This is a genomic window from Microbacterium sp. HJ5 (assembly GCF_054824025.1).
This window is the reverse complement of the sequence record NZ_JSYE01000028.1, coordinates 57672-115342: the sequence shown is the minus strand read 5'-3', so window position 1 is coordinate 115342 and position 57671 is coordinate 57672. Positions and strand designations below refer to the sequence as shown.

Genomic DNA, 57671 nt, shown 5'->3' with positions numbered 1-57671 from the left:
CGGAATCCGCCGTGGTTCGTGCTCGACGTGACTCATCCCGATGCTCTCCGCTACATCACGGACTGCTTCCGCACGATGCGGCACGAGTGGGGCATCCGGTATTTCAAGCTCGACGCACTCGTCTGGGGCGCGCTGCCGTGGGGAGTGCGACACGATCCGACGGTCACGTCCGTACAGTCCTACCGGGCAGGGATGACCGCGATCCGCAGTGCGATCGGCGCCGACTCCTTCCTCCTAGGGTGCAACGCGCCCATCTGGCCGAGCTTCGGCCTCGTCGACGGGATGCGGGTGACCGGCGATGTGGACCGTGACTGGTCGACATTCCGATCGCTGACCGCCGAGGGGTTCGGTCGGCTCTGGCAGAACGGCCGGCTGTGGATCAACGATCCTGACTGCTTCGTCGTCAAGAACCAGGGCAAGAACGTGCTGACCACCGCCCAGTTCCGCTACCACATGTCGTACGTGCTGGCCATGGGCGGCTCCCTGTTCTCCGGCGACGACGTGGCTCGATTCACCGAGGCGGATGTCGCCGCGGTCACCAAGCTCCTCGCCACTCCCGGCGTCGTGGCGCGGCGCGATCCGGACGGGGTGATCCGGGGAACCACCCGTGACGGTCGGCGGCTCGAGTTCCTCTTCAACCCCACCGACTCCACCGCCACCTTCGACGTGCTCGAAGAAGCGGACGACTTCTGGACCGGCGAGTCTGCGATTCATCCGGTGCGTGTCGAACCTATGTCCTGCGTGGTCCTGGAGCGATCCCCGTGACCGCGGCGAGCGGAACCGTAGGGCCGATCCACCGCCCTGAGGACTATGGCGCTGCGGGGACCGGGCGACACCTTGATACCGCCGCCATCCAGGCTGCGATCGATGCGTGCTGGCGTGTAGGAGGCGGCGTCGTGCACCTTACGCGCCGATACCTTAGCGGCACGCTGCGCCTCAAGAGCGGGGTCAACCTTCATCTGGACGAGGGGGCGGTGCTGCTCGCCTCTACGCAAATTGCCGACTACTCGCCGGACACGCATCGCAACATGTACCGCGGTGAGCCTCACATGGATCGGTGCTTCATCTACGCCGAAGATGCTCGCTCCATCTCCATCACCGGGTCCGGCACGATCGACGGGCAGGGGCATCGATCGGTATTCCCGAACGCCGAGGATCCCGACCGCAACCGGCCCATGATGATCCGGCTGCTGCGGTGCACCGACGTGACGGCATCAGGAGTGCGTCTGGTCAATGCGGCGTCGTGGACGGCAGCCTTCCTGTACTGCCAACGCGTCAGCATCACCGGAATCAGCATCTCCGCTATCGCGAATGACAACGGCGATGGGCTTGACTTCGACGGGTGCACCGATGTCTTCGTCCGCCGTTGTGAATTCGTCACGAGCGACGACTGCGTCTGCGTACAGACGTCGAGTACCACATACCCGAGCGGGAACATTCGCTTGGAGGACTGCACTTTCACAAGCGCGTGGGCAGGTGTCCGCATCGGCCTCCTCTCCCGGGCAGACATCACCGGGGTCACCATTGAGCAGTGCACGTTCCGGGGAATCGGCGATGGAGCAGTAAAAATTCAGTCGTGCGAGGGGGGCGATATCAGCGACGTTCTGGTCACGAAATGCGAGCTGGTCGACTGCGTTCGACCGCTTTTCGCAACCCTCACCCAACAACCCGTGTCCACCGAGTACGGAGCCGATGTGCCGCCGATCGGACAAATCGACCGCATCAGATTCGACGACGTCAAGGTGCGGGATCCTGCACCATCGCTCTCGAGCGCAATATTCCTTTCCGGTCTCCCCGGTCACCGGCTCGGACGCTTCTCCTTCGAAGGCGTCGTGATCTTCGCGAGCGCATCGCCCGCACCCCGGGTCGAAGCGTCCTCGGTCGCTCAAATCCCTGAGTTTACGACGGAGGTCTTGAACGGCTGGTGGCCGGAGTATCGCCTGCTCGAGGTCTCGGTTCCGGGGGGCGCGCTCTTCGCCCGACACGTCGAGGAACTCCGCATCGCTGCCTGCGATTTTCTCCGCAGCGATACCTCCGGTGACGCCGCCCTGTTCGCCAGCGATGTGGCGGAAGTGTCGATCAACTCGGCGCCCGGGAAGACGGGAACGCGATGCGGCGAGGCGAGCGACGGCCGATCCGACTGCCGCCCGGACTCGACTTCGCCCTGAGTCTCGGACTTGAGCCGAGAGAGCAATCGGCCGGTTTGCGAGAAAGTGATGGAATCCGGCGCGTAGGTCAGACTCATGTGCGTATCGAGAAAGCGATGGCATTCTCGCCGCAGTCGACCGGTCGCACGACGCCCGCGCCCAGGAGCGCGATCTCGTCTAGACGAGGCGGAGGGGACGAGGCCGGTACGGCGTCGGCACCGACGATCGAAATGGTGAAGGGGCGCCGAATCTTCTGCCCGGGAGGAGCGCCGCCAGGGCCGGGCCGTCGTTGTCGGCGACGCCGGCATCCACAGACCGGCTGGCCGCCAGAGCGCTCGCTCCGTGAGGGGACAGGGAGGACGTTTTCTGCGGCGGATCCTTCAAATCGAGCGGGATCTCAACCGGCGGGAACCAGAGATCCCGTTGCGCCGCATCACCCGCGGCCCAGCTGAGTCGGTCCGCCGCGTCGACCGGACGATACTACGAACGCACTTCGGGCCTGACTTGCCAGCACGTTCTGCCCGGCCCTTGAGGACTGTCCCATCCGGACTCAGGCGTCTCCGGCTTTTGCGTGGGGGGCGGGTGCTCCTGCGCTCTTGCCGAGAGCGAGATAAGCCTGGCCTCTTCCCGTCACGGTGACCGCGCCTTCTGCGGGCGAGATGAAGACCGCGCCGCCCGGGGAAAGAGTGACGCTATCCGCACCGCTCAGTGCGAGAGAGCCCTCGACACACAGCGCGATCGCGGGCCCGGAGACCGGGACGGTACGGGAGGCCCCCGAAGCTGCGGTCACGCGCAAGAGCGTGAAATCATCCACCGGGACCTCGAACCGTTCCCAGCCGTCGGCGACGGTGATGGCGCTTACGAGTGTTGGGGACGCCGGGATCCCATCGAGCACGGCGAGCAGTTCCCCCACATCGATATGTTTGCGGGTCAACCCGCCGCGCAGGACGTTGTCGCTCGCAGCCATGACCTCCACGCCTAGACCTTCCAGATAGGCGTGGGGTATGCCGGCCGGCACGAAGAGACCTTCACCCTGCTTCAGCGTGACGAGATTCATCAGTAGCGCCACCACAATTCCGGGATCTTTTGGGTGCTGGCTGTTTAGCTCATGGACGAGGGCGAGTTCCGCGGAGAACTCGTTCGAGGCCGCGTCGAGGGCAGCGTAGATCACTTGTTGCATGTCCTGGCGTGTGTCCGGCGACAAAGCCCAGCCGACGAGTGGGGCAAGAGATGGGCCAACGGACTGAAGACGGTCAGCCAGCGCTCCGGCGCCTGGGCCCAGGCCTGTGACCAGTCGGCGACTGATCGCGATGTCACGGAACCCCGCCAGCGCGCGGAACTGGTCGCTCAGGCTGACTAGAAGCTCGGGCTTGTGGTTGGCGTCGCGGTACGTCCGGTCAGCCGCGTCCCGCGGAATGCCCGCAGCCTCCTCGCGCCCGTAACCGGCCTCGGCCTGCGTTTTCGACGGGTGCGCCTGGATAGACAGCGCTGAGCCCGCCGCCAGCAGCTTGAGGAGAAAAGGCAGCCCGCCAGCGTTCAGCGGAGTGCCGTCGGGGGTCTCCGACGGGCCTCCCGGGTGGTCCCCGAACCAGACCTCAGCCTCGGGGATCCCGGTGGGCCTGCGGCCCTCCAGTTTGGCCAGAAGGATGGTTGACCCCCAGGCGTAGTCGCGGGGCACGTTGATCAGCGGGACGAGCATCGTCTCAGCGTAGGGGTGGGCGCGGTGATCGATCGGAACCCGCTCGTCATGTTGCGCGACCCACCGCGCGGACTGAGCCACTCACCCCGCCGACACCTGCGACGATGGCCGTTGCCCGTGCCCGCCACGGATCGGTCGCTACGGGCCCCATACCCGTGCCCGATGTCGGCGCCTCATGTGCGAGCAGGGCGGCACGAATTTCGCCTTTCAGCTGTCATGCGACGAACCCGCGTCGCTGATTCTCACCCCGAGCTTGCCGCATTCGCGGGACGGGGTATATGTAAGGCGACGTCGAGTCCGATCGGTAGGCCGGCTCAGACGATCCCCCACGCCTCTTCCAGCGCGCCGTCCCAGGTGCAGCCGCATCAGTGACGAAGAGGGCCGTGTCACCCGACGGATCGCCGTAAACGAATTCGCAGGCAGCGATACGGAGTTCCTCGACGTGGTCGCGCGAGAAGCGCGGCGCCGGGACCGACACCTCGAGCAGGTAGTAGTTCGACCTCCAGCCGTTGAGGACCCGGCCGTGAACTCTGCCCCACATCGCGGGAACCAGGGGGTGCTCCACAACGTCGGCCGGCGCATCACAAGTCGAATATTCAACCCCTACGATTCAGCTCATCTGCGATCCCACGTCATAACCGGCGAGCGGGAGTAGCGATCGTGCGCCGGCACGTCCGCATCGACGGCGCGAATGGGCCCACACCGACGGGACGGATGCCCTGATTCGCCGGACACATGGCCCGCGGCGTCCGCCGCGGGCCATGTGTCCGGGGGTTGGTGTCAGGATTTCAGTAGCCGGTCAAGGCGGATGGCTTGCCGGAAGTCGCCGCGTAGCTTCATTCGCCCGGTCGCCATGCCGGCCATGGGGTGGAGGTCTCCGAAAACAAGCCGGGCGAAGTCCGCTCGCGAAATCGTCACTTCGAAGTCCGGTACCGGTTGCTCCGAGGACGGATCCCCTTCGCGGTACCCGCCCGGGGAGTTCCGTCCGTCGAGCACGGCGTGACCGCCGTCGGTGAAGTGGAAGGCGTAGAGGGCGCCGACCTCGGCGAGTCTCGCCGGGGTGAGGATGTCGGTGAGCCTCTCCACGGCGGCGTCGTAGGAAGCGGGGGTATCGGTCGAGGTGTTCATGATGTCTCCTGTCGTCGTTCTCTGATCTGTGGGATGAAATGAGGGAGCGCGGTTACGCGTGGTGGGCGTACACGAGCTCGTAGAAGCGGAAGTCCGGGCTTGCAATCTCGACGGTCTCCTCGAGGTTCTCGTCCATGTCGGCCATCGCGCTGATGGCCTGGATGCAGTGCTCTGCGCTGTCCCAGAGGGAGTAGTTCACCGCGCGCTCCCCGTCGGAGCTGCGGTGGAAATTGGCGGACCTATACCCGGTGGTGTTTTGCGACTGAATCTCGTTGTTCGCGATCACGAGCTCCAGCAGGCGACCCTGCGTCGCAGGCTGAGTGGTGATCTCGTTGATGAAGATCGCGCCGGTGTACGAGTGCGAGATGACGCTCGCGCCCTCCGGGGTCCGATCGTCCGCGTAGACGACCGTATAGAACCGCGGACGCGGCTCGTTGAGCACGCCGCGCCGGGCTTGGGCGATCAGGTCCGGAACCTCGGGCAGCTTCTCGGCGGACAGCGCGGCGCTCTCGCTCGACCACTGCCCGTAGGTCACGATGCGGGTGCCTTCCAGCGAGCGCAGCACGTTCAGGCTGACGTTCCCCGGCGCCTCCGACATCCGTTCCGCCGCGGCGACGATCACATCGAGCACGGTCGCCTGATCCTCCTCGTCCACGTGGAAGAAGTTGATCGCGGTGGTCAGCTCGGTTCCCGCGCGGATGGCAGTGTCGGGAGCGATGGAAACCTTTGGCATGATGACTCCTTTGTAAAGCGGATATTCGTTCTTTTGAAGAATGAACCCGCGGGTAACGAAAGTCAAGGGGACATCCGTTTTCTTTCGCTATACTCAGCGCATGCCCAGAGTGAGCGCAGAGCACCTCGCCCATCGGCGTCGACTGATCCTCGATGCGGCGATCCGGTGCTTCGCACGCGAAGGCATCCAGGGCACGACCATGCAGCACGTGTTCGCCGAGTCGGGCATCTCACCCGGCGGGGTGTACCGGTACTTCCCCAGTAAGGACGATCTGATCGTGGCCATCGCGGGCGGAGTCGCCGGGCGCATCACTCGTTTCGTCGAGGTGGATTCCGCCGCCACCGACAAACGTCCGATCTCCATCGAAGACGAGCTTCAACGGCTGTTCGCCCTGTTCGACTCGGTCGAGGAGGACGACGACCATCGCCGGGTCGCGATTGCCGTATGGGCGGAGAGTCTCCACCACCAGGCGGTGGCCACCGTGATCACCGGTGCGATCGATGACCTTACGGCATCAGTGGCTGCGCGCCTGGCGCTTCTGCAGGAATCCAGCGGACTGCCGGCGGATGTCGACGCCCGCGCCGCCGCGCAGGTGCTCGTCGCCGTTCTTCCCGGCTACCTGTTGCAAAGGATCTGGTTCCCGCGACTGGACACGACCGCGTTCACGCTCGCCGCCGAGAGGCTCGTCGGAGCGCGCACCGTCACCACGGTGGCCAGTCATTCCGTGAGCGCCGCCGTCGCGGACTCGATGTAAGAGTTCACGCTGCGGGAGCCGAACACGGCCGTGTGCGCAATCCACCCCTGAGTGAGCGCCATCACGGCACGGACCGTGTCGGCCGCGAGGACGGCGGGTGCGGCGACACCCGAAGCGTCCGCCCACGGCTGGAGCGCGGCTTGCAGCGACGCTCGCAGGCGTTCGGCCGTGACACTCACCTGGGCAAGCAGGTCGGGATCGACCATCGCCTCCGCCCAAAACTGGACGACTACCGACGGCGGGAGTCCGTGCTCCTCGAAGGCCCGGAGGAGCGTCGCAAGCACGGCCCGCGGCGCGATGACATCCCCCTTGCGCGCGCGGGCCTCCAGCGTCTCGACGTGCGGGACGAGATACCGCGCGACGATGTAGCGGGCCAGCTCGGCCTTGCTGGAGAAGTGCGAGTAGATGGCGCCCGTGGAGAGCCCGGACTCCGTCACGATGTCGGCGATCGAGGTGTCGCGAACGCCCTTGCGCACCAGGCACCGCAGTGCGGCGCGCGCGATCTCGTCGCGACGCGCCTCACGATATGCGACAGTCACCCGGGGCATCCAAAGAGAGTAGCGGTTCTGTTAGAGTGCTTGCACAAACAGATCAAGCATTCTTTTTAGAAGGAGTTTCCATGGCCAATGATCAAGCCTCGCGGCCGACTCCGTACCCCGTCGCTGCACTGGCCGGCCTGCTCGCGTCGATCGTCGTGGCCCTCGTCGTGATGGCCTTCGTCTGGCCGGCCGCCACTTCACAGGCGCGCAACCTTCCCGTCGGCATCTCGGGGCCGGCCGAGAGCGTCGACCAGTTGGAGGAGAACCTCGCAGACCAGGATCCGGCACCGTACGTACTGCACGAGGTCTCATCGCGTGACGATGCCGCGGAGCGCATCGAGAACCGCGAACTGTACGGCGCCATCCTCCTCCCCGGCGCCGACTCCGACGACGCTCCGGAGATTCTCCTCGCCACGGCGGCCAGCCCCGCCGCGGCGAACGCCCTCCGCGGCGTCGCCACCGAGCTGCAGGAGCGAATCGATCAGCAGGTCATTGCCGCCCTCACCTCGCAGCTGACCACGATCGGCGAGGGCCTCGCGGCCGGTCAGGCCCCGGAGCGTCCCTCGGGCGGCACGGCCGACGTGCCGGAGGTCACCGTCACCGACCTCGTACCCCTCGCCGACGGCGATCGCACGGGTGCGGGCCTCGCCGCGGCCGTCTTCCCGCTCGTCCTCGGCGGCCTCGCCGGCGGCATCATCCTGGTTTTCCTCGTGCGCGGGGTGCCCCGGCGTCTCGTCGGACTCGCCGCCTATGGTGTCGGCGCGGGCCTTCTCATCGTCACCATCCTGCAGTCATGGTTCCAGATCATCCAAGGACCCTGGCTCGTCAACGCCGCGGTTGCCGGCCTGGCGGTGACGGCGACGGCAGCACTCGTCGTGGGCCTTCACTCCCTCATCGGCGCCGCGGGCATCGGTGTGGCAGCCGTCATCACAATGTTCATCGGCAACCCGATCGCGGGCGCTTCTGCGCCGCCGCAGTTCCTGCCCGAACCCTGGGGGGCTATCGGCCAGGGATTCGTCCCCGGCGCCTCGGCGACTCTTCTGCGCTCGACCGGATACTTCCCTGATGCGCCCACCGGCAGCGGTTGGCTGACACTGGTCACGTGGCTCGTCGCCGGCCTGGTGCTCGCCCTCATCGGCCGGACGCGTCAGGGCCGACGGTCTCAGGCAGCCGACGTCCCTGCTGGTCGGCGCGACCGGTGATCTCCCGAGGAACCGGCAAGACATCTCAATGTGATCACGCATGGCACGGGAGGCGCGGTCGGCGTCCTCCTCCGATCGCCTGCGCGATCCGGAAGTGCGCGCGGGTTGCTCGGGGCACAGGGTCCTCGACGTAGTACCGCGTCATCAGGCCGGCCACCGGTACGGCGTCCGGCTCGCCGTGGTCATGCCGCGCCGCCAGATACAGACGGAGCAGGTGAAGGTGAGGACGCGTGCGCTCGTACCCCTCGTGGACGAACCGATTTACCGCAGGCGGCCGCGATGAGCGAATGGAAGCGAGCGTCACTGCGACTGAAGCGCATGATCACCTCTCGCTGGTCCGAGCCGGAACGAGATCCGCCGGGGATCGACCTCGGCCTCGAGGGCGTCCGTGAGCTTCCGAGAGCGGGAGCGAGCCGCCTCAGCTGCCGCGAGCGGTTCCAGGAGCGTGCGCATCTGGAAGAGCTGATCGACCTCCTCGGCGCTCAGCAGAGCGCTGGTGGTGTACCCCCTGATCGTGGGCTTCTGCGCCAGGCCGTCGGCCTCGAGCCGATCGAGCGCCTCCCGTACAGCCGTGGGCGCGACACCGAGCCTCGCTGCGACCGCGTCGATGCAGATCCGGGTCATCGGAGCGATCTCATGCTCCATGATGGCCTGCAGCAGATCGTACGTGCGTCGCCGAGGACGGAGCGATCCGTCGTCGCCATCGCATCAGGTGGCGACCAGGCGTTCGTCATCACCCGATGCTAGCTCGAGCGGGTCAGCTCAAGCGCCGATGAGGCGGGTGCGCTGCTCGCCTAGGCCGTCGATGTCGGCCGTGACCCCGTCTCTGGAGGCGAGATAGGGACCGACCCGACAGGGCCACCCCACCCTCTCATGAGTTGTGCTTCTCCCCAGTTCAAGACCAAGGCGAGCAGCCCTACGCCGACGATGGGGCCGAGGGAGAGGGGAGGACGATGCGGGTGAAGCCTCCCCAGTGGGTAGTCCGTCGACGGAGGCGGCTTCCGAGTTCGGCGGGGAGTCGATGAAGAAGCCCTGGAGGACGATGATCGTGGTGGGTAGGGCGATGACGCCGTAGGCGATGCCGACGGCGAGGGGGTGCTGACGATGCTGTGGCTGTCGAAGCGTTGGAAGTAAGGGACGAAGAGCAGGACGGTGGAGACGACGGTGGCGGAGAGGAAGACGCCGAGGAAGCGTTGGCGTCCGCGGGGTCCGCAGCCGCCGATCCGGAGGGCCTGCCAACCCCCGCCGAGCGGCGGCGATCCCGTGGCCTGGCCACAGACGCGAGGCCGGCGCGGCCCAACCAGAGAGGACCTCGCCGCCGCAGTTCACCACGGCGACCCGAGGCCACCACCCAACGGTCCGCCGAGGCCGTCGGTCAAGGGATCGCCAGTGTCGCCGCCCTCCTCGGCCTCGAATTCGCGGCGAGTGGCGGCGGATTCTCACGGGTTCGGCCGGACTACCTCGAGATCGTCGCCGACGCCGCGCGCCGCTGGACCGCGCTGCCGCCGGCGCGACCGATCGGGGTGCGCGCCCCCTGTCTGTCCACCGATGGGCCGCTCATCGGCGCCGCGGCGCTCCGCCTTCGATCAGAACTCCTCTGAGGCAGGGTCTGACGTCGAATACCCGCCCGATGAGCGGCTCTGCCGGCCGGTCGGAGACCCGCTCGACGCTCCTCTCGACGATCGCCTCAGCCGAGCCGGTCAGGCGCGTGCGCGAAGTGTGGTGCGGTAGCGGGTGAGGAGAAGATCCTGGCCTTTGATGCGTCGAGTGAACGCGGCTCCCACGATGGGATGTCCGAGGAGCGGGAGCTGCGTTGCACCGTCGCGCGGCCCGAGGGGGACGGCCAGCACTGCGTACCGCGATGGTGTGTAGTGTGTGCGGGGCTCGCGGCCCGCCAGCAGGTCGGCGATGACCTGCGCGGCGACAGCCGCCTGCCTTTCCGCGTTCGCCGCGGTTTTCGGCTCCGGCACGTCGGTGATGTCGCCTACCGCGAAGAGCGTCCGGGAACCGCGTATCCGCAGGTGCTCATCGACGGTGACGCGCCCTGAGGCATCCAGCGTTTCCTGCGGCAGGAGATCGGTGACGGGGCGTGCACCGTGGGCGGTGAACCAGACCTCGCCATCGACCTCGATCCCGCTGGTGGTCCTGACGCGCTGACCGGGACTGTAGGTGGCCGAGGGCGCGGCCGGTGCTCCGGCGGCATCCTGGATCAGACTGTCCTCGAGCACCGTCACGCCCAGGTCGGTGAGTTTTCGGTGCAGACGGCGACGGAGGGCGTGACGGTACGGGCCGGGGATCAGGCGTCGTCCGATGAGGGTGACGCGGCGACCGGGGTGAGCATGGCGGATCTCGGCGGCGAGCTCGACTCCGACCGCGCCTGCGCCGGCGACCACGATCGACGCCGATCGGGAGACTGCTTCCGCCGCTGCGTCCAGCCCGAGGAGATACCCGGCGAGGTCGGATCCCTCGGGCTTGATCGGCGACGGGTAGGACGACCCCGTGGCGATCGCCACGGCGTCCGCCGGCATCCACTTCCCCGCCACTTCGACGCCACCGTCCCTCACCGCCGTCGCCGCGGCATGGAGAACCGTTCCGCGCTGGAGCACCTCCGAGTACGGCAGCAGCAGCTGCCTTCCCCCCGAAGCCCCCGCGATCGCCCGCAGCCCAGCGACAACGTGGGCGAATCGCTCCCGTTGTTCGACGAGGACGACTTCGTGGGCGGCGTCGAGATGCCGGGCAAGGGCGACCCCCGCATAGCCGCCCCCAACGATGACCACACGTTTCATGGCATCCCCAATCTCCTTGCGGCGGCACTTCAATTACGTGACACCATCACCTAGTCGTCAGGGTAACAGATCCGTGATGACGTCAACGATTGGTAGACTGGGCATGTGACGTCGTCTCATCCTCCCGCACTGGAGCGGGCTCTCGTGGACTTGTACGTGGCGCTCGAAGCCTTGTACGCGAACGTCAGCCGAGAACTCGCGCTCACCCCTCAGCAGGCTCAGCTGCTGTGCGAGTCCGAACGCGGGCCCTCAGTACGGGAGCTCGCGTGCGCCCTGCACTGCGACCGATCGAACATCACCCGCCTCGTCGATCGCGCGACCGCGCGGCACCTGCTCGAGCGACGAGCGGACCCCGCTGACGGGCGCATCGTGAGGATCGCGTTGACCGACAAGGGCAAGTCCCTCGCCGGCCGCTTCCAGCAGCTGCTCACCGCGCGGCTGCGCGGACTCACCAGGACCTGGGACGCGTCGCGGCGAAACGAGGCAGAGGATCTCGTCAAGATCCTCCTCGGACAGCTCCATCGAGAGTGAGCCACTCGACGACCCCAACGCGTGAAGAGTCCGCTCCGAAACAATAGACCGCGACGGCGAGATCACCATCCGCCCACTCCGAACGCCTGCTTCCCCTCGGCAAGCGCAACGGCAACGCCAACTACCCACCGACATCATCGCCCTGATCCACACAACGAAGCCATGATCAGCACCCGGGCACCGGCGAAACCCCCACCGACTTCGCCCTCAACGCCACCCGCGGATACCAAACGCAGAACGGATGGACCGAGACATCAAGATGGCGCTGGCGGTGAACTCGAACACTCATGGAGCCGCATCAGATTGGTCACATTCCCTGGCGAATTGCATGAATCGACGCTCGGAATCCTCAACCGTTTGCATCGAGTCGTATCGAGCCGGCGGATTGTTCCCGCCTGCAACCGATGACCAAACCGGGTCGCAGGAGCGAGCTCCGGAGTTGGTTGAGAACTGCGCGTCCTCATCCGCGGTGAGCCCGCGACATTCTCGCAGGAGAGTGCCCGTTCGAATTCATCGATCGAGTGGGGTTTACCCCTGGAAGCAGATGGACGGCCCGCTCCTGCGTTCGCTCGCGTCGGGCAAGCACCCGCTTACTCCCCAAGCAGTGGGTGAGCGGCCCATTGCGAACTCCTGTTCTGCTCTTGCGGTGGAATATCCGTCGCACTACGATGAACAAACGATTGATCACAGCTCTCTTGGGCCAAGCGGAGACAGTGCCTCTCCAGTTAGGAAAGTTCAATGATGAATGCAAGACAGCGCAAGCTTCCCGCTTGGAGGGCAGGAATAGCCTTCGCGGGAGTCAGCGGCCTTCTGATCGGGATGACCGCCTGCGCAGCCCCCGATTCGAGCGGAACGGACGAGGGGGAGGAGATCACCCTGACCGTGTCGGTCTTCACGGATTTCGGATACAGCGAAGAGATGATTGCGGAGTTCGAAGCCGAGAATCCGGGAATCACGGTGGTTCAAGATCAGGCGGCAACAGGCGGCGGCGCCGCTGAGCGCGACAATATCTTGACCAAGCTCGCAGCCGGCTCAGGGCTGGCCGACGTCGTCGCCATTTCCAACGACTGGATGCCGCAGATGCTCCAGTATCCCGACAAGTTCGTGGACCTCACGTCGGATGACGTCGACGGGCGCTGGCTGGATTGGGTCGCTGGAGCCGCGACGGATGCGGAGGGTCGTCTCATCGGCTATGGCACGGACATCGGGCCCCAGGCGATCTGTTACCGCACGGATCTCTTCGCTGAGGCGGGACTCCCAACAGATCGCGAGGAAGTTGCGGCACTTCTCGAGGGCGATTGGGATCACTACTTCGGAATCGGAGAGGACTTTTTCGCCGAGACCGGAGTCGCGTGGTTCGACGCGCCGATCGTGACGTACAACTCCCTTATTGGGCAGATCGACTATGCGTACGAGGACGCCGACGGCACGGTAGTCGCGGCGACCAACCCCGAGACCAAGAATGCGTTCTTCACGGCCATTGAGGCGAGCCTTGCTACAGGAGCCGACCTCAAAGAATTCTCAGACGACTGGTATGCAGGCATGGCGTCCGGCGCCTTCGCGACCATTGCTTGCCCGTCCTGGATGCTCGGCATGGTCGAGGGCAACGCCCCCGACACGACGACGTGGGATGTGGCCAACGTTTTCCCAGAAGGCGGTGGGAACTGGGGTGGCTCCTATCTGACCGTACCGACTCAGTCTCCGCATCCCGAGGAGGCGAAGGAGCTCGCCGCGTGGCTGACCGCGCCGGAACAGCAAGTTCAAGCGTTTCAGAACATCGGTGCGTTCCCGAGCCAGGTCGACGCGTACTCGGACCCCGTACTGATCGATTACGCGAATGAGTACTTCAACGGAGCTCCCACTGGCACAATTTTCAGTGACAGGGCAAGCGCGACCGACATCTCCACGACTAAGGGTCCGAACAACTTCGCGATCGCTCAGATCCTCGAGGCAGGGGTAACGCGGGCGGCGATCGACCGATCCCAGACCGCTGAGGAAGCGTGGGAGCAAGTCGTCTCCGAACTCGAGTCAGCGAACCTGAACTAAGTGCCCGAAGCGGGTGTCGGGTCTCTGATGCCCGTCGCAGGTCGCAAGGCCCGACACCCGCATTCCTGCCGAACTAGCGGACCAACATGGATACCACTACTCAACTGCACACCGCCTCCAAAGTAGATCGCGTACGGCGGGTGGGTCTTGGCAACACCGTCAGCCGCTGGGATATGCGCTTATCCCCCTACCTCTTTATCTCGCCGTTTTTCGTGCTGTTCGCCGTCACCGGCCTATTCCCCCTCGTGTTCACGGCCTTCGTCTCGGTCCACGAATGGGACCTGATCGGGGGCAAGGGTGACTTCGTCGGCCTGGAAAACTACGCGGCAATTCTTGGCCAAGACAAATTCTGGATATCACTTCGAAACACATTCAGCATCTTCCTGCTGTCCTCTGTGCCGCAGATTTCGTTGGCGATCATCATCGCTGCTGTCCTCGACGCTAACCTTCGGGCGAAGACTTTCTGGCGAATGGGCGTGCTCCTCCCCTACGTCGTCACACCTGTCGCCGTGACTTTGATCTTCAGCGCTCTGTTCGCGGACCAGTCTGGACTTGTTAACAACATCCTGGGAGCACTCGGGATACCGCCGGTCGGTTGGCACAGCGAAGTGCTTCCCAGCCATATCGCGATCGCCTCCATGATCAACTTCCGATGGACCGGTTACAACGCGCTGATCCTGCTGGCTGCAATGCAAGCGATCCCGAGGGACTTTCACGAGGCTGCGATGATCGACGGCGCCGGACCGTTGAGGCGTCTGATCTCGGTCACCATTCCGCAGCTGAGGCCGACCATCATCTTCGTCGTCATCACCTCTACGATTGGGGGTTTGCAGATCTTCGAGGAAGCACAGCTCTTCAGTCGAGATGCCAACGGAGGCGCGGACTCTCAGTGGTTGACCATCACCATGTACCTGTATCAGCTGGGGTGGCGGCAGCTTGACTTCGGGATGGCCTCCGCAGTGGCGTGGGTTCTTTTTCTCATCATCATTGCGGTTGTCCTCTTGAACTATCTGATCACGCGACGTATCGCCACCAGCGGGAAGGAGTCGGCGTGATCGCTGACATCGTCGACACACGTCCCCCGGTTCGCGTCAAGCCGCGCCGCTCAAGCACAGGGCGCCCTCCCGGGGCCAGCTACCTGTTCTTGTCCATAGTGATACTTCTGTCCGTCTTTCCGCTGTACTGGTCCGTCTTGATCGCTAGCGGCGATGGATCGACCCTCCGAGACCCCAACATGTCCTGGGTGCCCGGTGGCAACTTCTGGCAGAACGCCGCGGCAGTCATGAACGATCCGCAAGTCAACTTCTGGAAGGCGATCGTCAACAGCATCGTCGTTTCGACGGTTGTGGCCGCATCGACGGTGATCTTCTCGGTGCTAGCCGGCTATGCCTTCGCGAAGCTCACCTTCCGCGGCAGGGATGGACTGCTTATCTTCGTCGTGGCGACGATGGCTGTCCCGACTCAGCTTGGCGTGGTTCCGCTCTTCATTCTGATGAGCCAGTTCCAGCTCACGGGTTCGCTGTGGGGCGTTATCCTGCCCTCCCTCGTTTCCGCCTTCGGCGTGTTCTGGATGGCGCAGTACCTTCGCCAGGTGATACCGACGGAGCTCATTGAAGCGGCCAGGATCGACGGCGCCAACTCTCTTCGCACTTTCTGGCACGTGGGCGTGCCCGCCGCCCGTCCCGCCGCCGCCGTACTCGCACTGTTCGTCTTCGTCGGGACGTGGACGTCATTCTTCTGGCCCTACATCATTCTCGATCAGAACAACCCGACCCTGCCTGTCGCACTCGCGACACTGCAAGCGGGCTACTTCGTCGACTACTCGGTTGTACTCGCCGGCGCGGTTCTGGCCACCATTCCACTCGTCCTGCTTTTCGTGTTCGCAGGAAAGCAGCTCGTCGCGGGAATCATGCAAGGGGCGGTCAAGGGATGACGTGCCTGAACGTACGCACAACTGAAAGGTACTCATAGCATGCGGTTGTATCTCGTCGGGGCCGGAGCTATCGCGCGAATGCACGTCGCGGCCGCTCAACGCCTCATACCCGAAGCTGAGGTGCACGCAGCGGATTCGAACGGTGGCGTGCTGAACTCTTTCCTCGAGCAGTTCCCACAAGCCCACGGCTACGACTCCGTCGAAGCAATGCTTCAGCCGCCAAGCCTGCCGGACGACCTCGTCATCGTCGCGACTCCGCCCTCATCACACTTGGCGATCTCACTTGCGGCGATGGAGAGCGGGCGAAACGTGCTGTGCGAGAAGCCGCTCGCCCTCAACGTGTCGGAGGCTCAGACGATGCTCGCTTCTGCACAAGCGCACGGCGTCCGCCTTGCGGTCTGTGACGTGCGACTCCTCGGTGTGGCCGCCAGCACAAGAACGAAGCAGCTGCTCGAAGATGGTGCCATCGGGGACCCATACCACGTGACGTGGATCAACCGTGCCCAGCGTAACCGGTCTGGAATCGAATATCAGCCGGCTACCAAATGGTTCCTCAATCGGTCCATCAGCGGCGGGGGAACGTTGATGGACTGGGGCCCGTACGATTTCGCGGCGCTCGATGACTTGCTCAATCCGGTGCGCGTGGAGGTGAGCGGAGCCTGGCTGGCATCTCCTAGGACCGCAGCGGCCGGTCCGGGAGAGGATGACGTTGAACAGCACGTGGGGGCAACCCTGCGCTACTTCAGGTCGACGGGCGCCCCGGTGACCGTCACATACGAACGTGCGGCTTGCACGCACGGGCGGCCTCAGTCGACCACCGAGATCGAAGGTGCGGCGGGAGCAATTCGGTGGGACTGGATTGACTGGGTGGGCGAGGGTGCTGTCACTCTGACGAAGGACAACGAGGGCACTCCGCAGTTGACCACTGAGAAGTTTCCCCAGTCCGGTGAGGCGCACGACCGGCCACTTGCTCGTTACCTGGAGGGCCTCTCAGAGGACACGCTGCGCACTTCCGAGCGAGCGCTCTTTCGCTTCCAGTGTCTTCAGGCCGTTTACGAGTCGGTTGCCACCGGGGCGCGCGTGATCATCGACGCACCGGACTCGCGGCGATGAGGGAGTACTTCGCCATGGACACTGCGTTCTATGGCCATTCGGCCACCTACAGCTTTGAAGCGCGGGCAGAAATCGCCGCGGAACTGGGCTACTCCTACACCTATCTCACCCTCTGGAGTGACGCGGCCTGGAACGATGTCGCTAGAGTCGCTTCGTCCAGCCTGCCGGTGCGCGCAGTGTGGGTCGAGGTCGACATCTCCCTCGGACGGGAACACCCGCTGCGAAGGCGCGTCTCCCGGCTCCTTGCCGAGTTGGAAGGGTGCAGCAGGGTCGAGGTGGCTCTCGTAGATCGAGCGGGGTCTTCTGCGGGAGATCCGTTCGACCGCATGCTCGAGACGACGGAATGGCTGGTGGAGCAGGCCTCTCATACCGATCTCCAAGTGTTGCTCTACCCGCATGTCGGATTCCCTCTCCACGACCATGCCACCGCCATCCGGCTTTGCCGCGAGTTTGCGGCACCCGGCAGGCTCGGCACGACTTTGTCACTTATTCACTGGTTCGTCGCGGGAGAGACGAACCCCGACATCCTCTTCGCGGGCTCCGAGGCATACCTGGGCAACGTGAACGTGTGCGGACTTGACAATCTCACCGCCGCGCCGCCGCAGATCCCCCGGATCCGTCCCGTCGGGATGGGCGAATTCGATGAGTTCGCCTTCCTTGCGAGCGTTGCAACAACTGGGTACACATCTGCGATCGGCGTCCAAGGCTATGCCGTGGGCGGTGACCCGTACATCCAGCTCGGCCGGTCACGCGACGCGCTCAAGAGCATCGACACGCGTCTTGCAAGTCACCCGCACTGGGGTCGCCTCGAGAACCGGACGCGATGACCAGACCCGCTCATCCCCAACCATGCTGACCATTGGGGTTCTGGGGGCAGCGAAGATAGCACCGGAGGCCCTGCTGGCGCCGGCACGCGAACTAGATGACGTACAGGTCGGAGCTGTCGCCGCCCGCGATCCGCGGCGCGCGAGAGCATTCGCGGGCACGCACGGCATCCCTCACGCACACGACAATTACGACTCTTTGCTCGCTGACCCGAACATCGACGGGGTCTACATCGGGCTGCCGATCGGCCTACATGGACGATGGACGTTGGCCGCCGTTGCTGCCGGCAAGCACGTGCTCTGCGAGAAGCCGCTCACAGCGAATGCGGAGGAGGCCCACGCCGTCCACGTTGCGGCGAACGCCGCCTCGCGTGTCGTTATGGAGGGCCATCACACTTCGCACCATCCCCAGACGCGACGGGCGGCACAGATCGTGCGGAGCGGCCGACTGGGTCGAATTTCGTTCGCGGCAGCGTCGTACGTGGCACCCATCCCCGAGGACGACGAAGTGCGGTGGAGTGAGGAGCTTGCGGGTGGCGCCCTGATGGATCTTGGCTGCTACCCGGTCCGATGGCTCCGGGATGTCTTGGGAGTGGCGCCGACGGTGGTGTCAGCCGTTGCGACCTCCCTAGGACAGGTTGATTCTTCGATGGATGCACGCCTTGACTACGTCGGCGTCGGCGCCCGAGTCAGGGCGGGCATGCGCGGAGATCTTGGAGTGGACGTACGCGCTGAGGTGCGCGGCACCAACGGGCGGATGACCGTAACGATGCCGTTTCAACCTCACCTCGGGGGTGAGATCGTCGCTGACGGCGGACACTGGAGTCTTCACGAGACCGCTGATCCTCGCTCAAGCTTCAGCTTTCAGCTCGAAGCCTTCCGAGACGCGGTCGTCGCCGGGGGCCCGAACCACACGAGTGTGTCGCGCTCGATAGAGACCATGCGGACGATTGACAGCATCTACCGTGCCGCGGGGTTAAGAGAGAGAAAGGCAAGGGGCGAGGGACCGCCGCCGCGAGGGTCTGGAATCCCAGGCGAGAGAACCTAATGCGCGACGACGAGGACGCCGTCCACACGGCGGGGTATGCCGCTGTAGCCGTCCCGGAGCTCCTCGGGGAGCAGCGCCTCGGGCGCATTCTGCCACGCCAAGGGCCGGAGGAATCGGCGGATCGCGGTCACGCCGACAGAGGTGTGAAGAGTGTTCGTGGCCGGCCACGGTCCTCCGTGGTGTTGCGCCCACGACACCCGGACCCCGGTTGGATACCCATTGAAGACGACGCGCCCGGATGCCTTCTGCAACGCCGGCAGCAGATGTCGGATGCCGTCGAGGTCAGCGTCTTCGATGTGGAGGGTGGCCGTCAGGGAATCGGGCACCTTCGCCAGCGTGTCGACCAGTTCCTCCTGGTCTTCGTAGTCGACGACCAGCACGAGGGGTCCGAACGCCTCGATCGTGTGCTCGGGTGTCACCTCACGAGCCCGGACGCGCAGCACTCGGGGCGAGACAGCGAAACCTTCCGCGCTGGATTCCGCGGTGCCGGTGAGCGAGGTGACGCCTGGCGCGCCCTCCAGCGCCTCTTCGGCCGTGCTGAATGATGCCAGGACACGTTCGTTGAGGAGCACGGCGGTGTCGGTAGCAGCGACGGCCGTCGCGAGCTCAGCAGCGAACCGGTCAGCGGCGACGCCTGCGGGAATGAACGCGATCCCCGGCTTCGTGCACAGCTGACCACCGGATGCGGTCACAGACACGCTGAGAGCGGCGGCGATCTCGGCGCTCCTCGCCTGCAGCGCCGCTTCGGTGATGATGAGCGGGTTCACGCTCTGCAGCTCGCCGTAGAACGGGATGGGTACCTGCCGTGCCTCGATCGCGGCTCGCAAGTGCTGTGCAGCGCCCAGCGACCCGGTGAAGCCTACGGCGGCGACGTCGGGATGCCCCACGAGCTCGGTACCTGCCTGCTGACCGAAGACGATGCCGATCGTGCCGCGGGGAGCACCCGCACGTCGCGCACCCTCCTGGAGCGCCTCGAAAGCGGCTTTCGAGGTCAGCGGGTGCGCGCTGTGCGCCTTCGCGACGACGGGATTCCCTCCAGCCAGCGCGGAGGCGGTGTCGCCGCCCGGGACGGAGAACGCGAACGGGAAGTTGCTCGACCCGAACACGGCCACCGGGCCTATCGGGACCAGCATCCGGCGGACGTCCGGCTGGGGGCCGACGGCGGTGTGGGCGGCATGGTCGATTGCCGCCTCCAGGAATCCGCCCTCCCTGACGGCTTCGGCGAAGAGCCGGAGCTGGAAGGTCGTGCGACCGAGCTCGCCGCTCAGACGTGCCGAGGTGAGCCCGGTCTCCGCCTCAGCGATGGCCGCGAGGGCGTCGGCGCGTTCCTCCAGGGCATCGGCGAGCGACTCGAGGAGTTCGGCGCGCCAGGCCCGGCCTTGCGACGCGATCTCGGGCGCCGCGGCTTTCGCGCGCGCCACGATCGCGGCGACGTCATCGGCGGAGGTCGGCCTGATTCCGGTGTCAGAGGCGATGCCGGTGCGGGGGTCTGTGGTCGTCAGTGTGTCGGGCATGAGGCTCCTGGGCGTGGGGTTCAGGCGCTCGCGCGGCGCAGCAGGGTGAAACCGAGATCGATCGACACCGGGTCGGCGTCCGAATGTGCGATGCGTTCCAGAAGCAATTCCCCGGCTCGCCGGCCGATGCCTTCATTCGGGGTCTGGATGGTGGTGAGCGGGGGGTGCAGGAACCTGCTTACCTCGAAGTCGCCGAAGCCGGTCACGGCCAGGTCCTCAGGCACCCGGAGACCGAGAGACTGGGCCTGCAGGATCGCGCCGGTGGCGAAGATGTCACTCGCGCACACGAGCACGTCCGTCTCCGGGTGGATCTTCCTCACCTCGTCGACGAGCCACGCTCCGGCCTCGACACTGATGCCGCGGGCAGCGGTGTCGACGATGCGGACCGGCTCCCCCGGCCGCAGTCGGCTCAGCGTGTCGCGAAACGCATCGCGTCGTGAGTGCGCGCGTGAGTCGTCACCCGTGAGCCAACCGCCGAAAGTGGGATGCCGGTACCCTGCGGCGAGCACGAACTCGACGACGGCGGTGAACGCGGCACCGTTCGAGAACCCCACGAGTGAGTCGATGGGGTCGTCGCTCCAATCCCAGGTTTCCACGACGGGGATTCGGGAGCGTCGCAGCAACTGCCGAGTGCCTGGGGTATGTGAGGCGCCGACGAGGACGATGCCGTCTGGTCGGCGCCCCAGGAAGGCACCCAGGATCTTCTCCTCCCGGCCCGAGTCGTAGTCGGTCGTCCCGAGGAACAGCTGGATGCCGGCTTCCGAGAGCACCGCCTCGAGCCCATGGATGGTGTCGGCGAACACAGAGTAGCTCATCGCAGGCATGACGGCCGCGACGGTGCCGCTGCGGTTGGACGCGAGGTTGCTGGCCGCGCGATTGGGCACGTAGCTGGTCTCCTCGACGGCGCGCATCACCGCCGCGTAGGCCGCCTCGGAAACCGACTGGGGCTCGCGTATCGCGCGGGACACGGTGGAAGGCGACACGCCCGCCGCCGCCGCGACATCGAGGACGGTCGCGTCGCGGGTCTTGCGCCGCGTGACTCTCGGCGGCATGACGTCTGAGTCGCCGGTCACAACAGCCCTCTTCGAGCGAGGTTGGTCATCAAGTTCGCCATCCCGAAGTCCCATGGTTCGCAGTCCTCGCTGAAGTCAACCACGTTGGCCAGGGTCCCCAGGGAATCAGAGTGGATCTCGACGACGTCGCCCGCCTTGTGCGTGAATCCCATGCCTTGAGCGTCGCGGTCTTCGATCGGAGCGAAGAGCGTCCCCATCATGAGCACCGCGCCGTCGGGATACTGGTGATGCGGCCCGATGAGCTGTGCCACGAGATCGAGCGGATCGCGGCTGATCTGGCGCATGTCGCTCACGGCGGTGAGAACGAAGCCGTCGCGGCCCTGAACGCGCACCGAAACTTCCGCCGCGCGCACGTCATCGATGCTGTACCGGTCGTCGAACAGTCGGATGAAGGGCCCCGTCGCACATGAGGCGTTGTTGTCCTTCGCTTTCGGCAACAAGAGTGCGCTGCGTCCCTCGATGTCACGGAGATTCACGTCGTTGGCGAGGAGCGCTCCGACAGCCGCCCCCTGCGAGGACACCGCAAGGGCGACCTCGGGTTCGGGGTTGTTCCATTGCGACGAGCGGAGGACGCCGATCCGCTGGCCCGTACCTCGGGAAGCCAAAGGTGCGGTCTTCGTGAAGATCTCGGCGTCGGGGCCGATGCCCACCTCGAGGTACTGCGACCACAAGCCCTCCGCAATGAGGAACGACTTCAGCTCCGCGGCGCGCTCCGAGCCGGGCTGCACCCCGCGGAGGTCTCCCCCGACGCGTTCGACGATGAAGGCCCGAAGCTCGGCGGCGGCGGCGTGATCCCCGCGCGCACGCTCCTCGATCACGCGCTCGATCATCGACACGGCGAATGTCACCCCTGCGGCCTTCACGGCTTGCAGATCGTGCGGCGCCAAGAACCACGGGCGACCCGGATCTCGCTCGTCGAAGGCGGTATTGGCGTAGACCTCCTCCAGCGAGCCGACCGCGGCGCCACGGGCGCTGCGCGCGGCGGCGACCGGGTCGGGTTGCTCGAGGAGAGCGCTCACGGTCGGGTATGTCCGAGCCAGCCCGAGCACCTCGCCGTCGTCGACGAGTACAGGTGTCGGTCCCTCCGCGGCCGGTTCCCACACGCGGCCGATGAGGATGGCGTCATCGCTGTCGGCCGGAAGGGCGGCGCCGATTTCGGGGAACCAAGTCATCGAGAAGTCTCTCCATCCTCGGGCGTCATCATCAGCGACCTCTGAAGGAAGGCGCACGCTTCTCGGTGAACGCCGCGCGTCCTTCGGCCGCATCGTCGGTGGCGAAGCAGATCGTCTGCAGGTCGCGCTCGTACCGCATCGCGTCTTCGAACGGCATCGTGTAGGCGGCGCGAAGGTTCGCCTTCGCCGTCTGAGCCGCGATCGGCGCTCTCGCCGCGATGGTGTGGGCGAGCTCGACGGCGCGGGGGAGCAGAGTCTCACGCGGGTGCACCTCCGTGACGAGCTTCCAGTCCTTCGCCATCGCGGCGTCGATCGGGTCGCCGGTGAGGAGCATGAGCGCAGCGTTGCTGGGTCCGGCACTGTGCGCGAGGAACGCGCTCATCCCACCGCCACCGATCCACCCCAGCTTGATCTCGGAGGCCGCGAAGATCGCGGTGTCGGCCGCTAGACGTATGTCGCAGATCATCGCCGTCTCCACACCACCTCCGAAGGCGTAGCCGTTGACCGCCGCGATGAGAGGTTTCCGTACCTCTCGCAGGGCGTCGCAATAGTCGACCCGGTTGCGAAACGCCCACGGGCTCTCGTAATCGTCGAGCGTGCGGATGTCGGACCCGGCGCAGAAGGAGCGCTCGCCGGCGCCGGTCAGCACCGCGACCCGCACCTCGTCGTCTTCGTTGACCGCATGGGCCAGTCTGGTGAGTTCCTTCGACATCTCGGGCGTGACCGCGTTGAGCTTCGCGGGACGGTTGAGCGTCACGACGACGATGTGTCCGTCGGTCTCGACGAGAACCTCGTCGATGGTGCTGGAGATCATGTTCCTACTTCCTCCACAGTTGAACGGTCCGCGCGGGAGACGGCGTCGTTGTGAACCCGGGTCATACGCTCGAGCACGTCGGACAGGTCGGAGTCATCCCGGAGCCCCTCGCGCACGATGTTCGACAGCTCGCGCTGTGCGCGAATGAATCCCTCGAACCGGGGCCGCACCCAGGCGCCCTCGATCGTCCGACGCGTGCGACGGTAGAAGTCGCCCGAAGTGCCGTTGACGGCCTCGTCCTGCCACGCGGCGCGGACTGCAGGCTGACCGCGGTGAAGCGGGATATGCCCCATCTGAACCGGATCGCTGACGAGCCAGAGGAGATGCGCCCGGAGACCGTCGTCGGCTTCTGACCGCCTCGTGACGGCGATCCCTGTGCCACCGATGGTAGAGCCGGTGACTCCGTCCAGGCCTTCGGGGGCCGGGCCGAATGTGACGCGTCGGTCCCGGCGGGGGCTGGCGTAGTTGACGTATCCGTAGACGAGCGGAATGTACGCGATGTCGTCCGTCGTCGTCATCCGTTCGAGAAGGGCGATGGGGTTCTGATCCAGAGACCCCCTCGGTGCTTGGCGGGCGAGTTGGCGGAGGACGCCGAGCGCGTGCGATCCGACATCCGCCTGGACGATCTCGTCGGCAGCGTCTACCGCGAGCGGAGCGGCGAAGCTCTGGCAGATGGATGCGAAGGAAAGGTAGGCGTGGGGTCCAGCCACCGATAGGGCGACCGGATGCCGCCATCCGAGCGCCAGGACATCGTCCCAGCTCCTGGGCTGGTCGCCGAGCAGATCGGCGCGGCGCCCGCTCACCTGCGTCGCCGCGTCCAGGGGCAGCGCCCAGGTGGAACCTGCGAGCTGATATGAGGCGAGCGAGGGACCGACCGCGCGGCGCTTGAGATCCGCGATCGCTTCAGAACCCACGACCTCCTCCACCGGACGCAGGCTCCGCGAGGCGACGGCGTCGCCGAGGTGCGGGTGATCGAGCACGATCAGGTCGTAGACCTCCGCGAGCTCGGCGATGGAGGCAGACTCGAAGCCCTCTAGCGAGTGCACGTCCCACGTGAGGTCGACGCCGACCGACGCCGCGTGCGCACGACCCGCCTCGAGTGCCGCACGACCCCGCGGGTGATCCCAGGTGAGCCCGGCATAGGACGGCATCATGAAGGCGCGCTCGCGGAGGCAATGACCCCCTCGTCCAGCAGAGCGCTGACCCGCTCCGACGGCACGCCGAGATCTTCGAGGATCTCCCGGGTGTGCTCGCCGGCGAGCGGCGCACCGCGTGCGATGCGGGCTGGGGTGCGGGAGAACCGGTATGGAAAACCGGGTGTGCGGACTCTCCCCTCGGTGGGGTGGTCGTACTCCACCATCGTTCCGTTGTGCGCGACCTGTGCGTCGTTCACGAGTTCCTCGTACGAGTAGACCGGGGCCACCCAGATGCCGGCCGCGCTCAGCAGATCGAACCATGCGCTCGTGCTCCGCGTGCGCAGCTTGTCGGCCACCTTGGCGTGGATCTCGTCGCGACGGTCCCAACCGTCGGTCTCGCCGTCCATCTCGGCGAAGCTGGGCTCTCCGATCAGATCGCCGAGCGTGGGCAGGTGGGGCATCGCGAGCGCGAGAAATCCGTCCGTCGTTGCGAAGGTTCCGTACGGTGAGCGGATGTAGACGTGCGCGTGGGGCTGTTCGCTGCGTTCCTGGGGAACCCCGCCCATCGTGTAGACGGAGATCTCCTGCATCTGAAGCGTCGTGATGACGTCCAGCATGTTCACGGTCACCCGCTGGCCTTCGCCCGTGCGCTCCCGGTGCAAGAGCGCGGCGAGCACCGCCTCGAATGCGGTCGAGGCCGTGACGGCGTCGACGATGTACTGGCCGGCCGCCTGGGGTGGGGTTCCCGCCGCGCCTGCGGAGAGCATCGCGCCGGACAGTGCCTGAAGCAGGAGGTCCTGTCCGGGGCGGTCGCGGTACGGGCCGTCCTCGCCATAGCCGGAGATCGACACATATACGAGCGCGGGGTTGATCGTGCGCAACGATTCGTAGTCCACCCCCAGCCGCTGGGCGACTCCGGGCCGATAGTTCTGCAAGAAGACATCCGACTCGGAGACGAGCCCGTACAGCAGCTCGCGCCCGTGCGGCGCTTTCAGATCGACGGCGAAAGACCGCTTGTTGCGGTTGAGGGAGAGGAACGAGACGTTGATCTGGTTGCCGCGCGCGCCGCCCGCCGCCGCATGACGCTGCCACTCGCCGGTCGTCGGCTCGACCTTGATGACGTCGGCTCCAAGGTCGCCCAGGCGCTGCGCCGCGAAGGGCCCCGCCATGGCTATCGAGCAGTCCAGCACACGGTACCCGGTGAGGACTCCTCTCGGAGTGGAGCTGTCTTCGGTCATGGGGATCTCTTTCAGAAGCGAAGTGACGGGGATTCAGTATGCCGAGGGCTGCGGGCCGATGGCGCGGATGCGCGACCTGGATTCCTCGACCTCGCGCGAGTCGGCCAGCACGCGCACTGCCAGGTCATACGTGCGCGATTCACCGTGCGCGAGCCAGGTCAGGGTGCCGTCGGCGCGCGCCGCTGCCTCGCCCGTCACCGCGGCGCTGGATGGCTCCAAGCCCACGGCGTACTGACCAGCCCGCAGGTTCTGCCATTCGAAGAAATAGGGCTGGCTCCCCGCATCCCACGACACCTCGATCCCCCGCGAGCCGTCGGCCGCGTGAAGGGCGACGCGGTGGCGCCCGTCGTCACCGGGCGTGAGGGCGTGCTCCCAGACCTGCTCGACGAATCCGTCCACGGGAGCAGACAGCGCGTCGTAGGAGACACCCTGTTCGCGGGTCGAATCCGAGGCCCACACGTGGCCCGCGATCGGCGCAAGCAGAGCGGTTCCGTCGTCGACGAACGGGTAGCCGATGTTGAGGTGATAGAGGAACATGTGGGGCGTCGGTTCGAATCCGAGATTGTCGACGACGTCGCGTACACGCACCTCGGTTCCGAAGATGTCGATCTCTACCGTCCGAGTCAGTCGCAGGTGCTCCCCGAACGACGTCGCCTGGATCACCTCGCCGACGACGCGCAGCACGCCCCCCTCGTCCCGCCATTCCTCTTCGACTCTCAGCAGCCGGGCAGGGATGGCGGTGAGACGGCCATGCAGGCCGTGGCGAACGGTCTGCTTGGGCGGGTAGGCGTAGTGACTCGCGTCGTACACTCCGCCGAAGAGCGCGTGGTCGAGGCCGCCCGTGACCAGCAGCCCGTCCAGAGCGCGCAGCCAGGACAGTCCGTCCTCCGCATCAGCCTCGTGCAGCCCCGGATGCCGGAAGCCGTTGCCGCTGCGCCAGCCGAAGGGCACGCCGCGGTACCGTGCCCCGCCGAGATCGAAGGCACGGTCGACGAGGACCTCCACTTCGAGGCCGGAAGCGTTGCGAAGCAGGACAGCCCGCACGCCCTCCTCGCGTCCGTTCTTCAGCACAACCTCCTGGATGCCGGCGAATGCGGCGAGATCGCCGGTCCGGCGACGCAGATCGGCGGTCGAGGGGATGCTTTCGGGGTAGGGCATCGGGTTCACTCCATGATCCATCCGCCGTCGACATTGATCGTCTGGCCGGTGACGAACGATGACTCCGGACCCACCAGAAACGACACGACGGCGGCGAGTTCGGCGTCGGCTCCGCGCCGCTTGATCGACTGGCGGTCGACCACCCAGGCGCTGTACTCTCCCGGATTCTCGTGTATCTCCTCCGCCTTGGTGGGGAAGGCGCCAGGGGAGACGCCGTTCACGCGGATGCCGAGTGGGCCCAGCTCGCGGGCGAGTGCACGCGTCATCCCCACTGATGCACCCTTGGTCGTGACGTAGCTCGCGAGATTTGCCCACCCGCCGTGGAAGGTGATTGATCCGATGTTCACGATGGCTCCCGCACCCCTCTCCGCCATACGGCGAGCCGCACCCTGCGCGGCGAGGAAGTAGGCGGTCTGGTTTACGCGAACCACGTCTTCGAACTCCTCCTGGGAGATGTCGAACAGCGGTGTGGTGGGGTAAATGGCCGCGTTGTTTACGAGAGCACCCAGCGGCCCGAGCCGCTGCTCCGTCTCGGTCAGCGCGACATCCAACGCGGATGCATGGCGGAGGTCGACCGGGAGAACGTGGTGACGAATGCCCTCGCGCGCGAGGAGATCGGCTGTTTCGCGCAGCAGTTCTCCCTCCCTCCCCAGCACCCCGACGGCGAACCCGTCGGCACCCAGCCGAAGCGCGATCGCCCTCCCGAGAGCACCACCGGCTCCGGTGACGACGGCGGAAGGGCCGGGGGCCGACGGATTCCCTGTCATGTCAGACGCCCACCTTCGTCAGAACTCCATCGACGAACTCCTTCGCCCGCGGGACGTCGCTCTCGTCGAGGTGCTCGATGATGAGCGGCACATTCGGGCTCTTCTCCGCGAGCCGTGCGACGTAGAACTCGTAGTCGAGCTCGCCGAGGCCGGCGGCGGGCAGTTCGATCTCCCCGACGCCGCGGAACGTGTGCGACTCCAGAGCGTGCTCGTCGCCGATATCGGCGTGCTTCTCGCTCTTGTCGTCGCCGGACCGCTTGACGTCCTTCGCGTGAGCGATTCGCACGCGGTCACCCAAGCTGTCGAACACCTCGCCGAGGACCTGCTGCTGCTTGTCGATGTTTTGGGTCTCGAAGTAGTTGGTCGGATCCATCAGCAACTCGATACCCGGCTTGCCCGCCAGGTCGGCGAACACGCGCTCGGTCTCCTCGATGGAGCCGATGACGTTGTTCACGTACGTCTCGAGGAGGAACGTCGCGCCGTGGTCGTAGGCGGTCTGACGCAGGTCGTCCAGCACCGCGAGCGCGGTGTCGTAGCCCTCCTGCGTCTTGTTCTTGTCGTCGTGCACCCAGTCGCTCTCCGCATTGAAGGTGCCCGACTCCGAGATGACGTAGGGCGTACCGAACTTCCGCGCGTTGCGGATGATCTCCTTCAGGTAGTCCACGCGACGCTTCCGCTCGTCGAGGTCGGGATGAACGATGTTCGTATAGCCCGAAATGGCGCAGATCGGCAGATCGTGGGCTCGGAACGTGTCGCGGATGCGCCTGGCCTTGTCGTCGGTGATCTGACCGGCACTGAGGTCGATGTCCGTGAAGTGCAGATCGAGCTGCACGGTGTTGAAGCCCAGCGTGCGGATCTTGCTCGCCGTGGTCTCGAGGTCATACGGGAAGTATCCCGAGAAGATGCCGACTTGGATCATTTTCGTGCTCCTTTGCTACGGGTGGGTGGGGCGGGTTTGAGGTGAGGGGAACCCGCTGTCAGATCGAGATCTCGTCGATGCGGACCGGGCGGTTCTCGGCGATCGAGGTGTACCCCGCCTCGATGAGCGCGATGGTTCGGACATTGTCCTCGACGGTCAGTTCCGGTGCGCTCCCGGTCGCAACCGCGTACTGCAGCTGCTCCATGACACCGATGAAGGCGTGAGGGAACCAGTGCGTATCCCATGCGGGGGTCACCCATTCGCCATCAGTCGTGCGGGTCGAGGCGTAGGTGAGGGTCGAAGGCTCCCCGGTCGGCCAGCCGATCGTTCCCTTGGCCACGCCTTCTGTTCCCTCGACTCGCCAGGTGATCGACGCGTCCGACTCGTACCCCTCCTCGCGGGGGCCGGACCACACATCCTCGACCGAGAGTGCAAGCAGGCCGCTCGGGAACGTGAGGGTGGAGATGACGATGCCGTCGCGATGCTCGAAGGCGGTACGCGGATCGGTGCGCGTCACAGTGTGGACCTGTTCGGGCTCTCCGAAGAGGTAACGCAGCGCGTCCAGGTGGTGAACGCTCATGTTCGCGAGCGTGAGCCGGTCGAACCCCTCGAGGAACGTCTGCCAATGAGGGATTGCATGCATCGTGATCGATGCGAAGACCGGCGCACCCAGCTCGCCGCGGTCGAGGATCTGCTTCAGCACCCGGATCGATTGGTCGAAGCGCATGTTCTGGTTCACGGACAGGATTTTCCCCGCCGCGGCCGCCTCGTCCCGGAGGGCGATGGCCTCGTCCAGGGTGAGGGCGAGCGGCTTCTGAGCCAGGATGCCCTTCACGTGGTCTTGAGCGAGTGCGGCCCGAATAAGGTCCGGCTGCTGGTCCGGGGGGAAGGCGATGTCGACGATCTCGACGTCCTCGTCGGCGATGAGGTCTGCTGGTGTCGCATGCGCAGTCGGGATGCCGTAGCGCTCGGCGAGCGCCGCCGCCTTGGATGGCGTACGGGACGCGATCGCAACAACGGGGAACCCCGCCTGGCGGTACGCCTCCAGGTGCACCTCCGACATGATCATGCCCGCACCGATGGCTCCGATGCGCAGACCTGATTGCCTGACCTGCGCGTCGGGGGCGAATGCTTCCAAGGGTTTGGTGCTCATCGCGATGCTTGTCCTCTCTTCGCGTCGTTGCGATCCGCAAACGCGGGGCGGCGGACGCCGACACGTTGACTCTAGCGCAGATGACAACGCTACTGGCAACGTTGCCAAACCTACGGTAGTGTGCCGCGGAGCGTTCGTCAATTCGATCCGATGACGGCGCCAGGGGCACCGATTCAGGCGTCCCGAACAGCCGAACAGCCGGCTGCACGCATGTTCAAGGGAGAAGCAATGCAGTCAACACACATTCGCAGCCGGGGCTTCATCGCCCTCTCCGCCGTCGCCTTGACGGCATCTGCTCTGATCTTCAGCGGATGCACCTCCGCTCCGGCCGACGCTGGGGGCGGAGCGTCCGGAAGCGGCGAGGGCGATGAGAAGTTCGTCATCGGCTTCCAGCAGCCACTCGGCGGTCAGGCCTGGCGCGAGACGGGACTGGCGTCCCTGCAGGCACTGGCCGCACGGCCCGAGTACAAGGACAAAGTCGAACTGAAGATCGTTCGCACCAGCGACAACGACGCCGCCCAGCAGAATGCCGCCATCCAGAACCTCATCGCCGAGGGCGTGGATGCCATACTCTTCGATCCCGCATCGGCGACGGGGGCCGACGCGGCGATCGCCCAGGCCGAGGCGGCCGGAATCCCGGTATTCGCCAACGGCGGACCGTACGACAACGACTACGTCTACACCGTCTCCACCGACTGGGGCAGCGCGGGGACGATCGGTGCGGAGTGGCTTCTGGACCAGCTCGGTGACGACAAGGATGTCGCCGTGCTCGAGGGGTTGGCTGGCGTTCCTCTCAACGACGGCTCGATGCCCGGAGTAGAAGAGGCGCTCACGGCGGGCGGGGCCACCATCGTCGCTCGGAGCACGAACGGCTGGAACGAGGCGGATGCGCAGAAGAACATGGCGCAACTTCTGCAGTCCAACCCCGATATCGCCGGCGTGTACTCGTTCCTCACGGGCGGGCAGGGCATTCCCGCCGCGTTCGCCGACGCGGGAATTCCCTTCGTCCCCGTCGTGGGCGGGTCCGGCTACAACGGCGAGGCGTGCTCTCTCGTGGAGTACGCACCAGAGGGCCTCAAGGGCAACATGGTGTTCGGACAGCCGGCCATCTACGCCAAGGGGCTCGAGCAGGCGGTGCTCCTCCTCGAGGGCGAGGACATCGACCAGGAGCAGTACTACCCACCGTTGGAGATCACCGACGAGAACGCCGGCGACTACTGCCTCCCTGACCAGCCCGACAACTTCCAGCTCGGCTACGACTTCCCCGGCCTGGACCTGACAGTCGATGAGGTTCTCGAGTACTTCCAGCAGTGATCCGTCCGCGAATCGCTTAGGAGACGCCGTGGAAAACCGATCCATCCGGGATGCCGTGCTCGACGCGGCATCCCGGACGGAGCCACTCCTCGTGGCTTCCGATCTCACCAAGCAGTACGGCGCCGTTCAGGCGCTGACCGACGCGGACTTCACATGCCTGCCCGGCGAGGTGCTTGCGCTCATCGGCGAGAACGGCGCGGGCAAGAGCACCGTCTCGCGTATCCTCGCCGGCGCGGTCGCGCCGACGTCCGGCTCGGTCACGCTCGGGGGCTCCCCCTACTCCGTCGGCTCGATCGCGGAGGCGCGCTCCCTCGGCGTCGCGTGCGCGTTCCAGGAACTCGCGCTGGTCCCGGACTGGACGATCGCAGAGAACCTCGCGCTCCCCGAGCGCCGCGGACGTGGGACGTTCTCGCCGAAGAGTGCGCACGCCCAAGCCGAGCAGCTGCTCGCGCAGCTCGACGTCACCCACCTGAATCCGGGCACGCTCGTCGGGGAGCTTCGCCTTGCCGATCGTCAGGTCATCGAGATCGTACGGGCCATCGCCGCGGAACCCGTCCTGCTCATCCTCGACGAGGCGTCGTCGGCGCTCAGCCCGGTCGGCGTGGAGTGGCTCTTCGGCCGTATCCGGGCGCTGACCCGTCGCGGCGTAGGAATCATCTACGTTTCGCACCGGCTCGGGGAGATCTCCGAGATCGCGGACCGCGGCACCGTTCTTCGCGACGGCATGACCGTCGGGGAGTTTACCCGCGGGTCGTGGACCGACGACGAGCTGGTGTCACTCATGGCGGGACGCACCGCGCGTCGGCACTTTCCGCCACCGCCTCCGGCGCCGAGCGATTCCGCCCCCCTCGTCCTCGAGGTGCGCGGGTTGCGCTCCAAGGGCCTCGACGGGGTCGACATCTCGGTACGCAAGGGCGAGATCCTCGGCATCGGCGGCCTGCAGGGGCAGGGCCAGACGGAGCTCCTGCGCTGTCTGTTCGGTGCGGCGCCCGCGGTCGCCGACGGCTGGGAGATCGATGGGCGGCCGGTGACGCGGATGACGCCGACGCGCGCCACGCGTCGGGGAATGGGATTCGTGCCCGAGGACCGCAAGACGGAAGGGCTTGCGCTCGCGCTGAGCGTCGGGGAGAACCTCCTCGCTCCGTGGCTGCGCCCGTTCGCGCCGGGGGGCAATCTGCAGCTCCGACAGGAGCGCGGCTGGATCGATCGGGTTCTCACCGGCTTGAGCGTGCGGACCCGTGGCCCCAAGGAGCCGGTCGGCGCGTTGTCCGGCGGCAATCAGCAGAAGATCGTGTTCGGCCGCTGGATGGACCGCAACCGGTCGGTGCTGCTGCTTCACGACCCCACGCGGGGCATCGATGTTCGCGCGAAGCAGGAGCTTTACGAGGCGATGATCGAGCTCGCCGATTCGGGGGTTGCGATCGTCTGGTTCTCGACAGAAGTGGAAGAGCTCGTGTACCTATGCCATCGAGTCGCCGTCGTCTACCGTGGGCGGATCGCCCGCCTCATCGAAGGCGACGAGATCACACCGGCTGCGATCGTCGGAGCGGCGGTGGGAACATCGTGAGCCCCACGACCACGACGATCTCCCGTCCGACGCTCCCGGAGAGCGCAGTGCGTACAGGCATCCGTCGTCTGCGTTACGACGGCGCGCTGGCTCCGGTGATCGCATTCGTCCTCTTCTTCGGGGTCTACATCGCCGTCAACCCGACCCTGCTGACTCGGTTCCAGCTGCAGTCGGCCGCGAATCTCATCGCGCCACTGGCGCTGATCGCCCTGGGGCAGCTCATCATCGTTCTGGTGGGCGGGATCGACATCTCCATCGGCGCCATCACGAGCCTTTGCAACGTCGTCTTCGCGACGCAGATCGCGTCCCTCACTGCCCCTGGCGCCTTTCTCGCGTGCGTGCTGGTGGGCGTGATCTGCGGCGCGGTGAACGGCGTGCTCGCCGCCTACGTCAACCTGCCGGCGATCGCCGTCACCCTGGCGACCGCATTCATCTATGCGGCACTGGCCCGGCAGATCCTGGACCGTCCGGGCGGTGCACTCAACATCGACATCTACCTCTTCACAAGCGGGGAACTCTTCCCGTTCCTGCCGATAGCCTTCGTGTGGCTCGCCCTTGCGGCGGCCGGGCTGTGGCTGTTTCTCCAGCGCACCTCGATCGGACGCCAGATCTATGGCGTGGGATCCTCCCGGATCGCCCTGCAGTCCGCCGGGCTCAACTCGAGGCTGACACTGCTGATCGCCTTCATGGTGTCGGGCGGCGTGGTCGCGCTCGGCGCGGTGCTCTTGGCAGGGTCGACCCTGACCGGCGATCCACGCAGCGGCGACCCCTACCTGCTCAACTCCATCGCGGTCGTCGCGCTGTCGGGCGCTTCGTTCGCCGGTGGGCGGGGGAGCGTGTTGGGAACCGTCCTCGCGGCAGCAGTGCTCGGGATGGTCGGCAACCTCTTGTTCTTCGCAGGCATCAACTCGTACTGGCAGTACGTGATCAGCGCGGTCATCATCCTCGCCGTCGTCGTCATCCCCGTCGTGATCCGCGTGACGGCTGGGTGGGTCTCGCTACGGAAGGGATCGTCATGAGTGAGTCCGCCACCGCCACCCCCGCTGCCACGGAGGACAGGGCCGGCCAACGAAGCCGGAACACCCTGAACAGACTCCTCTCCCTCATGCCCCGCGCCGGGTGGGGCTTCGCCGTGTTCGTCTTGCTCTTCGTCATCGGCGGTCTGCTTCGCCCGTCTCTGTTCACCCTGCCCGGGCTGACCAGCACAGCGACCTTCGCCGCCATTCTCGCGGTCGCCTCCTATGGCCAGACGATCGCTGTCATTCAAGGGGGGATCGACCTCTCCGTCCCCAATACGATCGCCTTCACCGCTCTCGGCTTCCTCACCTGGGCGGCGACATTCGGCCCGGTCACCGCGCTCGTCATGGCGCTCGCCAGCGGAATCGTCATCGGTGTCGTCAACGGTTTCGTGATTGCGAAGGTCGGACTCACCCCGATCGTCACGACTATTGCGATGAACGGCCTGCTCTTCGGGCTGCTGCTGCTGAACTTCCCGTTGTCGGAGCTCACCATGGTCCCCGACGTCGCGACGAGCTTCACGTCGCATCGGTTCGACGTATTCGGCCTGTCCATACCCGCGGTTCTGCCGACCTCCCTGGTGCTCATGCTCCTTCTCCAGGCAGCGCTCAGCTATACCGGGTGGGGGCGTTCGCTGTTCCTCGTGGGTTCTCGGGAAGAGGCTGCTCGGCTGGCCGGTCGTCCGGTCGCCCGCATCCGGATCTCCGGCTACGCCGTGTCGGGTCTGCTCGCGGCGTTCGCAGGGCTGGTCATCGTGGGCTACTACTTGCAGGCCGAGACGACCATGGGCAACAGCTACCTGCTGGGCTCGGTTGCCGCGGTGATCGTCGGGGGGGCGTCGATGTTCGGTGGGCGCGGATCAGTGGTCGGCACGTTCATGGGCGCACTCGTGCTCGGTCAGGTCGCGACCCTCGTTGTGGTCTTTAATCTCGGCGCGACCGTTCAGAACCTGATCTATGGCCTGATCATCCTCGCCGTACTCGCCGCCTACGGAAGGGACCGCGCTTAGGGCCGTCATTCACACGATGGAAACTGATGATCGGGCGAGCGAGCAAAAAGTTCCAAGTCGACCGCTTCAGAAGGAGACCGCGATTCCACGAGAACTGCCTCAACTGTTGCGGTGAAGATTCTGATCGGCGGTCTGCTCGAGCGCCTCGTCTACCTGGCAAATGTCCTCGCCGTGATCCTCGCATTCATCGGCGTCAGGCTCCTGGTCCACGCGATGCACGTCAATGAGCTGCCCCCCATCAACGGTGGCGAGGCGTTCTGTGGGCGCCCGGGATCCCGACTGATACTCGCTGCTGTTCATCGCGGCAACCATCGCCGTCGCGACGAGAGCGAGCCTTCTCAAGACCCGACGGCACCCAACGACGGACAAGCCGGGGGCGACCGTGTCACCAGCGCCAGCCAGCAGCGATGCCGAGCGCGGCGGATCCGAGGGGCGATGAGGTGAAGGGTCTGTGCGAAACTCTCCGTCAATGTCTCGGCTCGATTGCAGCGATCTGAGGTCATGGTGGGAAGGGTTCCCGTACGAGCAGCGAGTGGCAACGGGTCACGCCTCTGAACTCTCGAACCGGTGAAATCGTCGCGGCCGATGGAGATCAGACTGGTCGCGCCGAGCGTCCTGCACGCCACTAAGGGCCGACCGGCGCCGCGCAGATCCTCACACTTCGACAGAAGAGGACACGATCGTCGCCGCTCGCCGCTCTCGTCAGCGATCGATCCCGGAAGGCGCGCTGAGGCCGATGAAGATCTTCCGCGCTCCCTCGGAGTTCGACCAAGCCAGCTCGGCACCGCACCGCAGCGCGAAGACATCGCCCCTCCCAAACACATGGCGAGTCCCGTCCACCTCAGTGATCCGGATCTCGCCCTCAATGACGACACACACCTCATCACTGGGATAGGGCGCCATTGCTTCGGAGAGCGGGCCTGCCTCCCAAAGGCCTACAGTGAACCCGGGATTGGCGCCCACAAAGTGCACATCAGCGCGTTCGCCGGCGTCGTCTGGCACCGCCTGCAACGCTGCGTGTGGATCGATTTGCACTACCCCACGGACTTCGCGCGCCTCACTCACCATCGATCTCCTAGCTGTGTCGACTGCCGCCTCGACAGGGCACTCTGAACCCGCAGACGGGAGGACGTCGCTGGGTGGCCAGGCTCACGCATCCCCCCGACATGCGCTCGGTGTGGGTCGATTGCCCCCACCGACGGTCTCATCGACGAGGGTACAGGCCGGGCCGTCGCCAACGTCGGGGTAACGTACATGACAGGTCCCTCGCGGAGCCTCAGATTCACCTCTACGAGTCCGAACTCATCCACCCCGAGGTAGACGCTTCCGTCCTACGCCTCTACTCGGTTGGACCGCCGTGCCCGGCTCGTCGGGTCGCACGGTGCGTGGCCCCGTAACGGCCCCGGGACACACGCTCGCCCGCTGCCCGGCGGAATGCGCCGAACAGTCGATCGCCGAGCACGGTACCTGCGACCACCATCTCGGCCTTGCTCTCTCGGTCCGGACGCAGGTCGATGTTGTCCACGTCGACTTTCGCAACCTCAAGCGCCGCCTCGGCGTAGGCCCCAATCCAGGCCAGACCGACCGGGGTCATGGGGGAATCGGCGGCACCGATAGCCATGAAGATCTGCGCCGCTTCGATCCGCCCCGGGTTGTCGGGGGCGATCCGCCGTCCAGCCAATATCCGGTCGATCTCCGCGAGCGCCGATGCCGTCACTTTGGTCGCCGCGACGGGGGACACGGCTCTCTGGACCGCTCCAAAGGCACGAAAGATCGGTTCATCCGAATCGTTTACGGCGAGCACGGACTTCGCCTTGGAGATCGGCAAGTCACCGAGCTGAACGGAATGAGCGGGTGCAGTCCACGGCGAATTGCCGGATGGAGCTGAGGACGACGGTCTCTATCCGGCCACCTCGACTCCTCGATGACGCAGGCGCGTGTGGCCGGCAACCGTGACGACCGTGCTTATCAACGCCGAGATGAGGATGCCGAGCGCCAGGCCGGCCCGGATCACGATGGCTCCGACCGCGGCGCCGAGCAAGATGAGGATGATCGCGAGGAACCGCCGCACCCATGGTTGCTGCACCCGGGAGCCAAGCCAAGACTCCGCAGCGAGGCCGGTCATCGTGGAAGTGACGACGACGGTCGTGACATCCTTCACACCCAGATGACGTGCGGCGGCGGCCTGCACACCCATCGCGGCTCCGAGGCCCCCGGTGATTCCCAGGGCGACCGGCTGGGCAGGATCGGCGAGCAACAGGGTGGTGAGGGCGCAGGCGAGAAGAATCACCGTCACGGTGCACAGCAGCGCGCTGGTGCGGCCGGACCAGCCTGCGCCGGCGGTGCGGAGCGCTCGGCCCGCGCCGAGCGCCCCGAGCATGAAGGCAACGAGGGCGATCGTGGGCCCGAGAACCGGCAGCCCGTCGGCGCCGACGAGTGCCATTCCAAGGATGACGACGTTGCCGGTCATGTTGCCCGTGAACACGCGGTCGAGGCCGAGGTATCCGACGGCGTCGATAATGCCGGTCGAGAAGGTGAGCAACAGCATGAGAGAGAGTGCCGTGCGCGACGAGGCATCCCGCGTGCGCGGACGGTTGATCTTCGGGGTCATCCGACCTGCCACCCACCGTCGAGGACGATGTGCTGCCCAGTGAGGTAGCTACTGTCGTCGGAAGCCAGATGGACGAAGGTTCGCGCCACTTCGTCAGTTGTGCCGAGGCGACCGAGAGGGATCCGCGCTTCGAGATGGCCCCGCTCCTGCGCTGGCGTCGTTTTGTTCTGCGCGGCGCGCCGCTCGAACAGGTCGTCCAGCATGGCCGTCTCGATCTGGCCCGGGCAGACGGAGTTGACGCGAATGCCTGAGGCCGCGAAATCCGCCGCGAGACTTTGCGCCAGACCGATGATGCCGAATTTCGTGGCGGAGTAGGCCGCGTTACCGCGCCCACCACGCACTCCGAAGAGGGAAGAGGTAAACGTGATGGTCCCCGTGCGTCCACTTGCAACGAGGCGACGCGCGAAGGCCGTGGAGGTGAGAAAGGCGCCCGTGAGGTTCACTGCGAGTGCGAGGTTCGTGCCGAACGCCGGGGTACTCGCGCTCGCTCCCGCGCTCGACCTCCCGCTCCGTGACTGGATGGTGTCGCAGACGCCCCATTCCTGTTCGAGGGCCAAGGCCGCGGCGTTGAGCTCGTCGGCGTCGGTCACGTCGAGGGCGATCGCGCGCACCTGTGCGCCCGTGCTTTCGGCGATCTTCTCCGCGACCGCCTTTGTGGTGAAGAAGTCGAGATCGGCGAGCGCCACTCGCGCGCCCTCGAGTGCGAAGCGCCGCGCGATCGCCGGCCCGAGCGCCCCGGCGGCTCCGGTGACGAGCGCGGTGCGCCCGGTGAGGGCCCCCCGGGCGGGACGTGGAATTCGGTCATCTTTGCTCCTCCTCCGACAAGTTGATGACATGCCGGTCGTGGTGACGGGCCGGCGCGGCTCGGCGCGTCTCGGACGGTTCTTCACCGACCTGCGCGCGGAAGTTGACCGGATCGGTCGCTCCCTCAGTGTTGACGAAGAGGACGACGGAGGTTTCCGCGAGGCCGAGCCTTCCGGCGGCCTCCCGGTCCTCGAGGAGCACCTGCAGGCCCGCCAGCGCGGCCGCGCCGGACTCGCCGGACACAATTCCTTCGGCCGCGAGAGTGCGCATCGCTCCGTGTGCGCGGGAGTCGGAGATCGCCACATAACCGTCGGTGCCCCCCTGCACTGTCGGCCATGCGAGCAGCGACGGAAGGCCGCAGTTCAGTCCCGCCATTGTTGACCAGTGAGGTCCAGGAGCTTCAGTTACCTCGCCGTGCTCGGCCGACCGCAAAAGGCAATTGGCATCGATCGGTTCCACGACGATCGTTGCAGGGCGTGCGGCGCCACCGTCGGATCCACGGGAGTCGTAGTGGCTGATGGCCGCCGCGGCGAAAGCACCCACGCCGCATTGGACGAACAGGTGCGTGGGCGCGGGGAGTCCGGAGGCCGCGAGCGCATCGTCGACCTCCTCGAACATCGTGGTGTAGCCGCGGATGATATCTCGCGGAGTGTCGAGGTAGCCGGGCCATGAGGTGTCGCTGATAACGAGTGTGCGCGCGTCCGCCTCGTGTGCCGATATGCGAACGGTGTCGTCGTAGTCCCCGTCATCGACGGTGACCCGGGCGCCTTCACCTTCGATCGCGGCAATCCGGGCTTGAGCCGTCCCTGACGGGACGAACACATCGCACTCCAGATCGAGGAGCGCGGCCATGCGGGCGACTCCGCGCCCGTGGTTCCCGTCAGTGGCGGCTGCGAGGCGACGGCGCGGTCCATCCTCGACGGCTCGTCGAAGCCCGTCGAGGGTGAGAAGGGCGTCGGGAGCCCACTCGCGCTGGATGGCGCGCGCGGTCGCCCACGAGGCGCCCAGCATCTTGAAGGCAGGCAGTCCGAGCCGCTCAGCCTCGTCCTTTACGTAGATCTCCGACAGGCCCGTCTCGGCGGCGAGCGACCGCGAGCGCAGGAGCGGGGTCGGCCGGTAGCCGGGCAGCGAGCGGTGGAACTGCCGTCGCGCCGCGGCATCGGTCCGGTCGATCGGTCGGGTCCGCCCGACGCGTTTGGGGAGGAAGATCTTGCGGGTAGGGCATCCGCGGTACACTGCGTGCGGAGCGGATACGAGTTGGGCCCCCGGCGGTGACGAGGGCGCGGTCTGACGCAGGCTTGGTACTACGGTTACTGCTCCGGGCGCGTCGCCACAAGCCGAGCGCACGGCGCCATCACGGCACGAACCATCGGGGCTCGAGATTCGGCACGGTTATGTGAAGAAGCGCGGTCGCGTGGCGAGGCACCGTCGATAGCACGTTTGGCGAGCACCAAGACACAGTGCCAGGCAGCCCGGTGAGCACCGGTCAACAGCTTCAGCCGGTCGTCACTGCCACTGGTACTCGGCCAGCAAGGCGGCCACGAGGCCGACGGTGTACTGGGCGGCGGCTATCCCCGAAGTCCATACACCCACGTCAGCGCCCGGATCAAATGGGGGTGACTGCTTGTGACGTCGTCCAGGTCAATCGCTCGACTTGAATTACATGCTTGTCAGTTCAAGTGAACTCGGTTTTACTTGAATAGAGCCTTGCGGCGATCAAGTCCGCTAGGACGGAGCGAGACCATGGAGCGCGCACGATTCGCTAGCAGCCCAATCGGCAATCTCATCCCCATCAGTGGCACCGACGGCCGCGGTCAGCACTACGACCACGTCGCTTACGCAGCGCACCCACTAGCAGCTCCTCCGCATCTCGGCACAGCAGCCTGGAGCCGTGTGGCTAGAGCGAACCGAGCCCTAGGCCGACTGCAACAAGGTTCGCTAGTGGTAATCAACCCTGGCCTCCTCCGCACCCCGACCCTGCGCCGGGAAGCGCAAAGCACTTCCGCGCTCGAGGGCACCTACGCTCCACTCGAAGATGTCCTGGCGGCTGATGTCATCGAGGGTAGCGAGCGCTCGGCGGCGCTGAACGAAGTCCTCAACTACGTAGAGGCCGCCGAACGAGGATTCATCTGGGTGCAACAACAGCGGCCGGTCACCGCCGGCCTGCTTTGTGAACTTCACAGCACCCTCGTTCGGGGCACGGAGGCTGACACCGCCGAGGCCGGTCGCGTGCGTCGCATCCAGGTCGTGATTGGCAGCCGCGGAGGGCCCGTCACGGACGCGCGCTTCATACCCATGCCCGAGGGTCCAGCACTCGAGGCCGCAATAGGCGACCTCATCCAATGGATGCAGACGGCACAGCCAGATCTCGATCCGATCGTGGCGACCGCCATGGCGCACTACCAGTTCGAGACACTGCACCCCTTCAATGACGGCAACGGGCGTATCGGACGGCTGCTAATCGTGCTGCAACTGGTGGGCCTGGGCGTACTGTCGGAGGGCCTGCTAAGTGTTTCGCCTTGGTTCGAACGTCGGCGGGAGACCTATCAGGACCTCTTGGCTGAAGTTAGCGCGACGGGAGATTGGGACGGGTGGATATCCTTCTTTGCAGAAGGAATCGAGGCATCCGCCGTCGATTCTGCCGAGCGCATCCGGCTCCTGGTGGAGTTGCAAACGCAGTATCACGACGTCCTTCGCGAGGCAGGTGCGCGGGGAGCGGTTCGTGACATTGCCGATCTGCTAATCGGTCGGCCGTACGTAAACATCCCGAACTTGCGCGACGCTACCGGACTCACCTATCAAGCCGTGAGCAACGCAGTACGAAAGCTCGTGGAGCTGGGCGTTCTCGAACAACGACGGGTCCCCGGCGTGATGGCGTTCCGGGCGCCGGCAGTCGTTGACATCATCTCCGCTCCGAGCGCGAGCTGAGGCCACTGCGCGCGAGCCTGCACGGGCGGAGAGGAACAAGTATCGGGGGGTGTGAGGTAGTTTTGCGGGCTAAGTCTGGGGCAAACACCACCGCGATCGTCCTCCTGAACGGCCACGCTCGAGTCATCGCTCAATGCCTACGGACCCACACCCAGACGAGACCGACGCGACATCACGGCATTCACGGGCTACTCACCTGCCCTGGCACATCGACAAGAACCTGAGCGAAGTGGAACGGCGCCGCAAACCCATCGCAACCCTCTTCCCAGCTCCTCTTTCCTCTGCCCCGGCGGGTTACAGATCTCGCGGTGATTGCGTACGAACTGGGCGAGGCTTGTCGCTGGCACTCCCTCCAGCCGTCTGAGTATCCGGTTCCGAAGCGCCAAGACGTTCATACGGACGTTACGGACTACCGACGATACGGACTACGGACGGTACGAACGATGCGGACGATTATCTTCTGCTGTTGCGGCCGGTGCACGGAAAGTCGAAACGCTATCTCAGAGCAGGTGCGACTTTCTCTGAACTCCGACTGCCCGACCTCAGGCGTTAGCGCCCGGCTATCCTCGCCCGCAACGGTGCTACGGCGGCGAACGCGACGGGCCTGAGACCCTTCGCTCGCGCCTCAGCGCAACGACGTGGATCGGAGGTGTGGCGCACAGGAGGCCTCCGTTGGCGATGACGCTGCGTTGAATCGGCGTGGGATCAATCGCTTCGCGTGGGAGAGACGAGTCCGGTCTCGTAGGCGATGATCACTAGTTGGGCGCGGTCGTGGGCGTCGAGTTTTGACATGGTGCGGTTGATGTGGGTTTTGGTTGTGGCGGGACTGATGACGAGCGCGTCAGCGATGTCGGTGTTCGACAAGCCCTGCCCGACGAGTGCGAGAATCTCGATCTCCCGGGCGGTGAGCACGTCAAGGGTGGCGGATCGGTGAGGCTGGGTCGGCGGTTGGTGGATGTAGCGGTCGATGAGTCGGCGCGTGGCGCTGGAGGACAGAAGGGTTTCGCCCGCGTCGATGGTGCGGATGGCGCGGATAAGCTCGGCGGCATCGGCCCCTTTCCCGATGAAGCCGCTGGCGCCGGCTCTGAGGGCCTGGACGATGTTGTCGTCTTCTTCGAATGTGGTGAGTACTAGCACCCGGACGGTAGCGAGTTCGGGGCGTGCGCAGATCCGTTGGGTGGCCGCGATGCCGTCTAGTTGCGGCATCCGGATGTCCATGAGCAGCACGTCCGGCATTACTGCGGCAGCAAGATCTACTGCTTCCAGTCCGTTGGCGGCTTCACCGACGAACTGGATGTCTGCTTCGTGGACGAGCAGTTCCCGTATTGCGCTGCGGATGAGGGGCTGGTCGTCGGCTATTGCGACCGAGATCATCGTGAGGTGCTTTCTTGGTTGGTAGGGATTCGTGCTTCCAAGCGGAAGTAGTCGCGGCGGTGCTCTATGTGCAGGGATCCACCCACGACCGCGAGGCGTTCTTTCATGCCCGTGATCCCGTGACCGGAAGCGACGCGTTGCACCCGGTCGGGATCCACAGGGTTATCGACGACGATGGCGAGGTGCTGGTCGTCAACGGTGATGCTCAATGCGCATCGCTGGAAGCGGGAATGCTTCAGCGCGTTCGTGAGCGCTTCTTGCAGGACTTGGGAGGCAACCACGTCGGCAAAGCCAGTCAGCACGGCAGGGTCACCGATGAGTTCGGAGCGGACTTCCAATCCATCCACGCGGAAACGCGTGAGCAGCTCTTCCATGTCGCCCAGGCTCGGAGTCACCGGGCGGGAGACTTCCGCAGGGGATGATCCCCGCAGGGTCGAGAGCAGATCGCCGATCTCGCTGAGCACGGTCCTCGATGCCGCGCGAATCACCGCGAGCGACGCCTCCGCATCCGATGGCCGCTGATGCAGTGCCTGTGAAGCAACGCTGGAATGCAGATTGATCACCGCGATCTGGTGCGCGATCAAATCGTGCAAGTCCTGGGCGATGCGCAACCGATCCTCCGCGACGCGGCTGCGCGCTTCCGCGTCTTTGGTTTCCTCTGCGCGGCGGGCGCGTTCTTCGTAGGCCGCGAGAGTCGCTCTGCGTGACTGCGCGGCATCACCGAACGCTCCCGCGAACGCGACGACGGCTGCGAGTTGAATCGCCTGTGCGCTGATGAACAGATCCAGCTGCAATAGCTCTCGGGGCAGGACGGTGAAGCTCAGGACGGGCAGCAGGACGGCTGTCGCGATGGTCGCGATGATCGTTGTCCGCCGCGGTGAGGTCGCCGCAACCTGGTACACGCACAGCGCCGGCGGAAGCGCCAAGGCAGGACTGACCACACCCGCGGTCGCCGCCGCAGCGAAAATGGCGACGGACGCGATCAGCACAGGGATCGGCCACCGGCGCCGCACGAAGAGGATTGCGCAGGCAGCCACCAACCACGGCAGCGAGGAGATACTCGGCGCCGTCTGCCCAGGCATATCGAAGGGGAGGAAGGCGCTGCCGAGCAGGAGAACGCTGATCAGCACGTCGAACACCCACGCGGGCAGCCAAGCCCGGTGGGGACGTTCCTCGCCTTCACACACAGCCCTATCTTCGCCGCCCGTCCGCGCTGCGGCATCAACCCGCGGCGGTAGGTCGCAGTACCGCTGATGCATTACCGAAGTTGATCCCCCGGGTTGACGCGTCAGCACGGAGGCCGGACGACACTAGCTGAACGGGGCGCTGCGCCGGCATCACAGCGGCCCCGTCCACTTCCAGCAGAGGAGAAAAAAGTGACCGAAGACAACGGCGCACCGGATACCCGGAAGCGACGCATACGCAACCGCATCATCATTATCGGCTTGATCCTGGTGGGCGTAATTGCCCTGGCGGTCGCGCTGATCGGTCCGCCGCAGGCACCGGCCGGGGCGACGCAACTTACCGCAACCGTGAGTCGCGGCGACGTCTCGTTGACGATCGACGCGAGCGGGCAGGTCGTTGACGAGTACACTTACTCGGTCGCCCCCGAGACTCCGGCCGTCCTCTCCGCCATCGCCGGAACGCCCACGGGCGCGAGCGCCGCAGCGGCCGGCTTCACCACCTCCAGCATTGATGTGTCTGTGGGCGATTCCGTCACGGACGGACAGCGGCTCGCGACGGTACGAAATGGTAACGATGAGTCCTTCGACGTCGACAGCCCGCGAGAGGGTCGGGTGCGGTCGATTACAACCGCACCCGACGCGGCCGCGACACAGGTTGCCACGCTCGGAGTGGGCAACGTCCTCGTTGCCGTGCAGGTCAGCGAGTACGACATCGCCAACGTCGCCGTCGATCAGACGGTGACAGTCGTGCTCGGCAACGCTGGTGATGAGGGCTTCGAAGGAACAGTGTCGAAGATTGCCCAGACCTCCACGAACACGACGGGCGTCGAGCAGTACCAGGTGCTCATCACATCGGACGATCTTCCCGAAGATGCACGCATCGGAATGACAGCGACCGCGTCGATCATTGTTGACTCCGTCAGCGATGTTCTGACCGTCCCGGCCACCGCCCTCACGGAGGTCGGCGACATGACATTCGTTGATGTGGTCGACGCGGAGGGAAACTCGGAACCGACCCCGGTAACGGTCGGCTTGGTCGGCAACTCGTCAGTGGAGATCCTCTCCGGCGTCGAGGAAGGCGACGAAGTAGTGACCGGGGCTGACGGAGACGTTCCAGCGGTGGAAGGCGTAGGGGGTCCCCCCGGGTTCGGCGGATGAGCACCGTGAAAGTCCTCGAACTTCATGACGTCGCTCGCGACTACACCACCGGCAGCACGATTACCACTGCTCTGGACGGGGTATCGCTCACCATTCGCGCCGGGGAATTTGTCGCCATCGTCGGCCCATCCGGCTCTGGGAAGTCCACCCTGATGAACATGATCGGATGCCTGGACCGGCCCACTCGCGGACGCGTCCGCATCGCTGGGCACGAAGTAGCGGCGTTGGACGACGATCAACTCACAAGCCTCCGGAGCCAAGCGATCGGCTTCGTGTTCCAGCAGTTTCAACTCCTTCCTCAGACGACGGCGCTGGACAACGTCGCAGCACCGCTGCTGTACCAGGGGGTGAAGACCAAGGAAGCGCGTCGGCGGGCGACGGAGGTATTGGAACGCCTCGGCCTCGGGGAGAGACTCCACCACGACCGAACGATGCTCTCCGGAGGTCAGCAGCAGCGTGTGGCGATTGCTCGCGCAGTCGTCGCCTCGCCGGCGCTGATCCTCGCAGACGAGCCCACGGGCGCGTTGGACTCGGTAAGCGGTCAGCAGGTGATGGCGCTGCTCACGGAACTGCACGCCGAAGGACGCACGATCGTCCTGATCACTCACGCCGCCGAAGTAGCGGAGGCCGCCAGCCGGCGGATTCATATTCATGACGGACGGATCGCCAGCGACGACGGGATAGCAGCATGAATCTCGCGACAATAACCAAACTGTCCATCTCCCGGATCCTCGCCACGAAAACCCGGTCGTTCCTGACGATGCTCGGTGTGATCATCGGCGTCGCCTCGCTGGTCGCGTTGACATCGGTGGCCAGCGGTGCCACGAGCGGGATCACCGATTCGTTGTCTTCGCTGGGGGCTACGCAGGTGACGGTCACGTCGACCAGCGCGACGGACCTGACGGAGGCGGATGCTGAGGCGATCAGTGAGCTTGACGATGTGGACGCGGTGTCTGCGAGCGTCAGCGGTCAAGGCACGCTCGAGCACGAAGGCACCACCGCGGAAGCGACCCTCAACGGCGTTTCGCCGGACTATGCCGAGACCAACGCGCCCGAGGTCGCAGTCGGATCATTCCTGCCCGCGTTCAGTGGTAGCAGCGCGACCCGCTCGCTGGTACTCGGCGCCAGCGCCGCCAACGACCTGGGGGTCGAGGCTGAAAGCATCGGTGCGACGGTCAGCGTAAACGGGCTGCCATTCACTCTGGTCGGAGTCCTCGACGATGCCAGCGGATTCGGCGGCGGAGCGAATGTGTACATGTCTCTCGAGGCCGCGCGAGGTCTTTTCGCGCAGTTGCCCTACGTATCGACGATCACCGTGCAGGCTGCCAGTGAAGAGAGCGTCGACGGTGTGCAGAGCGCCATCGACACTCTCCTCAGAGAACGAAACGGACTCTCCGCAGACGACGATGCGCAGTTCTCAATCAACAACCAGAGCTCCCTCCTGGAGTCCATCGACAGCGTACAAAGCCTCCTGTCAATCCTGCTCGGCGGCATTGCCTCCATCAGCCTCGTCGTGGGCGGCATTGGAATCATGAACATCATGCTGGTCTCCGTCCGCGAGCGCACCCGCGAAATCGGGGTACGTCGGGCGATTGGCGCCCGCCGAGGCCAGATCCTTCTGCAGTTCCTGATCGAAGCCACCGTGCTCTCACTACTGGGAGGCATCATCGGACTCGGCCTGGGCATCGTTGTCTCCGCCCTCATCGCCAACATCGCCGGCTGGGCCTTCACCGTCTCAGCCACCACCGTCCTCATCGCGCTGGCATTCAGCGCAGTGGTCGGCATCGTGTTCGGTGTCTGGCCGGCACGCACCGCCTCCCGCCTTCAGCCCGTCGAAGCACTCCGATACGAATAGGAACCCACCATGGCAGCCACACCCAGGACATCCACGACCGGCGACGCGACCATCACCGTCCCACCCAAGCGCACCCGCGCAGTCAGCCTAGGCATCGTGATCGCCCTGGCCTTCACATGCACCACCGTCGGCTTCGCGGTCGGCAAACTGACAACGCCGCCCGCAGCCACCATGCCCGGATTCCCCGGCGGAGGCTTCCCCGGCGGCGACTTCCCCGCACCCCCCGACGGCGGTTTCCCAGGCGGAGGCGAACTCCCCGCCCCGCCACCGCAACCGTGAGCCATCGAGTGCCCCGAGCGACTTCGCATCCTCGGGGCACTCGGCACCTACATGGATCGGAGTCCCCTTGTGGGTGGGCTGGTTCCGGGGACGAAACCCGACGCGTCAGTTCGGCCGGCCACGATGATTACTGCGGCGAGAGACGGCACCCTAATCCTCTATTCGATGTGTCGGCGGGAACGAGCACCTTGAGACCGGGCGGAGTGCAATGACCGCGCACTGGACCCTCTGCGCCGGCACCGCCTGTTCCGGCTGGTACTTCGATGAGCTTTTCAACGAGGCGGGCCGCTGCCGCTGCTGGTGTCATCGCGGGTCGGTCCTGGGTCATCACGCAGTGCGTCGGATCGTGTCTCGGGCGCTACGCGCGGAGCGACGCGCCGATGAAAACCCTGTGAGTTAGCGGAGTCGATGGTCGGGATGCTGCTGCTCGTGCTGTTGTCCATGCTGCGCCACACCTTGCACGGGGCCCCGATTGCCGTAGGCCCGGCAGCCTGGGTGCTGGTCCGGCGCGCTTGGTCCCAAATGCACGTCACCTCAACCGTGCCCCGTTGTCCCCTCGCGCTCCTGATTTCGCCACTAATGCGGTGTTTGGGCTCCGATTCAGGCCGAGTGTGAGGGTTAGGCGTGGCAGGAATCTGAATCCGCTCCGAGCGACATCACCGCCAGTGAGCCCGCTTCGTAAGAGGGCGACTCGATGTCCGAAGCATGCCAGTGGGCGCCGATGCGCCATTAAACCATTGCTCCGCATCGAGCTCCTCTGACCACCCCATCGAGGGGCGCCCTTCGCACCGCGCCAACAAGCTCTTCTAACGAGAGTCGGCGCTATTTGGCGTACCTCGGATCGCCAAATAGCGATTCCGCGTTCGCACGACACCTCGGCCTCACAGCTGCGGGGAGCGGCTCCCCTCGAGGCCGCCACCGGGACCGAAGGCGAGCCACGGCCATCAGGCACGCTGATGTCCCCCGCGCGTTGTTAAGGACACGCGTTCGACTCCGCGAAGCCGCCCAGTTGATCGCAGATCTCCCGGAGGCTATCGAGTTTGTTCAGGTCTTTCCGTTCACCGAAGGTCCTCAAGCATTCGCTCTCGCCCACGAGCATCCTGAAGAGTGCATCAAGGCGGTCTTGACAGAGCGGGTTGAGCATCGGCTGATGACCACACGCTGGGTCACGCACCAGACAACGGGCGAACGGCGCAGCATCAGGGCGAGCCGAGTGATAGTGGGGAGCTGTTCATGAGAGCGTTCGTTATCCAAGGCGCTGGGGAAGGAGGAGTAGTCACTCTCCCGGATCCGGTCGCGCTCCCTCACGAGGTTGTCGTGCGGGTAGAGCGGGTTGGCCTATGCGGCACCGACGTCGCGCTCTTCAACGGAACGATGCCGTACTTCCGTCAGGGTCTAGCGACATATCCCCTGCGGCCTGGGCACGAGTGGGTGGGCACCATTGAAGACGTCGGTGCAGGGGTCACTGGCCTTCTCCCGGGACAGCGTGTAGTCGGCGACACGTTCATTGGATGTGGCCACTGCGGGTACTGTGCCGTTGAAAAGCCTCAACTCTGCTCGAATCACACTGAAGTTGGCGTTCGCGGCGGCAGGCCAGGCGCTCTCGCCGAAAAGGTCGCGCTTCCTTCCACGGCGATCTACCCGATACCCGACGAGCTCAGCGTCGAAGCCGCAGCATTCGTCGAGCCTGGAAGTTGCTCGATGCGCGGCGTCGAACTCGCCCGTATCACCGCCGACTCGCGAGTGCTGGTGTGGGGAGCGGGAACCCTCGGCCTGCTGGCCGCTCTTTTCGCTCAGCATGTCGGGGCAGGAGTGACCGTTGTCGCGCGCAGCGACCGAAGCAGGGCCCTCTGCCGGGAGCTCGGAATTCGTGCGCTCTCCGCGGAAAGGCTCAGCGATCAGGAGTTTGAAGCGGCCATCGAGGCCACCGGAGCTGGCGACGTCCCGCAGCTTGCGCTCGACCGGCTCCAGCCCGGCGGACGTCTCGTACTCCTGGGTGTCCCTGGTGAGCCGGCGACGCTAGACGTTGCGACCACGGTCCTCAAGGATGTCACCGTGCATGGGGTGCTGGGGGGTTCGAGCGCCATACAAGAGACCATCAACACCATGACCCAACTGCAGCATGTCGCTTCCACCCTTGTTGCATCGAGGGTGCGGTTGGAGGAAGTGGAGAGGATCTTGCAGGCCGGGGCTCGCGCAACCCACGCTCCGGGGACGAAGATCCAAGTCATTCTCGGCTGATTCGCACCGGGGAAGTGCCCTCGATCTTTGTCGTGTGAGGCGAGGACGGGGAACTCTTCTGACTGCGATCGTCAGCAGGCACTGCGCGTCCCGGTCCGCTTACGCGACGATCTCGGTCATGCGCTCACAGACCTCGATATCAAGACAGCCTCGCTTGGCCACATGGAAGTCGAGCGGCGTGACGCCCTCACTACGGGGCTCGGTGCAACCAGTGGTTCAAATCTCACCGATGGCGATGCCCAGGCGTAGGTACATCTCGGTCACCGCTTCGTCATTGACGCGGTACCGCACTCGTTGTCCGCGCGTAGCCACCTCGCGGGGTGGGTCGGCGACAATGAGCCCGAACTTCAGGAGCTCGTCAATGCCAGTAATGACGGTCTGCTCGGGAAGGGCGAGCGCATCGGAGATCTCCTTGCGCCCGCCGTTAGGGTGAGCGCGAAGGTGTCCGATAATGCCGGCTTTGAGCATGCTGCCGAATGCCTTGATGGGATCCTCCGCCGCGTCTGCGTTCGCGGGGCGGGCGACTCTCGGCATGCCTCATTCTTTCGCGGGCTGGGTGTCGCCGTCCAGCGGAACCGTAGGAATTAGCTCTACACATCTCGAGTGTATGCCTGTACCCTACACTCATGTCACGGACGGAGATCACCCTCAGCGTCGCTCTCGCGGCATGCTCGATGTCCACCGAAGTTCCGACAGACAACGCCTATCGGGCAGGCGTAGTGTGCGACGCAAGTGCGTCAAGCCCTCCCCCGGGCGACCCGCGCTGCAGCGCTTTGCGCGCCACCCGAAACGTCGAAACTGAGCCTTTTCGGTTCGACCCTTTCGTGCGTAGGATGCCCAGCACGGCGTGCCCCCCACGTGTCGCAACTCGCACCGATCGGGGCCGCCCGGTTGCGGGGAGGTGCGGATCATGACGTCACGGAATCTTGCAGCGCGCCGCGCCCAAAGATGGGCCATCGTCGGCGGCGCGATCCTGCTCACCGGGATCCTCGCCATCATCATCGTCGCGATTTCGAATCAACCGTCCCCCGCGCCGACAGAGACGGCTAAGTCTTCCCCGTCCTCGACCCCTGCGCCTGCCGATCCGACCGACGCGGTGGTGGACGCGGGAGCCGAGGAGGCCGGCTGGCGCGGTGAGCCGATCACCACCGACGCCGAACTGTACGCGGCCGCCGCCCTCGAAGCTGCTGCAACCTTCGACACCACAAGGGCCTCCAGAGATGAATGGCTCGCGTATCTCGACTCGTGGTTCACTCCCGACACCCGCTACAAGTCAGCCGCTGATCAGCAGGCCGAGATCGAAGCCGCCCAGCTAGAACTCCGGCAGGGAGTGGTCCTACCCGAGCAAGAGTGGGACTCTCTCGCCGCCGAGAACGGCCGAGTGGTCGCCAACGCGGGGCGCGTCGTGACCGGTCTCGTCACAGATGACGTGTCGGGGGATATGGCGATCGCGACGGCGGATGTCGTGCTGGCGTTCACACGCAGGGATGGCGATGGGCGCGAGTCGTCCTTCGAGGAGTCGGTGCGGGTGAGTGTGCAGGTGCTGTGCGGTGCGGGGTCGGTTCCGACTCCGGACTCGGCGCAGCAGGCTGGGGACTGCAAGGTGGTGCGTTACTTCACGGAGCCCGTGGAGCCCTGACATGCCCGCCCCGGCCGCTGCCGTCACTGCCCTCGCCGGAACGAGGACGGGACGCCGAGCAGTGGTCGGCGTGCTGATCGCCCTCCTGCTCATCACGGCGATCGCGCTCACCCCACTCATCGCAATCCCCTTCGCCATCGTCGGCGCCAGCTCAGGATTGCCCGCCGCCGTGGCACCCGGTGGCGGTCCCGCGGTGAAGGGCGACTGGGGATACCCGCTCGCCGGCGCGTACACCAAGGGGCGTGGCTTCGGCTACAACCCGGTGGTCGGCTGCAGTTACTGCTCCGTCGATCACGGCGGGTACGACATGGCGCAGGGATGCGGCAGCACGATCTACGCGGCCGGACCCGGCGACGTGATCACCGCCGGCGTGTACCAGGGCTACGGCAACACGGTCCGCATCGACCACGGCGACGGCCTGGTGACGATTTACGGCCACATGCAATGGGACTCCATCCGTGTCAAGGTCGGCGACCCCGTCCCCGCGGGGGCCGCCCTCGGCGCGGAAGGGAACACTGGCCGATCGTTCGGCTGCCACCTGCACTTCGAGGTCCGCGACAACGACGTCCGCCTCGATCCGCAACCGTTCATGGCCGCCCGCGGCCTCCCCCTGATCTGAGTGTCCCCACTGGAAGGAACTGCCATGGCCACCCCGCTTCGCATCCCGCTGGACGTCGACGTCCCCGACATCCAACCGGACTACTCCGCTCCGTTCTTCGCGGGATTCCAAGTCATCGCGTCATGGATCCTTGCCGCGGCGATGCTTGTCGTGCTGGTGATGCTCATCATCGCCGGAGCCGCCCTCGCCTTCCGCGGGCTCGCATCGGACAGGGTGCGCACTTGGGCGGGCGAGAGCATCATGTGGATCTTCCTCGCCGCCGCGGTCCTCGGCGCAGCCAGCGGCCTGTTCGCCTTCTTCGTGAACTTCGACTTCGGCTTCTGACATGCACCCCGTGGGCATCCTGCTCGCCTCGCTCGCGATCGGCGCCGGCCTGGCGATCAGCGCGCATGCACCCGCCTCCGCGACTAGTACCGATGATGGACCGACCGACCTCGTTTCGACGCACAGCACGGTCGCAGGCGAACCTTGGTCCGCACCCGCCCACCCCGTGGACTGCCGTGTGGCGAGCAACCAAGTGACGTGCACACCTACGAATCCGGCCGACGTGGATGCCCAGACTTGCTACCTCGGCGTGCTCGTCGCCGGTGAGCGCACCACCGTCTGCACGACATACGAGGATCATGCAGACGCCATTCAGGCTGATGGCGGAAAGATCGCTCTCGTCGAGTACGGCTGCAGCATCGGGGACGTCGCGTGCGTCACCTTTGAGAACGCGGGGCGCGGAATGGCGATGGGGGCGACCTCGATGATGTACGCCGTCGCCGCGAACATGCGCTTCGACACCTCGTCACTGCTGTGGGATGCCGCGACCGGCGAATGGTCGTTCTGGGCTTGGGCCATCCTGATCGTCACGTTCGGCTCCATGGTCTGGGCCGTAACCGCAGCCGTCGTCTCGGGCGACCGCGGCGAGGTCATCGCGGCGATCGGCCGGTCCTTCATCGCAGTCGCGGCTGTGCCGATCACCCTGTGGCTGACGGGGCACCTTCTCAACGCCGTCGATGACATGACCTGGTACATCATGAACCGCGACGGTCCCTCCGCCCTCTTCGCAACCCTGCAGGGAGTGATGTGGGCCGGCGGACAGGCGAACTACTTCTTCGCGTTCCTGATCCACGGGCTGCTGATGGTCGGGATGCTGCTGCTCATGCTCGTGTTCACCTTCCGCAATATCGTCCTGGCCGCTCTCATCGCTGTCAGCCCCGTGGCGTGGATGCTGTTCCCCGTGCGCGGTGTCGGCCCGCAGTGGGTGATCCGCTACGTGTCCGCCGTAGTCGTGCTGCTGCTGACCGGGCCGCTGACGATCGGGTTCGTGACCCTCATCATCAACGGGCTATCGGCGGTGAGCACGATCTGGGATCCGCAGGCATGGCCACTCTTGTTCGGACTCGCCCTCGTCGCGTTCGCACCCTTCGCGATCTTCGGTCTGTTCAGCTTCGTCGGCGCCGTCGCCGCGGACGGCGTCGGCTCCCGCCTCGGCAGTCACGCCGGCCAGCTCGGGGGTCGCGCGGCCCGCGCCGCGGTCGCCATTCCCAGCCGACTGGGGAGTGCCCCAGCGGGTGTCGCGAGTAGCGCCGCTCGTGGGACGAGCCGCACCGCTACCGCGACGTCGAGCGCGGCGAGCGGGGCGAAGACATCGACCGCCCAAGGTGCCAGCTCGCCCGCGAACAAGACCGCCGGTGCGACCTCGACCGCCCCGACGCAGGGTCGCACGTCGCCGCCCTCGCAGCAGCAAGGCGCCGGTTCGCCTACGCCGCCGTCGTCGCCTCGAGTGGAGAGGACTCCGTGATGAACACGACACCTGATCTCGCGCGCCCGGTCCGGTTGCCGCGTCGGTCCCGTCAGGGGATTGTGATGGGTATGGATGGGTGGCAGCTCACGTTCCTCGCGGCCGCCGCCGTCACCGTGCTGTTCGCCGTTAACCGGCTCGGCCCGCCCGGACTCCTCTACGCGGCGCCGATTTACCTCGCCCTCGGTGGCACCGCCGTCGCGACCATCCATGGGATTTCCGCCCCACGGATGGGTGGGCTGTGGGTGATGAAGCGAATTCGTCACGCGACGGGTGCGACCGAGCAGCGGTTCCGGCCGGAACGTCGCGAATTGGTGGGGACGCTGAATCTGCCGGGGGTGCGGGCGTCGATTCAGTTCTGGGATGTGAACGACGTCGCCTGCCTGTACAACCCGCACGACCGGACCGTGTCCGTCACCGCCGAGCTCGAGGTGCAGGGATTCTTGATGCACGACACCCCCGACCGGTACGACCTCGCCCAGCAATGGGCTCAAGTGCTCGCGTCCTTCACACAACGCCCCGGCGTCAAGCGGATCACGCTCCAAGAGCGCACCCTGCCCACCACCATCCGCGCCGCCCGCGAGCACTACGACACCGTCCGGGTCCGCCGTGAGCTTGACGCCGCGACGCCGGTGGGGGAGAACTACGAGGCGGTGATGAGTAAGTCGGAGCGGTTCGCGGTCGCGCATCGCAATTACCTCACCTTCACCCTCGACCTCATCGCCCTCGGTCCGCAGCTGAAATCTCTCGGCGGCGGCAAGGAAGCCATTCAGACCCTCGCCTACCTCGAAGCCGGGAACCTCGCCGACGCCCTCCGGGCCGCGAAAGTCAGCGTCAGAAAGTGGCTGTCGCCCCGAGATGTCGCCGCACTGGCTCGGGTGGCGTTCGACCCGGAGTTCGCTCCGGTGGTGCAGAACCGTGACGACACCCACGCCGGCGTGGACCCCGTCGCGGTGGGACCGATGCACCTGGAGGAGCCGAAGGGGAAGAACGGAGTCGTCTACACCGACTCTGGGGTGCACACCACGATGTGGGTGCACGAGTGGCCGCGCTCGGATGCGCCGGTCGGGTTCGTTGCGCCGGTGGTGTTCGCCCGTCACCCGCACACCGGTGAGACTGTCACGCACATCTTTTCTCTGGTCCTCACTCCCGTCCCGGTGTCGAAGGCGCTCAAGCGAATCCGGGATGAGAAGAAGGTGTGGCGCGGCAATGAGAAGCTGCGCGCCAAGCGCGGTGCCGATGGGTCTGCGGCAGATGCGGCGGACTGGGATGCGTTGGAGAAGCAGGAGCATGAGATCGTCGCCGGGCATGGTGAGTTCCGCTACGGCGCCTACCTCACTGTCACCGCGCCCGACGAGGAGCGCCTCGACCAGGCGCTCGCGGGGATGCGTAACGCGCTGTCGCGGGCGGGGATGGAGGCGCAGATCCTGTACTGCCAGCAAGCCGAAGCGCTCATGGTCAACGCCCTCCCGGTCGGGCTGGGGATGAAGTGATGACCCGCCACACCCCGTTCTTCGAGCCGGCCGGTCTCAGCGGGCAGGAGCGTCGCGCCCTCAGACGCACCGTATCGCCCAGCCTCCGCAACCAGACACCGCGGAGGTCGCGGCGAGACCGCAGCCTGCCCGAACCCACGGTGCGAGGACCGTTCGGACCAGGGCTGATCGACGGCGGCTATTGGAATCTCGCGCCGGCATGGGTGCCGGCGCATCAGGCGACCTCGCAGCACCTGGCCGGGATTTACCCGTTCGTCGCCGACGCTGGCCTCGGCCATCGCGGCCCGATCGTCGGCGTCGACCTCAACGCGGACGCGCTGTGGCACTTCTCGCCTTGGGAGACCTATGTCGACGCCTCCGAGCGCGGCACGTTCTCCACCAACATTCTTGTTCTCGGCGCGTACCGGGCCGGGAAGTCCGCCGCCGTGAAGACCCTCGTCACCCGCTCCCTCGCATTCGGTCACCAAGCCGTCGTCCCGTCGGACGCGAAGGGTGAGTGGGTGATCGTGGCCGACGCGATCCCCGGCGGGAAGGTCATCACCCTCGGCGGCGGCACCACCGCTCGCCTCAACCCCCTCGACCGTGGACCACGCCGCTCCGATGCGAGTGATGAGGAGCATGAGCAGATGGTGCGGCAGCGGCGCATCGCCACCCTGATCACCCTCATCGAACTGGCCCTCGGCGGGCAACGCCTCACCGCTGTCGAGCACGCTTGCATCCACGACGCCCTACAACGGTGTATTGCCGACACGAATGACCAGCCCACTCTCCGCGGCGTCTACGACGAGCTCGGCCGGATGACCACCGACCCGGGCGCCGACACTCGCCTTGCGGAGGCGGCGGTGCAGCCGAGGTTCGTGCTGCGCCGGTTCGTCGAAGGCGACCTCTCCGGCCTGTTCGAGGACGAGTCCACCGTTGCGTTCGATGCCGACGCCCCCATCGTCGTCGTCGACACGTCGGAGTTGTTCGCGCGCGGGGACCTGGTGGCGCAGCTGACGCAGGTGTGCACGACGGCGTGGATTCAGGCGGTGGTGTCGGACCGGTCCGCGCACCGCACCCGGTACGTGATCCGCGAAGAGGGCTGGCGTGACATGACGTCGCTGGCCGCGTTGCAGATGTACCAGCAGTGGTTGAAGCTGTCGCGGCATTACGGGATTAGCAACATCGTGATCCTGCACAAGATGGGCGACCTCGACGCGGTCGGGGACGCCGACTCCCAGGAACGCAACCTCGCGTACTCGATCGTCGGCGACATCGAGAACAAGTTCATCTTCCGCACCAACCACCAAGAACAAACCTCCCTCCGCACCCGGCTGAACATGCCCGCCCCGCACGTCGACATGGCCCGGCAGCTGCGCAAGGGCGAGTTCCTCGCGTACGTCGGCCAATACTCCTACCTCGTGGACTGCTTCGCCACGTCGACTCCGTGGGAGTACGAGCTGTTCAAGACCGATGACGCCGTCCGCGCCTCCGACCATGAAGACCCCGCCCACCTCACCGTCCTCGCTCCGGACGAGTTGGACGAGTACTGGCCCGCCCCCACCGATACCGGCGTGGACGGGTGGCTTATCCCCACCAAGGAGTACCAATGACCACCCCACGCGCGTACGCGACCGTCACCGGTCCCACCGCAACCTTCACCACCCCCGACGGACACACTGAACCCCTCATCGTCGGCGCCGACGAAGACATCCGGCAGCTCATCGTCGCCCGCACCGCCGAGGAAGCACGCCGCAGCGGCGAACCCGTCGAGCTAGTCACCGCCGGCGACCGCGGCACCCACCGCCTCCTTATCACCGTCACCGGCGACATCACCGAAGCCCCCGACGCCGACGCCTTCGCACCCACCGAACCCGACGACTCGACCGCTCCCGAGGAGACACTGCGGCGCGACATCCGATCCACCGAACTCGCCCCCGAAACACCTGCAGAAGAGGAGGCGCTGGCGGAGGTCCCGTCGCGGACCTCGTTCATCACGCCGCACACCGGATCTGAGACGGCGACCGCCGGGTGGCGAGGAGCGCTCGCGAGCCTCGGCATCACGATCAAGCCGTCCGCCGACGACGTGGCGCGACGGGACCGTGAGCAGGTGGTGTCGAGGCAGTGGGCCGGATGCCGCACCATCGCCGTCGTGAATGGCAAAGGCGGGGTCGGGAAGACCATGTCCACCGCGATGCTCGCCGCCGTTTACGCGAGGTTCGGGGGCGGGAACGTGCTGGCGTGGGACAACAACGACACCCGCGGCACGCTCGGCTGGCGCACCGAGCAAGGCCTCTACGACACCACCGTCCGCGACCTGCTCCCCGCCGCCGAAGGGCTCCTCGGTCCGGCCGCGGGGGTGTCGGACATCTCCCGGTTCGTGCATCACCAGACCACTGACCGGTACGACGTGCTCCGCTCCAACCCGGAATTGCTCGCGACGGATCAGCGGATTGAGCACTCCGAGTTTGACCTGCTGATGCAGGTCGCCGCCCGCTATTACCGGCTGGTGATCTTCGACTCCGGAAACGACGAGTCCGCTGAGCGGTGGCTGCGCATGGTCGACTCCAGCTACCAGCTCGTCATCCCCACCCTCGCCGCCCCCGAACCGGCCGAATCCGCCTCACTCCTTCTCGACGCGCTTCGGCGCCGCGACGACCGCTCCGCGCACCTCGCCGAGAACGCAGTCGTCGTGGTCACCAACCCGGAGCCGACCCGGCGGCTCGAGGTGGACCGCATCGTCGACGGGTTCACCGGTCACGTACGCCAGGTCGCGACGATCCCGTTCGACCCGGCGCTGAAGTCCGGGCCGCTCCGGTACGAGGCGCTCCGACCGGCTACCCGGGATGCGTGGGTGACGGTCGCCGCGCACGCCGCCGCCCAACTCTGAGACAGGAGCCGGCTGATGTTTGAGGGGCTGCTGGGCAGGATCGCCGCCGTCGGGGTGGCCGCCGCGATCCTGCTCAGTCTCCTGTTCGCCTTTCTCGCCGAAGCCACCACTCAGCTCATCTGCGGCACCCGCCCTACCCCCACCAACCTGTTCTCCGGATTGTGGCTCGCCCTCACCGGCAACCCCGCCACCTACACCTCCCCCGTCGGGTGCGCCCTCCCGGTGGGGCAGATCCGCGTCCTCGACCTCGTCGCGGTCCTGGTGGTCGGGGCGATCGCGGTTTGGGCGCTGGCGGCGTACCGGCGGTACCGGCACTCCGACCGGTCCTTCCTCACCGACCTCCGCCTCCGCCCCGGCTTCGCACCCGCGTCCGAGATCCGTGACCACCTCTCCGCCAAAGCCGTCCTCCGCCGCGCGAGCCAGTTGCGCCCAGACATCGCGAAGCCGGGACCGTCCGATGTCGGATGGCGGGTGGGACGCTCCCGCGGCATGGA

53 protein-coding genes and 1 pseudogene (2 of these 54 cut by a window edge) are annotated in these 57671 nt (G+C 66.0%); 30 read left to right on the top strand and 24 right to left on the bottom strand.

The features are described from left to right. On the top strand, positions 1-765 hold the 3' end of the coding sequence (locus OB08_RS13195; RefSeq protein WP_461475450.1) for a glycoside hydrolase family 36 protein. 957 nt of this gene lie to the left of the window's left edge; only the last 765 of its 1722 coding nucleotides appear in the window; its start codon lies off the left edge, out of view; its stop codon occupies positions 763-765. Next, positions 762-2168: a glycoside hydrolase family 28 protein gene (locus OB08_RS13190; protein ID WP_461475448.1), complete on the top strand. Its 1407-nt coding sequence runs from the start codon at positions 762-764 to the stop codon at positions 2166-2168. Before OB08_RS13195 ends, OB08_RS13190 begins: the two co-directional genes overlap by 4 nt. Before the next feature lie 529 nt (positions 2169-2697). Here OB08_RS13190 and manA read toward each other — a convergent pair. The 3 genes from manA to OB08_RS13175 all read right to left on the bottom strand — a co-directional run bounded on the left by manA (position 2698) and on the right by OB08_RS13175 (position 5707). Continuing rightward, positions 2698-3846, bottom strand: a complete 1149-nt coding sequence (gene manA, locus OB08_RS13185) for a mannose-6-phosphate isomerase, class I (RefSeq protein ID WP_461475446.1) — start codon at positions 3844-3846, stop codon at positions 2698-2700. A 780-nt stretch (positions 3847-4626) separates the two neighbouring features. Beyond that, the gene (locus OB08_RS13180) at positions 4627-4974 is read right to left on the bottom strand and encodes an SCP2 sterol-binding domain-containing protein (RefSeq protein ID WP_461475444.1); all 348 of its coding nucleotides are present in this window, start codon (positions 4972-4974) and stop codon (positions 4627-4629) included. 52 nt (positions 4975-5026) lie between these two features. Then, the gene (locus OB08_RS13175) at positions 5027-5707 is read right to left on the bottom strand and encodes an antibiotic biosynthesis monooxygenase family protein (protein WP_461475442.1); all 681 of its coding nucleotides are present in this window, start codon (positions 5705-5707) and stop codon (positions 5027-5029) included. 100 nt (positions 5708-5807) lie between these two features. Here OB08_RS13175 and OB08_RS13170 point away from each other — a divergent pair, with 100 nt between their 5' ends. After that, positions 5808-6461 carry a TetR/AcrR family transcriptional regulator gene (locus OB08_RS13170; RefSeq protein ID WP_461475440.1) on the top strand — a complete coding sequence of 218 codons (654 nt, stop codon included), beginning with the start codon at positions 5808-5810 and terminating at the stop codon, positions 6459-6461. Here the strand turns inward: OB08_RS13170 and OB08_RS13165 are convergent. After that, entirely contained in the window at positions 6425-7009 is a 585-nt protein-coding gene (locus OB08_RS13165; RefSeq protein ID WP_461475438.1) for a TetR/AcrR family transcriptional regulator, read from the bottom strand. The genes OB08_RS13170 and OB08_RS13165 overlap by 37 nt on opposite strands. A gap of 71 nt (positions 7010-7080) precedes the next feature. Here OB08_RS13165 and OB08_RS13160 point away from each other — a divergent pair, with 71 nt between their 5' ends. After that, positions 7081-8202, top strand: a complete 1122-nt coding sequence (locus OB08_RS13160; protein WP_461475436.1) for an ABC transporter permease — start codon at positions 7081-7083, stop codon at positions 8200-8202. 300 nt (positions 8203-8502) lie between these two features. Here the strand turns inward: OB08_RS13160 and OB08_RS13155 are convergent, their stop codons facing one another. Together OB08_RS13155 and OB08_RS13150 are read right to left on the bottom strand one after the other, a co-directional pair. Next, entirely contained in the window at positions 8503-8850 is a 348-nt protein-coding gene (locus OB08_RS13155; RefSeq protein ID WP_461475500.1) for a hypothetical protein, read from the bottom strand. Between the two features lie 1052 nt (positions 8851-9902). Next, positions 9903-10988, bottom strand: coding sequence for an FAD-dependent oxidoreductase (locus OB08_RS13150; RefSeq protein WP_461475434.1), 1086 nt, complete (start codon positions 10986-10988; stop codon positions 9903-9905). A 144-nt stretch (positions 10989-11132) separates the two neighbouring features. On the opposite strand from OB08_RS13150, the gene OB08_RS13145 reads away from it, so the two are divergent. The 7 genes from OB08_RS13145 to OB08_RS13115 all read left to right on the top strand — a co-directional run bounded on the left by OB08_RS13145 (position 11133) and on the right by OB08_RS13115 (position 18483). After that, the gene (locus OB08_RS13145) at positions 11133-11519 is read left to right on the top strand and encodes a MarR family winged helix-turn-helix transcriptional regulator (protein ID WP_461475432.1); all 387 of its coding nucleotides are present in this window, start codon (positions 11133-11135) and stop codon (positions 11517-11519) included. 738 nt (positions 11520-12257) lie between these two features. Then, a complete protein-coding gene (locus OB08_RS13140) occupies positions 12258-13565 on the top strand; it encodes an ABC transporter substrate-binding protein (RefSeq protein ID WP_461475430.1) in 1308 nt (435 codons plus the stop codon). Positions 13566-13651: 86 nt separating this feature from the next. Beyond that, the gene (locus OB08_RS13135; protein ID WP_461475429.1) at positions 13652-14620 is read left to right on the top strand and encodes a carbohydrate ABC transporter permease; all 969 of its coding nucleotides are present in this window, start codon (positions 13652-13654) and stop codon (positions 14618-14620) included. After that, the gene (locus tag OB08_RS13130) at positions 14620-15498 is read left to right on the top strand and encodes a carbohydrate ABC transporter permease (RefSeq protein ID WP_461475499.1); all 879 of its coding nucleotides are present in this window, start codon (positions 14620-14622) and stop codon (positions 15496-15498) included. The genes OB08_RS13135 and OB08_RS13130 overlap by 1 nt, the downstream gene beginning before the upstream one ends. 39 nt (positions 15499-15537) lie before the next feature. Next, on the top strand, positions 15538-16611 hold the full coding sequence (locus OB08_RS13125; RefSeq protein ID WP_461475427.1) for a Gfo/Idh/MocA family protein: 1074 nt from the start codon (positions 15538-15540) through the stop codon (positions 16609-16611). Between the two features lie 14 nt (positions 16612-16625). Beyond that, entirely contained in the window at positions 16626-17438 is an 813-nt protein-coding gene (locus tag OB08_RS13120; protein WP_461475425.1) for a sugar phosphate isomerase/epimerase family protein, read from the top strand. A 22-nt stretch (positions 17439-17460) separates the two neighbouring features. Beyond that, the gene (locus tag OB08_RS13115) at positions 17461-18483 is read left to right on the top strand and encodes a Gfo/Idh/MocA family protein (RefSeq protein WP_461475423.1); all 1023 of its coding nucleotides are present in this window, start codon (positions 17461-17463) and stop codon (positions 18481-18483) included. Here OB08_RS13115 and OB08_RS13110 read toward each other — a convergent pair. From OB08_RS13110 to OB08_RS13065, 10 genes are read right to left on the bottom strand one after another with little or no spacing between them, the layout of a single operon-like run. After that, positions 18480-19997 carry an aldehyde dehydrogenase family protein gene (locus OB08_RS13110; RefSeq protein WP_461475421.1) on the bottom strand — a complete coding sequence of 506 codons (1518 nt, stop codon included), beginning with the start codon at positions 19995-19997 and terminating at the stop codon, positions 18480-18482. The two genes, OB08_RS13115 and OB08_RS13110, sit on opposite strands and share 4 nt — an antisense overlap. 20 nt (positions 19998-20017) lie before the next feature. Continuing rightward, positions 20018-21070 (bottom strand): LacI family DNA-binding transcriptional regulator, encoded by a 1053-nt coding sequence (locus OB08_RS13105; RefSeq protein ID WP_461475419.1) that lies wholly within the window; start codon positions 21068-21070, stop codon positions 20018-20020. Continuing rightward, positions 21067-22335: a fumarylacetoacetate hydrolase family protein gene (locus OB08_RS13100; protein ID WP_461475417.1), complete on the bottom strand. Its 1269-nt coding sequence runs from the start codon at positions 22333-22335 to the stop codon at positions 21067-21069. The genes OB08_RS13105 and OB08_RS13100 overlap by 4 nt, the downstream gene beginning before the upstream one ends. After that, complete coding sequence (locus OB08_RS13095) at positions 22274-23056, bottom strand: enoyl-CoA hydratase/isomerase family protein (RefSeq protein WP_461475415.1); 783 nt, start codon at positions 23054-23056, stop codon at positions 22274-22276. The genes OB08_RS13100 and OB08_RS13095 overlap by 62 nt, the downstream gene beginning before the upstream one ends. Continuing rightward, complete coding sequence (locus OB08_RS13090; protein ID WP_461475413.1) at positions 23053-24210, bottom strand: hypothetical protein; 1158 nt, start codon at positions 24208-24210, stop codon at positions 23053-23055. Before OB08_RS13090 ends, OB08_RS13095 begins: the two co-directional genes overlap by 4 nt. Continuing rightward, the gene (locus OB08_RS13085; protein WP_461475411.1) at positions 24207-25430 is read right to left on the bottom strand and encodes a CaiB/BaiF CoA transferase family protein; all 1224 of its coding nucleotides are present in this window, start codon (positions 25428-25430) and stop codon (positions 24207-24209) included. The genes OB08_RS13090 and OB08_RS13085 overlap by 4 nt, the downstream gene beginning before the upstream one ends. A 33-nt stretch (positions 25431-25463) precedes the next feature. Then, positions 25464-26588, bottom strand: coding sequence for an aldose 1-epimerase family protein (locus tag OB08_RS13080; protein WP_461475409.1), 1125 nt, complete (start codon positions 26586-26588; stop codon positions 25464-25466). A 5-nt stretch (positions 26589-26593) separates the two neighbouring features. After that, the gene (locus OB08_RS13075; RefSeq protein WP_461475407.1) at positions 26594-27355 is read right to left on the bottom strand and encodes an SDR family NAD(P)-dependent oxidoreductase; all 762 of its coding nucleotides are present in this window, start codon (positions 27353-27355) and stop codon (positions 26594-26596) included. Between the two features lies 1 nt (position 27356). Beyond that, on the bottom strand, positions 27357-28274 hold the full coding sequence (locus OB08_RS13070; RefSeq protein WP_461475405.1) for a sugar phosphate isomerase/epimerase family protein: 918 nt from the start codon (positions 28272-28274) through the stop codon (positions 27357-27359). A 58-nt stretch (positions 28275-28332) separates the two neighbouring features. Then, on the bottom strand, positions 28333-29535 hold the full coding sequence (locus OB08_RS13065; RefSeq protein WP_461475403.1) for a Gfo/Idh/MocA family protein: 1203 nt from the start codon (positions 29533-29535) through the stop codon (positions 28333-28335). 120 nt (positions 29536-29655) lie between these two features. Here OB08_RS13065 and OB08_RS13060 point away from each other — a divergent pair, with 120 nt between their 5' ends. The 5 genes and pseudogenes from OB08_RS13060 to OB08_RS13040 form a co-directional block, all read left to right on the top strand. Then, the gene (locus tag OB08_RS13060; protein ID WP_461475402.1) at positions 29656-30741 is read left to right on the top strand and encodes a substrate-binding domain-containing protein; all 1086 of its coding nucleotides are present in this window, start codon (positions 29656-29658) and stop codon (positions 30739-30741) included. Between the two features lie 28 nt (positions 30742-30769). Then, positions 30770-32308 (top strand): sugar ABC transporter ATP-binding protein, encoded by a 1539-nt coding sequence (locus OB08_RS13055; RefSeq protein WP_461475400.1) that lies wholly within the window; start codon positions 30770-30772, stop codon positions 32306-32308. After that, on the top strand, positions 32305-33327 hold the full coding sequence (locus OB08_RS13050) for an ABC transporter permease (RefSeq protein WP_461475398.1): 1023 nt from the start codon (positions 32305-32307) through the stop codon (positions 33325-33327). Before OB08_RS13055 ends, OB08_RS13050 begins: the two co-directional genes overlap by 4 nt. Next, positions 33324-34334 carry an ABC transporter permease gene (locus OB08_RS13045; protein ID WP_461475396.1) on the top strand — a complete coding sequence of 337 codons (1011 nt, stop codon included), beginning with the start codon at positions 33324-33326 and terminating at the stop codon, positions 34332-34334. The genes OB08_RS13050 and OB08_RS13045 overlap by 4 nt, the downstream gene beginning before the upstream one ends. A 120-nt stretch (positions 34335-34454) precedes the next feature. After that, positions 34455-34773: pseudogene (locus tag OB08_RS13040) on the top strand (TerC family protein); the annotation flags it as partial. Positions 34774-35036: 263 nt separating this feature from the next. On the opposite strand, the gene OB08_RS13035 reads toward OB08_RS13040, so the two are convergent. From OB08_RS13035 to OB08_RS13015, 5 genes are all read right to left on the bottom strand, one after another. Next, positions 35037-35399 (bottom strand): cupin domain-containing protein, encoded by a 363-nt coding sequence (locus OB08_RS13035; RefSeq protein WP_461475394.1) that lies wholly within the window; start codon positions 35397-35399, stop codon positions 35037-35039. A 274-nt stretch (positions 35400-35673) separates the two neighbouring features. Continuing rightward, positions 35674-36162: a hypothetical protein gene (locus tag OB08_RS13030; RefSeq protein WP_461475392.1), complete on the bottom strand. Its 489-nt coding sequence runs from the start codon at positions 36160-36162 to the stop codon at positions 35674-35676. A 72-nt stretch (positions 36163-36234) separates the two neighbouring features. Further along, a complete protein-coding gene (locus tag OB08_RS13025; protein ID WP_461475390.1) occupies positions 36235-36945 on the bottom strand; it encodes a YoaK family protein in 711 nt (236 codons plus the stop codon). Beyond that, entirely contained in the window at positions 36942-37781 is an 840-nt protein-coding gene (locus OB08_RS13020) for an SDR family NAD(P)-dependent oxidoreductase (protein WP_461475389.1), read from the bottom strand. Before OB08_RS13020 ends, OB08_RS13025 begins: the two co-directional genes overlap by 4 nt. After that, complete coding sequence (locus OB08_RS13015; protein WP_461475387.1) at positions 37747-38985, bottom strand: diaminopropionate ammonia-lyase; 1239 nt, start codon at positions 38983-38985, stop codon at positions 37747-37749. Before OB08_RS13015 ends, OB08_RS13020 begins: the two co-directional genes overlap by 35 nt. 507 nt (positions 38986-39492) lie before the next feature. Here OB08_RS13015 and OB08_RS13010 point away from each other — a divergent pair. Continuing rightward, positions 39493-40677 (top strand): Fic family protein, encoded by a 1185-nt coding sequence (locus tag OB08_RS13010; protein ID WP_461475385.1) that lies wholly within the window; start codon positions 39493-39495, stop codon positions 40675-40677. Positions 40678-41382: 705 nt separating this feature from the next. Here OB08_RS13010 and OB08_RS13005 read toward each other — a convergent pair. Continuing rightward, positions 41383-42051: a response regulator transcription factor gene (locus OB08_RS13005; protein ID WP_461475383.1), complete on the bottom strand. Its 669-nt coding sequence runs from the start codon at positions 42049-42051 to the stop codon at positions 41383-41385. Further along, positions 42048-43190, bottom strand: coding sequence for a sensor histidine kinase (locus OB08_RS13000; RefSeq protein WP_461475381.1), 1143 nt, complete (start codon positions 43188-43190; stop codon positions 42048-42050). The genes OB08_RS13005 and OB08_RS13000 overlap by 4 nt, the downstream gene beginning before the upstream one ends. Positions 43191-43427: 237 nt before the next feature. Between OB08_RS13000 and OB08_RS12995 the strand changes: the two genes are divergently transcribed. From OB08_RS12995 to OB08_RS12975, 5 genes are all read left to right on the top strand, one after another. Continuing rightward, positions 43428-44393, top strand: a complete 966-nt coding sequence (locus OB08_RS12995; protein WP_461475379.1) for an efflux RND transporter periplasmic adaptor subunit — start codon at positions 43428-43430, stop codon at positions 44391-44393. Then, entirely contained in the window at positions 44390-45085 is a 696-nt protein-coding gene (locus OB08_RS12990; protein WP_461475378.1) for an ABC transporter ATP-binding protein, read from the top strand. Before OB08_RS12995 ends, OB08_RS12990 begins: the two co-directional genes overlap by 4 nt. Beyond that, complete coding sequence (locus tag OB08_RS12985; protein ID WP_461475376.1) at positions 45082-46248, top strand: ABC transporter permease; 1167 nt, start codon at positions 45082-45084, stop codon at positions 46246-46248. Before OB08_RS12990 ends, OB08_RS12985 begins: the two co-directional genes overlap by 4 nt. Before the next feature lie 9 nt (positions 46249-46257). Beyond that, on the top strand, positions 46258-46527 hold the full coding sequence (locus OB08_RS12980; RefSeq protein WP_461475374.1) for a hypothetical protein: 270 nt from the start codon (positions 46258-46260) through the stop codon (positions 46525-46527). 1233 nt (positions 46528-47760) lie between these two features. Continuing rightward, positions 47761-48768 carry a zinc-dependent alcohol dehydrogenase gene (locus OB08_RS12975; RefSeq protein WP_461475372.1) on the top strand — a complete coding sequence of 336 codons (1008 nt, stop codon included), beginning with the start codon at positions 47761-47763 and terminating at the stop codon, positions 48766-48768. A gap of 216 nt (positions 48769-48984) precedes the next feature. Here OB08_RS12975 and OB08_RS12970 read toward each other — a convergent pair whose 3' ends face one another. Then, complete coding sequence (locus tag OB08_RS12970) at positions 48985-49302, bottom strand: hypothetical protein (protein WP_461475370.1); 318 nt, start codon at positions 49300-49302, stop codon at positions 48985-48987. Between the two features lie 376 nt (positions 49303-49678). On the opposite strand from OB08_RS12970, the gene OB08_RS12965 reads away from it, so the two are divergent. From OB08_RS12965 to OB08_RS12930, 8 genes are all read left to right on the top strand, one after another. Then, entirely contained in the window at positions 49679-50407 is a 729-nt protein-coding gene (locus OB08_RS12965) for a hypothetical protein (RefSeq protein WP_461475368.1), read from the top strand. A 1-nt stretch (position 50408) separates the two neighbouring features. Further along, positions 50409-51026, top strand: coding sequence for a M23 family metallopeptidase (locus tag OB08_RS12960; protein WP_461475366.1), 618 nt, complete (start codon positions 50409-50411; stop codon positions 51024-51026). Positions 51027-51050: 24 nt separating this feature from the next. After that, positions 51051-51350 carry a hypothetical protein gene (locus OB08_RS12955; protein WP_461475364.1) on the top strand — a complete coding sequence of 100 codons (300 nt, stop codon included), beginning with the start codon at positions 51051-51053 and terminating at the stop codon, positions 51348-51350. Positions 51351-51573: 223 nt separating this feature from the next. Then, on the top strand, positions 51574-52815 hold the full coding sequence (locus OB08_RS12950; RefSeq protein ID WP_461475362.1) for a hypothetical protein: 1242 nt from the start codon (positions 51574-51576) through the stop codon (positions 52813-52815). Then, a complete protein-coding gene (locus tag OB08_RS12945) occupies positions 52815-54308 on the top strand; it encodes an SCO6880 family protein (protein ID WP_461475360.1) in 1494 nt (497 codons plus the stop codon). The genes OB08_RS12950 and OB08_RS12945 overlap by 1 nt, the downstream gene beginning before the upstream one ends. Beyond that, positions 54308-55900, top strand: a complete 1593-nt coding sequence (locus OB08_RS12940; protein ID WP_461475358.1) for a hypothetical protein — start codon at positions 54308-54310, stop codon at positions 55898-55900. Before OB08_RS12945 ends, OB08_RS12940 begins: the two co-directional genes overlap by 1 nt. Beyond that, positions 55897-57177, top strand: coding sequence for a MinD/ParA family ATP-binding protein (locus tag OB08_RS12935; protein ID WP_461475356.1), 1281 nt, complete (start codon positions 55897-55899; stop codon positions 57175-57177). The genes OB08_RS12940 and OB08_RS12935 overlap by 4 nt, the downstream gene beginning before the upstream one ends. A gap of 15 nt (positions 57178-57192) precedes the next feature. After that, a protein-coding gene (locus OB08_RS12930) for a type IV secretory system conjugative DNA transfer family protein (protein ID WP_461475354.1) crosses the window boundary here: on the top strand, positions 57193-57671 show its 5' portion. Its footprint extends 1336 nt past the window's final position; only the first 479 of its 1815 coding nucleotides appear in the window; it begins with the start codon at positions 57193-57195; its stop codon lies beyond the right edge, outside the window.

Bases quoted from the DNA above. Each gene is read 5' to 3' on its own strand.
- OB08_RS13085 (WP_461475411.1), bottom strand. From the start codon at position 25,430: ATGACCGAAGACAGCTCCACTCCGAGAGGAGTCCTCACCGGGTACCGT.
- OB08_RS13090 (WP_461475413.1), bottom strand. From the start codon at position 24,210: ATGATGCCGTCCTATGCCGGGCTCACCTGGGATCACCCGCGGGGTCGT.
- OB08_RS13025 (WP_461475390.1), bottom strand. From the start codon at position 36,945: ATGACCCCGAAGATCAACCGTCCGCGCACGCGGGATGCCTCGTCGCGC.
- OB08_RS13070 (WP_461475405.1), bottom strand. From the start codon at position 28,274: ATGATCCAAGTCGGCATCTTCTCGGGATACTTCCCGTATGACCTCGAG.
- OB08_RS12945 (WP_461475360.1), top strand. From the start codon at position 52,815: ATGAACACGACACCTGATCTCGCGCGCCCGGTCCGGTTGCCGCGTCGG.
- OB08_RS13005 (WP_461475383.1), bottom strand. From the start codon at position 42,051: ATGATCTCGGTCGCAATAGCCGACGACCAGCCCCTCATCCGCAGCGCA.
- OB08_RS12960 (WP_461475366.1), top strand. From the start codon at position 50,409: ATGCCCGCCCCGGCCGCTGCCGTCACTGCCCTCGCCGGAACGAGGACG.
- OB08_RS12990 (WP_461475378.1), top strand. From the start codon at position 44,390: ATGAGCACCGTGAAAGTCCTCGAACTTCATGACGTCGCTCGCGACTAC.
- OB08_RS13095 (WP_461475415.1), bottom strand. From the start codon at position 23,056: ATGATCTCCAGCACCATCGACGAGGTTCTCGTCGAGACCGACGGACAC.
- OB08_RS12955 (WP_461475364.1), top strand. From the start codon at position 51,051: ATGGCCACCCCGCTTCGCATCCCGCTGGACGTCGACGTCCCCGACATC.
- OB08_RS13020 (WP_461475389.1), bottom strand. From the start codon at position 37,781: ATGTCATCAACTTGTCGGAGGAGGAGCAAAGATGACCGAATTCCACGT.
- OB08_RS12985 (WP_461475376.1), top strand. From the start codon at position 45,082: ATGAATCTCGCGACAATAACCAAACTGTCCATCTCCCGGATCCTCGCC.
- OB08_RS13180 (WP_461475444.1), bottom strand. From the start codon at position 4,974: ATGAACACCTCGACCGATACCCCCGCTTCCTACGACGCCGCCGTGGAG.
- OB08_RS13045 (WP_461475396.1), top strand. From the start codon at position 33,324: ATGAGTGAGTCCGCCACCGCCACCCCCGCTGCCACGGAGGACAGGGCC.
- OB08_RS13060 (WP_461475402.1), top strand. From the start codon at position 29,656: ATGCAGTCAACACACATTCGCAGCCGGGGCTTCATCGCCCTCTCCGCC.
- OB08_RS13075 (WP_461475407.1), bottom strand. From the start codon at position 27,355: ATGACAGGGAATCCGTCGGCCCCCGGCCCTTCCGCCGTCGTCACCGGA.
- OB08_RS13170 (WP_461475440.1), top strand. From the start codon at position 5,808: ATGCCCAGAGTGAGCGCAGAGCACCTCGCCCATCGGCGTCGACTGATC.
- OB08_RS13125 (WP_461475427.1), top strand. From the start codon at position 15,538: ATGCGGTTGTATCTCGTCGGGGCCGGAGCTATCGCGCGAATGCACGTC.
- OB08_RS12970 (WP_461475370.1), bottom strand. From the start codon at position 49,302: ATGCCGAGAGTCGCCCGCCCCGCGAACGCAGACGCGGCGGAGGATCCC.
- OB08_RS12965 (WP_461475368.1), top strand. From the start codon at position 49,679: ATGACGTCACGGAATCTTGCAGCGCGCCGCGCCCAAAGATGGGCCATC.
- OB08_RS13160 (WP_461475436.1), top strand. From the start codon at position 7,081: ATGGCCAATGATCAAGCCTCGCGGCCGACTCCGTACCCCGTCGCTGCA.
- OB08_RS13140 (WP_461475430.1), top strand. From the start codon at position 12,258: ATGATGAATGCAAGACAGCGCAAGCTTCCCGCTTGGAGGGCAGGAATA.
- OB08_RS13165 (WP_461475438.1), bottom strand. From the start codon at position 7,009: ATGCCCCGGGTGACTGTCGCATATCGTGAGGCGCGTCGCGACGAGATC.
- OB08_RS13175 (WP_461475442.1), bottom strand. From the start codon at position 5,707: ATGCCAAAGGTTTCCATCGCTCCCGACACTGCCATCCGCGCGGGAACC.
- OB08_RS12980 (WP_461475374.1), top strand. From the start codon at position 46,258: ATGGCAGCCACACCCAGGACATCCACGACCGGCGACGCGACCATCACC.
- OB08_RS12940 (WP_461475358.1), top strand. From the start codon at position 54,308: ATGACCCGCCACACCCCGTTCTTCGAGCCGGCCGGTCTCAGCGGGCAG.
- OB08_RS13115 (WP_461475423.1), top strand. From the start codon at position 17,461: ATGCTGACCATTGGGGTTCTGGGGGCAGCGAAGATAGCACCGGAGGCC.
- OB08_RS13100 (WP_461475417.1), bottom strand. From the start codon at position 22,335: ATGCGGCCGAAGGACGCGCGGCGTTCACCGAGAAGCGTGCGCCTTCCT.
- OB08_RS13010 (WP_461475385.1), top strand. From the start codon at position 39,493: ATGGAGCGCGCACGATTCGCTAGCAGCCCAATCGGCAATCTCATCCCC.
- OB08_RS13080 (WP_461475409.1), bottom strand. From the start codon at position 26,588: ATGCCCTACCCCGAAAGCATCCCCTCGACCGCCGATCTGCGTCGCCGG.
- OB08_RS13110 (WP_461475421.1), bottom strand. From the start codon at position 19,997: ATGCCCGACACACTGACGACCACAGACCCCCGCACCGGCATCGCCTCT.
- OB08_RS12935 (WP_461475356.1), top strand. From the start codon at position 55,897: ATGACCACCCCACGCGCGTACGCGACCGTCACCGGTCCCACCGCAACC.
- OB08_RS12975 (WP_461475372.1), top strand. From the start codon at position 47,761: ATGAGAGCGTTCGTTATCCAAGGCGCTGGGGAAGGAGGAGTAGTCACT.
- OB08_RS13150 (WP_461475434.1), bottom strand. From the start codon at position 10,988: ATGAAACGTGTGGTCATCGTTGGGGGCGGCTATGCGGGGGTCGCCCTT.
- OB08_RS13120 (WP_461475425.1), top strand. From the start codon at position 16,626: ATGGACACTGCGTTCTATGGCCATTCGGCCACCTACAGCTTTGAAGCG.
- manA (WP_461475446.1), bottom strand. From the start codon at position 3,846: ATGCTCGTCCCGCTGATCAACGTGCCCCGCGACTACGCCTGGGGGTCA.
- OB08_RS13135 (WP_461475429.1), top strand. From the start codon at position 13,652: ATGGATACCACTACTCAACTGCACACCGCCTCCAAAGTAGATCGCGTA.